Annotated in this window: 57 protein-coding genes and 1 tRNA gene (1 of these 58 cut by a window edge); 20 read left to right on the top strand and 38 right to left on the bottom strand. The window is 61.8% G+C overall.

What is annotated here, in order from left to right:
- Positions 1-1,427: the 3' portion of an SLC13 family permease gene (locus P0648_RS01730; RefSeq protein ID WP_369685665.1), read on the top strand. Its footprint begins 412 nt before the window's first position; 1,427 of the gene's 1,839 nt are visible here — the last part of the coding sequence; its start codon lies off the left edge, out of view; the stop codon is at positions 1,425-1,427.
- 79 nt (positions 1,428-1,506) lie between these two features.
- On the opposite strand, the gene P0648_RS01725 is transcribed toward P0648_RS01730, so the two are convergent.
- Positions 1,507-2,361 (bottom strand): sulfurtransferase, encoded by an 855-nt coding sequence (locus P0648_RS01725; protein ID WP_277504991.1) that lies wholly within the window; start codon positions 2,359-2,361, stop codon positions 1,507-1,509.
- Between the two features lie 284 nt (positions 2,362-2,645).
- On the opposite strand from P0648_RS01725, the gene P0648_RS01720 reads away from it, so the two are divergent.
- On the top strand, positions 2,646-3,428 hold the full coding sequence (locus P0648_RS01720) for a sulfurtransferase (RefSeq protein ID WP_276245966.1): 783 nt from the start codon (positions 2,646-2,648) through the stop codon (positions 3,426-3,428).
- A 21-nt stretch (positions 3,429-3,449) separates the two neighbouring features.
- Here P0648_RS01720 and P0648_RS01715 read toward each other — a convergent pair whose 3' ends face one another.
- Positions 3,450-4,454 (bottom strand): AI-2E family transporter, encoded by a 1,005-nt coding sequence (locus tag P0648_RS01715; RefSeq protein WP_277504989.1) that lies wholly within the window; start codon positions 4,452-4,454, stop codon positions 3,450-3,452.
- Positions 4,455-4,624: 170 nt separating this feature from the next.
- Complete coding sequence (locus tag P0648_RS01710; protein WP_277504988.1) at positions 4,625-5,305, bottom strand: class I SAM-dependent methyltransferase; 681 nt, start codon at positions 5,303-5,305, stop codon at positions 4,625-4,627.
- A 109-nt stretch (positions 5,306-5,414) separates the two neighbouring features.
- Here P0648_RS01710 and P0648_RS01705 point away from each other — a divergent pair, with 109 nt between their 5' ends.
- Together P0648_RS01705 and P0648_RS01700 are read left to right on the top strand one after the other, a co-directional pair.
- Positions 5,415-5,840 (top strand): DUF2391 family protein, encoded by a 426-nt coding sequence (locus tag P0648_RS01705; protein WP_276245969.1) that lies wholly within the window; start codon positions 5,415-5,417, stop codon positions 5,838-5,840.
- 86 nt (positions 5,841-5,926) lie between these two features.
- Positions 5,927-6,508, top strand: a complete 582-nt coding sequence (locus tag P0648_RS01700) for an ATPase domain-containing protein (protein WP_276245970.1) — start codon at positions 5,927-5,929, stop codon at positions 6,506-6,508.
- A gap of 145 nt (positions 6,509-6,653) precedes the next feature.
- Here the strand turns inward: P0648_RS01700 and P0648_RS01695 are convergent, their stop codons facing one another.
- The 4 genes from P0648_RS01695 to P0648_RS01680 all read right to left on the bottom strand — a co-directional run bounded on the left by P0648_RS01695 (position 6,654) and on the right by P0648_RS01680 (position 9,428).
- Positions 6,654-7,439: a hypothetical protein gene (locus tag P0648_RS01695; RefSeq protein ID WP_276245971.1), complete on the bottom strand. Its 786-nt coding sequence runs from the start codon at positions 7,437-7,439 to the stop codon at positions 6,654-6,656.
- A gap of 313 nt (positions 7,440-7,752) precedes the next feature.
- Complete coding sequence (locus P0648_RS01690) at positions 7,753-8,400, bottom strand: Zn-ribbon containing protein (RefSeq protein ID WP_276245972.1); 648 nt, start codon at positions 8,398-8,400, stop codon at positions 7,753-7,755.
- Entirely contained in the window at positions 8,400-8,780 is a 381-nt protein-coding gene (locus tag P0648_RS01685; protein WP_276245973.1) for a DUF2073 domain-containing protein, read from the bottom strand. The genes P0648_RS01690 and P0648_RS01685 overlap by 1 nt, the downstream gene beginning before the upstream one ends.
- 6 nt (positions 8,781-8,786) lie before the next feature.
- Complete coding sequence (locus P0648_RS01680) at positions 8,787-9,428, bottom strand: Era-like GTP-binding protein (RefSeq protein WP_276245974.1); 642 nt, start codon at positions 9,426-9,428, stop codon at positions 8,787-8,789.
- A gap of 1,967 nt (positions 9,429-11,395) precedes the next feature.
- Here P0648_RS01680 and P0648_RS01675 point away from each other — a divergent pair.
- Both P0648_RS01675 and P0648_RS01670 read left to right on the top strand, forming a co-directional pair.
- On the top strand, positions 11,396-12,901 hold the full coding sequence (locus P0648_RS01675; protein WP_276245975.1) for a Cdc6/Cdc18 family protein: 1,506 nt from the start codon (positions 11,396-11,398) through the stop codon (positions 12,899-12,901).
- A gap of 139 nt (positions 12,902-13,040) precedes the next feature.
- Complete coding sequence (locus P0648_RS01670; protein ID WP_277504986.1) at positions 13,041-13,580, top strand: 2'-5' RNA ligase family protein; 540 nt, start codon at positions 13,041-13,043, stop codon at positions 13,578-13,580.
- Positions 13,581-13,607: 27 nt separating this feature from the next.
- Here the strand turns inward: P0648_RS01670 and P0648_RS01665 are convergent, their stop codons facing one another.
- Positions 13,608-14,315: a S26 family signal peptidase gene (locus P0648_RS01665; RefSeq protein ID WP_276245977.1), complete on the bottom strand. Its 708-nt coding sequence runs from the start codon at positions 14,313-14,315 to the stop codon at positions 13,608-13,610.
- Between the two features lie 81 nt (positions 14,316-14,396).
- Between P0648_RS01665 and P0648_RS01660 the strand changes: the two genes are divergently transcribed.
- A complete protein-coding gene (locus tag P0648_RS01660) occupies positions 14,397-15,902 on the top strand; it encodes a DNA-directed DNA polymerase II small subunit (RefSeq protein ID WP_276245978.1) in 1,506 nt (501 codons plus the stop codon).
- On the opposite strand, the gene P0648_RS01655 is transcribed toward P0648_RS01660, so the two are convergent.
- Complete coding sequence (locus tag P0648_RS01655; RefSeq protein WP_276245979.1) at positions 15,895-16,281, bottom strand: hypothetical protein; 387 nt, start codon at positions 16,279-16,281, stop codon at positions 15,895-15,897. The genes P0648_RS01660 and P0648_RS01655 overlap by 8 nt on opposite strands.
- A 75-nt stretch (positions 16,282-16,356) precedes the next feature.
- On the opposite strand from P0648_RS01655, the gene P0648_RS01650 reads away from it, so the two are divergent.
- The 3 genes from P0648_RS01650 (at position 16,357) to P0648_RS01640 (ending at position 20,159) form a co-directional block, all read left to right on the top strand.
- Entirely contained in the window at positions 16,357-17,430 is a 1,074-nt protein-coding gene (locus P0648_RS01650; RefSeq protein WP_276245980.1) for an RAD55 family ATPase, read from the top strand.
- 93 nt (positions 17,431-17,523) lie between these two features.
- The gene (locus P0648_RS01645) at positions 17,524-18,699 is read left to right on the top strand and encodes an aspartate kinase (protein WP_276245981.1); all 1,176 of its coding nucleotides are present in this window, start codon (positions 17,524-17,526) and stop codon (positions 18,697-18,699) included.
- Between the two features lie 119 nt (positions 18,700-18,818).
- Positions 18,819-20,159, top strand: a complete 1,341-nt coding sequence (locus tag P0648_RS01640; protein ID WP_277504983.1) for a tryptophanase — start codon at positions 18,819-18,821, stop codon at positions 20,157-20,159.
- Between the two features lie 24 nt (positions 20,160-20,183).
- Here P0648_RS01640 and P0648_RS01635 read toward each other — a convergent pair whose 3' ends face one another.
- On the bottom strand, positions 20,184-20,843 hold the full coding sequence (locus tag P0648_RS01635) for a metallophosphoesterase (protein ID WP_276245983.1): 660 nt from the start codon (positions 20,841-20,843) through the stop codon (positions 20,184-20,186).
- Between the two features lie 25 nt (positions 20,844-20,868).
- Entirely contained in the window at positions 20,869-21,441 is a 573-nt protein-coding gene (locus tag P0648_RS01630; protein WP_276245984.1) for an IMP cyclohydrolase, read from the bottom strand.
- Between the two features lie 133 nt (positions 21,442-21,574).
- Between P0648_RS01630 and P0648_RS01625 the strand changes: the two genes are divergently transcribed.
- From P0648_RS01625 to P0648_RS01610, 4 genes are all read left to right on the top strand, one after another.
- Positions 21,575-21,647 (top strand) — tRNA-Gln (locus tag P0648_RS01625).
- A 385-nt stretch (positions 21,648-22,032) separates the two neighbouring features.
- A complete protein-coding gene (locus tag P0648_RS01620) occupies positions 22,033-22,716 on the top strand; it encodes a hypothetical protein (RefSeq protein ID WP_276245985.1) in 684 nt (227 codons plus the stop codon).
- 2 nt (positions 22,717-22,718) lie between these two features.
- Complete coding sequence (locus P0648_RS01615; RefSeq protein WP_276245986.1) at positions 22,719-23,357, top strand: PH domain-containing protein; 639 nt, start codon at positions 22,719-22,721, stop codon at positions 23,355-23,357.
- A 172-nt stretch (positions 23,358-23,529) separates the two neighbouring features.
- Positions 23,530-23,976, top strand: a complete 447-nt coding sequence (locus P0648_RS01610) for a MaoC family dehydratase (RefSeq protein ID WP_276245987.1) — start codon at positions 23,530-23,532, stop codon at positions 23,974-23,976.
- Here P0648_RS01610 and P0648_RS01605 read toward each other — a convergent pair.
- The 9 genes from P0648_RS01605 to P0648_RS01565 form a co-directional block, all read right to left on the bottom strand.
- Positions 23,973-24,734, bottom strand: coding sequence for an enoyl-CoA hydratase/isomerase family protein (locus P0648_RS01605; RefSeq protein WP_276245988.1), 762 nt, complete (start codon positions 24,732-24,734; stop codon positions 23,973-23,975). The genes P0648_RS01610 and P0648_RS01605 overlap by 4 nt on opposite strands.
- Positions 24,735-24,812: 78 nt before the next feature.
- Positions 24,813-25,589, bottom strand: coding sequence for a TrmB family transcriptional regulator (locus P0648_RS01600; RefSeq protein ID WP_276245989.1), 777 nt, complete (start codon positions 25,587-25,589; stop codon positions 24,813-24,815).
- 90 nt (positions 25,590-25,679) lie between these two features.
- Positions 25,680-26,123, bottom strand: coding sequence for a TIGR00725 family protein (locus P0648_RS01595; protein WP_276245990.1), 444 nt, complete (start codon positions 26,121-26,123; stop codon positions 25,680-25,682).
- An 86-nt stretch (positions 26,124-26,209) separates the two neighbouring features.
- Positions 26,210-26,449 (bottom strand): PRC-barrel domain containing protein, encoded by a 240-nt coding sequence (locus tag P0648_RS01590; protein WP_276245991.1) that lies wholly within the window; start codon positions 26,447-26,449, stop codon positions 26,210-26,212.
- Between the two features lie 114 nt (positions 26,450-26,563).
- Positions 26,564-27,304: a 3-oxoacyl-ACP reductase FabG gene (gene fabG, locus P0648_RS01585; protein ID WP_276245992.1), complete on the bottom strand. Its 741-nt coding sequence runs from the start codon at positions 27,302-27,304 to the stop codon at positions 26,564-26,566.
- A 40-nt stretch (positions 27,305-27,344) separates the two neighbouring features.
- Positions 27,345-28,754, bottom strand: a complete 1,410-nt coding sequence (gene phaC / locus P0648_RS01580; protein WP_276245993.1) for a class III poly(R)-hydroxyalkanoic acid synthase subunit PhaC — start codon at positions 28,752-28,754, stop codon at positions 27,345-27,347.
- A 1-nt stretch (position 28,755) separates the two neighbouring features.
- On the bottom strand, positions 28,756-29,301 hold the full coding sequence (locus P0648_RS01575; protein ID WP_276245994.1) for a poly(R)-hydroxyalkanoic acid synthase subunit PhaE: 546 nt from the start codon (positions 29,299-29,301) through the stop codon (positions 28,756-28,758).
- A gap of 42 nt (positions 29,302-29,343) precedes the next feature.
- Positions 29,344-29,853 (bottom strand): hypothetical protein, encoded by a 510-nt coding sequence (locus tag P0648_RS01570; RefSeq protein WP_276245995.1) that lies wholly within the window; start codon positions 29,851-29,853, stop codon positions 29,344-29,346.
- Between the two features lie 3 nt (positions 29,854-29,856).
- A complete protein-coding gene (locus P0648_RS01565; RefSeq protein WP_276245996.1) occupies positions 29,857-30,165 on the bottom strand; it encodes an AbrB/MazE/SpoVT family DNA-binding domain-containing protein in 309 nt (102 codons plus the stop codon).
- A gap of 140 nt (positions 30,166-30,305) precedes the next feature.
- Here P0648_RS01565 and P0648_RS01560 point away from each other — a divergent pair, with 140 nt between their 5' ends.
- The gene (locus P0648_RS01560) at positions 30,306-30,941 is read left to right on the top strand and encodes a MaoC family dehydratase (protein ID WP_276245997.1); all 636 of its coding nucleotides are present in this window, start codon (positions 30,306-30,308) and stop codon (positions 30,939-30,941) included.
- On the opposite strand, the gene P0648_RS01555 is transcribed toward P0648_RS01560, so the two are convergent.
- The 5 genes from P0648_RS01555 to P0648_RS01535 are packed head-to-tail and all read right to left on the bottom strand — an operon-like array spanning position 30,938 to position 36,039.
- Positions 30,938-31,792, bottom strand: coding sequence for an alpha/beta fold hydrolase (locus P0648_RS01555; RefSeq protein ID WP_276245998.1), 855 nt, complete (start codon positions 31,790-31,792; stop codon positions 30,938-30,940). The genes P0648_RS01560 and P0648_RS01555 overlap by 4 nt on opposite strands.
- Before the next feature lie 45 nt (positions 31,793-31,837).
- Positions 31,838-33,133 carry an NADH:flavin oxidoreductase gene (locus P0648_RS01550; protein WP_277504976.1) on the bottom strand — a complete coding sequence of 432 codons (1,296 nt, stop codon included), beginning with the start codon at positions 33,131-33,133 and terminating at the stop codon, positions 31,838-31,840.
- 38 nt (positions 33,134-33,171) lie between these two features.
- On the bottom strand, positions 33,172-33,297 hold the full coding sequence (locus P0648_RS01545; RefSeq protein WP_276246000.1) for a hypothetical protein: 126 nt from the start codon (positions 33,295-33,297) through the stop codon (positions 33,172-33,174).
- The gene (gene cgi121, locus P0648_RS01540) at positions 33,284-33,784 is read right to left on the bottom strand and encodes a KEOPS complex subunit Cgi121 (protein ID WP_276246001.1); all 501 of its coding nucleotides are present in this window, start codon (positions 33,782-33,784) and stop codon (positions 33,284-33,286) included. The genes P0648_RS01545 and cgi121 overlap by 14 nt, the downstream gene beginning before the upstream one ends.
- Complete coding sequence (locus P0648_RS01535) at positions 33,784-36,039, bottom strand: ATP-dependent DNA helicase (protein WP_277504974.1); 2,256 nt, start codon at positions 36,037-36,039, stop codon at positions 33,784-33,786. Before P0648_RS01535 ends, cgi121 begins: the two co-directional genes overlap by 1 nt.
- A gap of 82 nt (positions 36,040-36,121) precedes the next feature.
- On the opposite strand from P0648_RS01535, the gene P0648_RS01530 reads away from it, so the two are divergent.
- Together P0648_RS01530 and P0648_RS01525 are read left to right on the top strand one after the other, a co-directional pair.
- Positions 36,122-36,370: a ferredoxin gene (locus P0648_RS01530; RefSeq protein ID WP_276246003.1), complete on the top strand. Its 249-nt coding sequence runs from the start codon at positions 36,122-36,124 to the stop codon at positions 36,368-36,370.
- A gap of 27 nt (positions 36,371-36,397) precedes the next feature.
- Entirely contained in the window at positions 36,398-37,126 is a 729-nt protein-coding gene (locus P0648_RS01525) for a lycopene cyclase domain-containing protein (protein WP_276246004.1), read from the top strand.
- A gap of 237 nt (positions 37,127-37,363) precedes the next feature.
- Here P0648_RS01525 and mdh read toward each other — a convergent pair whose 3' ends face one another.
- Positions 37,364-38,278, bottom strand: coding sequence for a malate dehydrogenase (gene mdh, locus P0648_RS01520; RefSeq protein ID WP_276246005.1), 915 nt, complete (start codon positions 38,276-38,278; stop codon positions 37,364-37,366).
- Between the two features lie 120 nt (positions 38,279-38,398).
- Between mdh and P0648_RS01515 the strand changes: the two genes are divergently transcribed.
- Entirely contained in the window at positions 38,399-39,115 is a 717-nt protein-coding gene (locus P0648_RS01515) for an Sjogren's syndrome/scleroderma autoantigen 1 family protein (RefSeq protein WP_276246006.1), read from the top strand.
- Between the two features lie 19 nt (positions 39,116-39,134).
- On the opposite strand, the gene P0648_RS01510 is transcribed toward P0648_RS01515, so the two are convergent.
- The gene (locus P0648_RS01510) at positions 39,135-41,558 is read right to left on the bottom strand and encodes a DEAD/DEAH box helicase (RefSeq protein WP_276246007.1); all 2,424 of its coding nucleotides are present in this window, start codon (positions 41,556-41,558) and stop codon (positions 39,135-39,137) included.
- Between the two features lie 93 nt (positions 41,559-41,651).
- Here P0648_RS01510 and P0648_RS01505 point away from each other — a divergent pair, with 93 nt between their 5' ends.
- Complete coding sequence (locus P0648_RS01505; RefSeq protein ID WP_276246008.1) at positions 41,652-42,137, top strand: cation:proton antiporter regulatory subunit; 486 nt, start codon at positions 41,652-41,654, stop codon at positions 42,135-42,137.
- Between the two features lies 1 nt (position 42,138).
- Positions 42,139-43,332, top strand: a complete 1,194-nt coding sequence (locus tag P0648_RS01500) for a cation:proton antiporter (protein ID WP_276246009.1) — start codon at positions 42,139-42,141, stop codon at positions 43,330-43,332.
- On the opposite strand, the gene P0648_RS01495 is transcribed toward P0648_RS01500, so the two are convergent.
- From P0648_RS01495 to P0648_RS01445, 11 genes are all read right to left on the bottom strand, one after another.
- Positions 43,294-43,758, bottom strand: coding sequence for a hypothetical protein (locus tag P0648_RS01495; RefSeq protein ID WP_276246010.1), 465 nt, complete (start codon positions 43,756-43,758; stop codon positions 43,294-43,296). The genes P0648_RS01500 and P0648_RS01495 overlap by 39 nt on opposite strands.
- Before the next feature lie 45 nt (positions 43,759-43,803).
- Complete coding sequence (locus tag P0648_RS01490; protein WP_276246011.1) at positions 43,804-44,403, bottom strand: diacylglycerol/polyprenol kinase family protein; 600 nt, start codon at positions 44,401-44,403, stop codon at positions 43,804-43,806.
- Positions 44,403-46,142 carry a glycine--tRNA ligase gene (gene glyS, locus P0648_RS01485; RefSeq protein ID WP_276246012.1) on the bottom strand — a complete coding sequence of 580 codons (1,740 nt, stop codon included), beginning with the start codon at positions 46,140-46,142 and terminating at the stop codon, positions 44,403-44,405. Before glyS ends, P0648_RS01490 begins: the two co-directional genes overlap by 1 nt.
- The gene (locus tag P0648_RS01480) at positions 46,139-46,990 is read right to left on the bottom strand and encodes a CBS domain-containing protein (RefSeq protein WP_276246013.1); all 852 of its coding nucleotides are present in this window, start codon (positions 46,988-46,990) and stop codon (positions 46,139-46,141) included. The genes glyS and P0648_RS01480 overlap by 4 nt, the downstream gene beginning before the upstream one ends.
- Positions 46,991-47,085: 95 nt before the next feature.
- Positions 47,086-47,736 (bottom strand): hypothetical protein, encoded by a 651-nt coding sequence (locus P0648_RS01475; RefSeq protein ID WP_276246014.1) that lies wholly within the window; start codon positions 47,734-47,736, stop codon positions 47,086-47,088.
- A 39-nt stretch (positions 47,737-47,775) separates the two neighbouring features.
- Positions 47,776-48,168: a hypothetical protein gene (locus P0648_RS01470; RefSeq protein ID WP_276246015.1), complete on the bottom strand. Its 393-nt coding sequence runs from the start codon at positions 48,166-48,168 to the stop codon at positions 47,776-47,778.
- The gene (locus P0648_RS01465) at positions 48,165-49,547 is read right to left on the bottom strand and encodes an ABC transporter ATP-binding protein (protein ID WP_277504971.1); all 1,383 of its coding nucleotides are present in this window, start codon (positions 49,545-49,547) and stop codon (positions 48,165-48,167) included. Before P0648_RS01465 ends, P0648_RS01470 begins: the two co-directional genes overlap by 4 nt.
- Positions 49,544-50,626, bottom strand: a complete 1,083-nt coding sequence (locus P0648_RS01460; protein WP_276246017.1) for an ABC transporter ATP-binding protein — start codon at positions 50,624-50,626, stop codon at positions 49,544-49,546. Before P0648_RS01460 ends, P0648_RS01465 begins: the two co-directional genes overlap by 4 nt.
- Complete coding sequence (locus P0648_RS01455) at positions 50,623-52,098, bottom strand: ABC transporter permease (RefSeq protein WP_276246018.1); 1,476 nt, start codon at positions 52,096-52,098, stop codon at positions 50,623-50,625. The genes P0648_RS01460 and P0648_RS01455 overlap by 4 nt, the downstream gene beginning before the upstream one ends.
- Positions 52,099-52,100: 2 nt before the next feature.
- Positions 52,101-53,132: an ABC transporter permease gene (locus P0648_RS01450; protein ID WP_276246019.1), complete on the bottom strand. Its 1,032-nt coding sequence runs from the start codon at positions 53,130-53,132 to the stop codon at positions 52,101-52,103.
- 149 nt (positions 53,133-53,281) lie between these two features.
- Positions 53,282-55,111: an ABC transporter substrate-binding protein gene (locus tag P0648_RS01445; RefSeq protein ID WP_276246020.1), complete on the bottom strand. Its 1,830-nt coding sequence runs from the start codon at positions 55,109-55,111 to the stop codon at positions 53,282-53,284.
- Between the last annotated feature and the right edge of the window lie 212 nt (positions 55,112-55,323).

The raw sequence follows: 55,323 nt of genomic DNA, 5'->3' as shown, positions 1-55,323 counted from the left end.
TCGTCTCTGACCTCGCACAGAAGGGGCGCACCTCTCCATCGAAACTCCTCATCCCCCTCTCGTACGCCTCCATGGTGGGCGGCATGCTCACGCTCATCGGCACTTCGACAAACCTGATCGCGAGCAGCGTCTCCGCACGCCTCATCGACCACCCATTCTCCATGTTTGAGTTCACGAAACTCGGCGTCCTCGTGTTCTTAACGGGGGCGATCTACCTCATCTTCGTCGGTCACCGGCTGATTCCAGAACGCATCAAGCCCGCTGAAAACTACGTCACCGAGTACGACCTCGCGCCGTATCTGGCGGAAGTCGTCGTCAACGAAGCGTCACCGCTGGTGGGTCAACGTCTCCGAGGCGGGCTTCGCAGCACAGAGTTCGACTTCGACGTTATCCAGGTGATTCGAGAGGGAGAGACGTTCCTCGAGCCGTTGGACAGCGTCAGAATTCGTGCGAACGATAAACTCGTCCTCCGAGCGAACATCGACATCGTTCGACGGCTCGTGGCGACCAAAGGGCTGTCGCTCGGGTCGACAAACGGCAGCAGCGACGAAGCGCTTGCGACTGACCTGGGGTCACAGACGCTGGCCGAACTCATCCTCCCCTCCTGGTCCGGGCTCTTGGGGCAATCGCTCCGAAGTTCCACCTTTCGACAGCGGTACGACGCGAACGTACTGGCGATCCGCCGCGGAGGTGAACTCCTCCAACAACGGTTGAATCGTATTCGCCTCCGAAGTGGTGACACGCTGTTGATTCAGGCGACCGAGGAGAGCCTCGACAAATTGTCGAACGACCGTGACATCATCGTCGTCTCCCAAGCGCCACAACGGGAGTTTCTCGAATCGAAGACATCGCTCGCAATTGGGATTGTCGTCAGCGTCGTCGTCCTCGCCGCACTCGGCGTCCTCGACATCCTCGTCGCGGCAATCGGTGGCGTCATCGCAATGGTTCTCGGCGGTATCCTCAGACCCCACGAGATTTACGATGCCGTCGATTGGGACGTCATCTTCCTGCTCGCCGGCGTCATCCCACTGGGAATGGCGTTCGAACAGACGGGCGCAGCCACCCTCCTCGGTGGCCTCGTTGCGTTGAGCGGCAACGTCCTCCCCCTCATCGGCGTTCTGTGGGTGTTTTACGTCGTCACGGCGCTGATGACCGCGCTCCTCAGCAATACCGCGAGCGTCGTCCTGATGATTCCCGTCGCCGTTTCCACTGCAGCTCAGGTGGGTGCGAACCCGTTCGCGTTCGTCCTCGCGGTGACCTTCGCGGCGAGCGCCGATTTCATGACACCGATTGGCTACCAGACGAACCTCCTCGTCTACGGCCCCGGCGGGTATCGATTCACCGACTACTTCCGGGTGGGTGCACCGCTTCAAGTGCTTCTCTCGCTCGTAACGGTGCTCGGAATCGCGTTCTTCTGGGGTTTGTAGCCGCGTGAGGGTCGACGAGTGGGTTGCGGGACGCGTCGCTACGAGATGCTGTGCACAATAAACGTAGTGATGAAGGCGTTCAGTTCCCGCGCTCGATTGGCGCGTCCACGAGGTTGCCCCACTCGGTCCACGACCCGTCGTAGTTCACGACGCTGTCGTAGCCGAGGAGTTCGGAGAGCGCGAACCACGCAATCGAGGAGCGCTCGCCGATACGGCAGTAGGTGACGACCTCCTGGTCGTTTTTGATGCCCTGGCTCTCGTAGAGTTCGCGGAGTTCGTCCGCGGACTTGAATGTGCCGTCGTCGGTGACCGTCGCGGCCCACGAGATGTTAGCCGCACCGGGGATGTGGCCGCCGCGCTGGGCGGTCTCCTGAAGGCCTGGCGGGGCGAGAATCTCGCCGGAGAACTCCTCTGGACTGCGCACGTCGACGAGCGGAACGCCGCGGTCGATGGCCTTCTCGACGTCCGTGCGGTAGGCGCGAATGCCCTCGAACGGCCCACGAGCGTTGTACGTCTGCTCGCTGAAGGACGGCACCTCGTCGGTGGTTGGGTAGTCGTTTTCGACCCAGTAGTCGCGGCCACCGTTGAGGAGGCGAACTTCCTCGTGGCCGTAGTACTTGAACTGCCAGTAGGTGTAGGCGGCGAACCAGTTCGAGTTGTCACCGTAGAGGACGACCGTCGAGTCCTCGGTGATGCCGTGGCTGCCGAGCAGGTTCTCGAAGTCCTCCTTCTGGAGGATGTCTCGCTCGACCTGGTCCTGCAGTTCAGTCTCCCAGTTGAAGCCGATTGCGCCCGGCGCGTGGGCCTCGTCGTAGGCTTCCGTGTCTACGTCGACTTCCACCAGTCGATACTCGGAGTCGTCGCTCTGAAACTCATCGAGGTGACTCTCCACCCAGTCCGCGGAGACGAGGACGTCTTTTGCGTAATCGCTCATGGTTGCGCTAGACCCTACGCTACCCACCTTCATAGTAGTATGACTCAAGGCAGGTCCGGCCTCTCCTCCCACCTCGCCGTAAGTGTTGCCGGGAGCTACGACGAGCGAAAAACCGGGCGCTGACGCAGTTGGTAGCCAATCAGCGAGTCTGGATACAAAAGGTGGCTTGTGAGAGCGTCTTCGCGAAAGTCCGGAATCCCGGCAACAGCGTCCGGCATCCCCGAGTCGCAGCGCGAAACCGCCGTTAGTGAAGGGTTGAAGCATCGTGCTCGCGTGGCAAGCGTATGGACGAACTCATCGTCTCGGCCGAGTGGGTCGCCGAGCGACTGGGCGACATCGCCGTCGTGGACGTGCGCGACGCCTGGGAATTCGACGGCATCGGGCACATCCCGGGCGCCGTGAACGTTCCCTTCGACAGCTTTCGCGACGAGGACGGCGGCGACGAGGGGATGCTCCCCGGAGCGGACGCATTCTCGCGATTGATGCAGGAAGCAGGCATCGCCCGTGGCGACCACATCGTTGCCTACGACGACACCCACGGCGTCTTTGCCGCTCGATTTCTCGTGACTGCGCAGCTCTACGGTCACGACCCGGCGAAGTTGCACCTCCTCTCGGGTGACTTCAGTTCGTGGCAACTCGAACACGAGACGACGAGCGAAGGGGCAGAGCGCGAGCCGAGCAACTACGAAGCCACGATTCCCGACGACCGCCCGCTCATCGGGGCTGACGAAGTGGCCGCCGCAATCGGCACGGACACCGTCATCGTGGACACCCGCGAGCAGTCGGAGTTCGAGGAAGGGCACATCGAAGGTGCAGTCCAGTTCGACTGGCGAGAACTCGTCGACGACGAGACGCGCGGCATTCTCGCGCCCGACGAGGCAACGGAGATTCTTGAATCAAAAGACATCGTTCCCGAGAAATCGGTCATTCTCTACTGCAACACCGCTCGGCGCATCAGTCACACCTACCTCGTTCTCCGGTGGCTCGGCTTTTCCGACATCTCGTTCTACGAAGGGAGTCTCACCGAGTGGGAACGTCGCGGCATGACAATTGAAACGGGGAGCTAAAACTGCGCGTCGAACAGAGAACTAAAACAGCGTTCCGCGACGCATCTGGCGGTCACTGAGCAGGTCCAGCGCTTCGACGAGCAACGCGATGACGAGCGGCCCGGCGATGAAGCCCATGACACCGACGCTGAGGATGCCACCGACGAATCCGACGAAGTAGAGGCTTCCCGGGAGGTCCGCAGACCACTCGGCGAGTCGGGGGCGAATGAGCGCGTCGGGGACGAACGCGATGAGGATTAATCCGAGGACGAGAACGGCCACCGCGGCGTCGATTTCTCCGATACTCACCTGATAGCCCGCGAGTCCAATCACCAGAATGCTCGGGCCGACGATGGGGATGAACTGGAGGATGCCGGCGATGACGGCGAGTGCGAAAAACGACTCGTAGCCGAGCAGGAAAAACACGGCGAGCGCGAGGACGAACGTCCCGAGGGCGGTGGCCGCCTGCAGGACGTAAATCGCGAACAGCGTGTCCCGGATGCGCTCGTGAATCGCCATCACGATGTCGTGATAGTCGCGAGGGATAGGGCGGAAAATCGCCGCCCCGACACCGCGTGGCTCGAGCAGGATGGCGAACACGAGGAAGGTGAACAGTGCCGCCTTGAGCGCGAGGACGGGTGCGGCTTGCACCCCCGAGATGGCGAGGTCAGTCAGTGTATCGTTCGCGTAGGTGATGGCGTCGTCCGTCTGGAGCGTGTAGAAAAACCCGCTGTAGCGAATCGTGATTTCCGGCGGCAGATTCTGGATGAAGTCTACGAACTGATTACGACGAAGGTAGAGGACGATGCCCACGGGCGCGAGCAACGCGGCCACCCCGAGAAAGGCGAAGATGGTGGCAACCGCACTGGCGTAGCGCGGTTTCAGGTGGTACGTGACGAGCCACTCACGGACGGGAAAGAGGACGTACGCCACAGTGGTTGCGAAAAAGACAGTCGCAAGAACGTCGACCAGCAAGGCAGCCGTGAGCAGCGTAAAGAACACAACCAACCCGACGAGGACGTACTGACGCTGGCCAGGTGAGGACACAGCCTACCACTCTGCGCGCAACTGACAAAATACTTGCCACGATTGCGACGGGTGTCACCGTAATATCGAGCGAGTGCGGTGACGAATCCGGCAACTTTCCAGTCGAAATGAAGGGGTTCGAGGCGGTGACGCGGTGAAAATCAGCAGCTCAACAGAACGGAACTGGCCACTCAGGGGGCAACGCCCACGGTGAGCAACGTGCCGAGTTCGCGGTATCGCTCGACCATGTCCGCGCGGGTTTCGAACCCTTCGTGCGGGAAGGCGTCCTCGTCCGGAATCTCGACGTCCCAGTCGCCGATGTGGTCCTGCTCTGCGACGTAGAGCCCCGCGTTGCGGAACGCATCGCGGTACTGCTCGCGCGTCCAGCGCGTCATCTCGACGGAGATGTTGTCCTGCCACTTGTGGGAGTGGACGTTCTCCTCGTAGTAGTTCACCGCACAGTAGAACGTGCCGCCGGGTGCGAGGACCCGGGCGATCTCTCGGAGCGTCTTGTGCGGGTCTGTGGCGTAGTAAAACGCCTCCATCGTCCAGACGTGGTCGATGCTGTCGTCGGCGAACGGCAGGTCGTTGAAGTCACCGACGACGTAGCCCGAATCGAGGTTTTCGATGTAACTGCGGGCGTTTTTCGCCATCTCCGGCGAGCCGTCGAGGCCGTAGGTTCGACCCGCGTCTTTCGTCTCACGGAGGGCGCGGACGGCGTAGCCGCTTCCCGTCCCGAGGTCGAGAATCGTGTCGCCCGGTTCGACCGGCATCCGAGCGAGTGCGTGTTTCGCCGTGTGCCAGTGGCGGTCTTCCATCCCTTTGTCGCGGCCGTCGGTGGCCCAGGCGTCGAACTCCTGGCGAATGCTCATGCGTGGACAGATGAAGTCGGCCACCAAAACGGATTCGACGTGTTTCTGCCCGGAGCTACTCGACCCACCCCGCCCGGGCGTTTATCCTGCTCGACCTCCGAGAAGGCGTATGGTCGGTAAGAAGCGCCGGTACGCCCTCGCTGATTCGGCGCAACAGGTAGTCGGCGGGTTCCTGCTCGCAGGCCCCTTCGTCGTCACCGAAGAGGTCTGGGTACTCGCACGGAACATGACAGTCTGGCACGGGCTCGTGACCCTCGCGCTCGTCTTCGCCATCGGCTACGGTGCGCTGTACAAGGCGGACGACGGCCGCGACCCGGACCGCGAGGCCGACGTGGGTGGCATTCCCATTCGCTTCGTTTCGCTCATGGCCGTCGCCTTCGGCTCGGTCATCATCCTCGCTATCGCCTTCGCCGCCCCACAGACGTTCCTCTCTGACCTCGCAACAACGGCCCGCTACGAAGTGACGGCAAAAGCCGTCTCCGTCGGAGCCATCTTCAGCGTCGTTGGGGCGGCGACCGCGGACAGCGTGTTCTGAGTACCATCCGTAGCATGCTTCTGGCCGCTCCTGTCACGTCGAGCACACCCGCAGGCTTAAGGTATCGCCGACCGCTCTTTCGCCATATGGATTACGCCCTCGCGATCGAGAACACGCCAGACTCCATCCCGGGCGGCACCGGCCTCCTGCTCGTCCACCCGAGCACCGGGGAGACCGACCGCATCGACACCGATTTTCTCAACACCGACACCGACTACATCCTCGTCATCTCCACGCGCACCACCGCGCGTGAGGTCGAACAAAAACTCGAATACTACGGCGTAGACCGGGGAAAGACCGAAATTCTGGACGCGCTCTCGATCGAACGCGGCTACTCCCGACGAAGTGGCAAGGGCATCCACTACGTCTCCTCACCCGACGACTTGGAAGGAATCGTCCGGGCGACCCGCAAGTTTCTCGAACGCCACAAAGGCTCGAAACTCCGCGTCAGCGTCGATTCGGTCACCGAGATGGCCTACTACGCCGACGAAGAACGCGCCAGAGAAGCGGTCGTCGAACTCCTCGAACTGCTCGACGAACACGACGCCGTTGGCCTGTTCCACCTCGCAGAAGAGGTTCACGACGAATCCGTCGTCACCAACTATCGCGACCTGTTCGACGCAATCATCACGCTCGACGAAGACGGCAACGTCTCGAGCGAGTTCTGAGCGACAGACGGCGAGCGGATTTTCGAAACGTCGGTTACGACGAGCGGTCGGCTCTGCTGTAGGAAAGCGCATTGTTGACTCGAAACTGCACTGTTGACTCGAAAACGCCTCGTCGCCTCAAGGAACCCTCGTCGTCTCGAAGAATCTACGCTTCGCGCAACCGCTCGAAGGTCTTTTCTGCCCACTTCACTGCGTAGGGAGCGCCGTGTTCGCGGTAGGCCTGCGTGTCAAGTGCACCGAAGGGCGCTGGCAGTTCCAATCCGTGTTTCACCGCGCTACAGGCGTACTCGGTCGCGGCGGCGAAGTCCGTCTTCCCGAGGGCGACGTCCCGTGTGAGGTTCGAAAGCCGGGGTTCCATCCGGACGCCGGCGTCCTGCCACGCGTCGAAGAGGTCGGGATGAGTGTCCTGCCACGAGGCGAACACGTCTCGCGTCTGGAGACCAAGGTAGGCGTCGTAGAGGGCGGCCGCTATCTGGTAGGTATCGACCGGTCCGAGCGCGAGTGCGTCGTCGAGGTCACGGTAGGCGTCCCCGAAGAAGGGTAAGAAGTGCTCGGGTTCACCCGTCCCGAGTTCGACGAACGCTTCGGCGATGAGGAAATCGATGAACGCCTTCGGCGACCCCTGCGTTCGGGCTTTCACGAACACGAGCGGCGGGGTCGTCTGTCGTGTCCAGACGACGCTACCGTCCCCGGGCATTCCGATGGTGAAAGTGTTACTCGCGTATTGTGTGAGCAACTGCGGGGCGTCCTCGGGCAGCCATTCGGCTGGATACGAGGTCGGCGAGAGCGAGTCGACGAGCAGTCCGAGACTCTCTGCCTGGTCCGGTGGGAGCGTCTCGAAGTCGGTCTCCGTGTCGAGTACTATCGCTCCGGGTGCGTGTTCGTCACGGACCGCCGCGAGCGCCTCAGAGAGGTCACGCGCGTCGAACATCACGCAGCGAGCGCGAGGCTCGCGATGATAGCGAGCGCGAGCAGTGCTGAAACGCCGACGGTAGTGACCACAATCTTGGTTGCCTGACTCATACCGCGTCTGTTTCCGTGCGAGCGGTTAAAACCTTCAGTTCGCGGCGACGGAGGAGCGGGGAGACAGTTTTGAGAGGCGCGAACGGAGAAACGCGAGCGGTTCGTGTCGAGCTTTGAAGAGATAGGGGAGGAGTTCGACTGGAAACGAACGGTTTGAGAGCAGGGAAAAGCTCGCTAGAAACAGCGGGAACGTGGGGAAGAGAAGTTCGACTGGAGACGGGTTACTTCTCTTCGTCGCGGCCGCCAATCCAGGTTTCCGGGACCTCGATGATGTACCGACCGTTTTCCTGGAGTGCGATGATGTACTCATCGCGGTCGTAGAGCTCCATGAGGTTGAGTTCGTACTGGCCGGGTTCGAGGATTTTGATGCTCTCGAACTGGTCGTTCAGTTCCTCGCGGAGTTCCTCCATCGACGGACGTTCCGCTTTCGGGCTGCCGACGACGCGGCCTTCTGCTGGGGGATTCTTCTCCGGTTTCGCCGGGAGTTCGTCCGGGCTCACCATCTCGCCGCGGGCGCTCGCCTGTGCGCGGTCCTCGCGGTCGACCTCGGATTCGGCCGGTGGTTCAGCGGGCGCTTCGATGATGGAATCGTCGTCGGCCTGTGCCACGGGTCGAGCGGCGTCGGCTGCCCCCGACGCGGAGGCAGGAGGTGTTTCGTCTCGACGCACCCAGTCGCGCACTTTCGTGGTGGCCTTGCCGACCGACTGCGTTACGGAGGACTCGCGCTCCGGTGGCTGTTCCTCCGGGTCGGGAGTTGACCCAGAGGGATAGAACTGGAACTTGTTCCCGCCACAGTCCGGACAGCCCGAAAGCATCTCCTTCGACCCGTCACTGAACTCGTGACCGCAGGACGTACACTGGTGTGGCATTATTGCCGAGTGACGAGGGCGCTGATGAGGTTCTCGTCTTTGTGGAGTGTTTCGATACGGTTCGCCGGCCCGATGACCGTGAGTTTCGCCGTCGAGCGACGACCCATGAGGCGGTCGAGGAGACTGCCGTCCGAGGCATCCTGCTTCGGATAGGTCTCGATTTCGATGCCGTTGAACTCGTCTGGGCTAATCTCGCTCATCGTGACCTCGATGAGTTTCGACTCCTCTGACGGTGAGAGCCCTTCCTCGAGAATCACGATGTTTCCCGCGTGAACGCCGTCTAAGATGGTTCTGATTTTCTCCATGCTGGTGAGCCTGTCCATCCGCTCGCCGCTGAACAGGTCGATTTGCACGCCATCTTTGTTTGTTGCTTCTGCCATACCTAATCACCCGAAGTAGTCCGAAATCTTGTCGTACACTTCGTCCATGTTTTCGCCCTCGAGCGCCGAGAGTGGAATCGTCTCGTGTTGAGGGAACGCATTGCGAATGCGCTGGACGTTCGATCCGTCGAGATCCGTCTTGTTCGCGAGGATGAGCACCGGGAGCTTCTGACTCTCGATGATGCCGATGAGCATCGTGTTCACCTGCGTGAACGGGTCCGTGGAACTGTCGAGGACGTAGATGACGCCATCGACGTCCTCGCGGAGCCAGTGCATGGCCTCTGCGACGCCTTCCGTGGCCTCGCGGGAGCGACGAACCGCGTCGTCCTTCTCCATGTCGTGCTCTAAGAATTCCTTGTAATCGACCTTCGTCGTGACACCCGGCGTGTCGACGATGTCGATGGTGACGGACTTCCCGTTGCGCTTGATTTCGACGTTCTCTTTTCTGCGTGCTCGGCGCGTCTCGTGTGGAATGTGACTCTCCGGGCCGATAGCGTCGCCAGTCCAGTCGCGAGCGATGCGATTGGCGAGCGTCGTCTTACCCGCGTTCGGCGGTCCGTAGATGCCAATGCGCTTCGGCTCGGAGCCGGAGAACAACTTATCGGTGACTCGTGAGATACTATCTCGTAGTTCGGCGAAAATGCCCATTTTGTTACTCGTGTTTCCTTTTTTGAATCATTGTGTCGGAGTGTTCCCAGTCTGTACACAGGACCACGGCGAATATACCCATCCTATTCTCCCGCTCCCCTGGAATATGTCGTTGGCAAGGGTGCTTCTGAACATAGAAGCACCCTGAATTCACTTAAGCGTGCGTCAGACATGTGTCTGGATTTATAGACAACCCACGAACGTTGGCCTCAAGGGTGTTTCGGTGCCGTAGACGAGCGAGACTGTGAAACCGAACCCGAGTCCATGAGGGAAACGGATGCAGAAAGGTGAATGGGTGATGGTCGAAGGAAAGGGAGAGTGTGGTGGGGAGGAAGGATGGGTTTGTGGAGAGGGAGCAATGGTAGAGAGAGCGTGGTGATGGGGAAAGACGGGGTTGGGAAGGAAGGACGGGATTGTAGAGGGAAAGACGGGATTGTAGAGAAAGAGCGTGGTGTAACTCCAGTTGAAATGGAGGGGTTGTGAGGGAGGGGATTCGCTCGATTTCAACTGCGAGGGCAGATGAGACGGTCAATTTATTCGTCGGTAGAGATGGGCAACCGGAAGACTGGCGTTCCACTTGAACCGGTCGGCTGGGCGCGATATATTGATGATTGTTCATTTAGATTATGGGGTCGGGTCGGGAGAAGAGGCGAGAACAGGGCTCTCCCAGGAGATATCGAATAGTTACGAAACGTGAGAGAACGGAGGACGGGGAAGGAGCCCCCCACCCCCTTGTTTCGAGTCGAGAGGGGAGAAAGAGAGGGGGTGGGGAGCTGCCGCTTACCCTTATTTCAGCCCTAGAACCACCAAAACCATTACCGCGAGGTCTACTACGGTTATGGTTAGGGCATCTATCATATAAAGATGCCTCTTTTGATAGACCTCTCCTCACACCCCCTCCCCCTCCTTTTCTCCGTTCCACCGGAAACAAAGGGGTGGGGGGCACCCCTTCTCTCATATCCACTCCTTCTCTCACCAGCTTCCCCTCGTGACGCGCCATTCACAGAAATCACGACGCTCCAGCCTCCTTCCCTGTCTCCAGACTGCCCGTCCAATTCTCACCTAGAGGTTCCTCTAGCAAAGACCATTCTGAACCTTTCCTTCTAGTGCAAACTAGTACCACTAGAGGAATTCTGTGCTTGCGACCCCTCCGCTTCCAGTCGAACCTTCCGCTGTTCCCGAGATCTCCCGGTGATTTCCTTGCGCGCGGTCTCACCTGTTCGTGGGTTCAGTTCGCCGCCGTCCCTCCATATTTGCGGCAATATTCCCACCACTGTTGGACAACCCCTTCGTTTCCACTGGAACGGTTAGTGCAGACTACTTGGTCTTTCTGTAGATCAGTGGTCCCTCTGTGGATCAGTGTCCCTCAGGGCTCAGAGATTCCTCTGGGAGTCCTATTTGGGAAAGTTTGTGGATCCTGTAAGGGAAATCCTGTTCGGGAGATGCCGAACGCTCGGTGCGAAGCGAAGAACCTGAAAGCGATGCGCAACTCGTCCTTCCCAGAAGGTCAAATTCGGATAGGACCCGCTGAACGAGGATAGGACCCGCTGAACGAGGTCGACTCGATCGAGTGAATTCGAATTGCGATAGAATTCAATTTGACATGAAACCCGATTCGACACGAAACCCGATTCGACACGAAACCCGATTCGATGCGAACGGTGAACCCGAGACACTCTGGTTCGAGTTGAAACCCCACTCCTCACGACGGCTTGCATCGTGACTGCTGGTCCAATCGAAACTATCCGGACGAGTGAGGGTTCGAGACTGTCGATTCCACGTGAATCTCGGCGGAAAATCTATCTGTGAAGCACAACATTTAATAGAATCTCTACCTCTGGTTCGTGTGCATCAAGTGGACAGACGGCCGCACACCCAATGGCCTGCAGGAAGGATTCTAGGGCCGTTCCGGGGCTCTCCTCCCGGCTGCCGTGCCTGTTCCACCCGAAAGATAGGGGATATCATCGATGGAACCTGACGACACCCACACGGATGGCGGAACCGAAGAGACGAACGCGGCGACAGAGTTCGACGTGGACTTAGACGAAGTCGTCCTCGACGAACACGGGCTCGAAGACCCCGAAGAAGCGTCGCAAGGTCTCTTCGACGACCTCCTGAGTGGCGAGCCCATCTTCGAGAACAAGGAGGTTCTTCGACCGTCCTACACTCCGCACAAGCTCCCCCACCGCGTCGAACAAATCAACAACATGGCGACGATTCTCGTCGCGGCACTCCGTGGCGAGACTCCCTCTAACATTCTCATCTACGGCAAGACGGGAACTGGAAAGACGGCGAGTGCAAAGTTCGTCTCCAAGGAACTCGAAACCACCTCACAGAAGTACGAGGTGCCCTGTGAGGTCGAGTACATCAACTGCGAGGTGACGGACACCCAGTATCGCGTGCTCGCCCAACTCGCGAACAAGTTCATCGAGAAAAACGAGCAGGTCATCGAAGACAAACTTTCCCGCTTCGAATCCCTTCGCGAGCGCGCAACAGAGAATCCCGCTGCACTCGAAGAGACGAACTTTTCGACGCTCGAGGAACTCGACGACCGAGTCGAAACCCTCGAAGACGACCTGGCGTCGTTCGAACCGGTCCCGATGACCGGATGGCCGACCGACCGGGTGTACAGCACCTTCTTCGAGGCCGTCGATTACCACGAGCGCGTGGTCGTCATCATGCTCGACGAAATCGACAAACTCGTCGAGAAATCCGGCGACGACACTCTCTACAATCTCTCGCGAATGAACTCCGAACTCTCTAACTCTCGCATCTCCATCATCGGCATCTCCAACGACCTCAAGTTCACCGACTTCCTCGATCCGCGGGTCAAATCGTCGCTCGGCGAGGAGGAAATCGTCTTCCCGCCGTACGACGCGAATCAACTTCGCGACATCCTCCAGCACCGCGCCGACGTCTCGTTTAAACCCGACTCGCTCTCTGACGACGTGATTCCGCTGTGTGCTGCCTTCGCCGCGCAAGAACACGGCGACGCCCGTCGCGCGCTCGACCTGCTCAGAACGGCGGGCGAACTCGCAGAGCGCGACCAGACCGACCGCGTCGAAGAGAAACACGTCCGTAAGGCCCAGGATAAAATCGAACTCGACCGCGTCGTCGAGGTCGTCCGCACCCTTCCAACCCAATCGAAACTGGTGCTCTTTTCGACCATCATGTTGGAGAAAAACGGCGTCCACAACATCAACACGGGCGAGGTGTACAACATCTACAAACGACTCTGTGGCGAAATCGACGCCGATATCCTCACCCAGCGTCGGGTCACCGACCTCATCAGCGAACTCGACATGCTCGGCATCGTGAACGCCGTCGTCGTCAGCAAGGGCCGCTACGGCCGGACGAAGGAAATCAGCCTCTCGGTCCCCATCGACGAAACCGAGGCCGTCCTCCTCTCGGATTCGCGACTCAGCGAAATCGGCGACGTTCAGCCGTTCGTTCAGGCCCGCTTCGATAACTGACAAAACACAATCAGTTATTGGACTGTCGTATCGTAATTCGTTCTCGTCGGTGACTTCATCGCTCATACCTTCTGTTTTCCCGGATTGGACTGACGTGTGGCGGGAAACTGTTTTGTCACTCCTCGGTGAAGTCTCATCCATGAGCATCATCGTCGGGGCGCTCCTCCCAGACCCGTACTACGAGCGCATCGAGTCCGTCTGGGCGGACATCGAAGCGGAGTTCGGGGCAAACGGAATCCACAATCCGTTTCCGCATTTTACCCTGTACGGGGTCACCGAACCCGCGACGGTCCCGGTCGTCGAGTCGGCCCTCGAAGCGGTGGTAGCTCGCCACGACCCGGTCACGGTTCGAACCGACGGTATCGGCATCTTCCCCGGTAACACGTTCTACATTCCCGTAACGCAGTCGAGAGCGCTCGCGCAGCTCCACGAAGACGTGGTCGATGACGTCTCGCGACTCGGCGATGCACCCTCATCGTACTACGAACCAGGAAGCTGGTTCCCGCACGTTGGCCTCGCCATCCAGATTCCCGACGCAAACACGGGCGACCTGGCGTCGTTTCTCCTCGACTACGACTTTTCGTGGGAATTCGATATCGAGACGCTTGCAGTCATGGCGTGGCAACCGGAGGATGCAACATTCACGCTCGAAACGACCCATTCGCTCAGCGCAGGCTGATGCAGAAAAATCGACCCGAAGCGTTTCTCAGGCGGCGATCCGTGGTCGGCCGAACAGCACCATGCCACCGAGGACAGTGAACGTCTGAGAGACCCATAGTCTGATGTTACCGAGAATCGGAATGCGGAACTCTGCGGTTCCGATGACCCACGCTGGCTTGACTGGGTTCTGATTGCCGACCTGGTCGTAGATGCTGTTTGCGTCACCTTTGGTTACGAATCCCTCGTTCGGGGCCGGACAGTGGGCGAGTTCCTGGCAATTGTCTGCCCCCTGCATGTAGTCGGGGTTGGCCTTGTCGTACCAGTTTTCGCTCTCGTTTACGTAGAACATCGCCCGGTGGATGATGGGGGTCGTTCGATCATTGCCATTCGGTTGGAACACGATGACGTCACCCGGATTGTTGAACTTCGTGTACTCGGTTTGCTGGCCGATTGCGTAGGTGACGACGCCGGTGTCCTGATAATTTTCTGCCGCCGCGAACCGGTGTTCCTCCATGACGAAGACGAGGTCGCCGGTCATCATGTTCGGCTCCATGCTGCCGCTTTCGACGGCGACCATCGGCGGCCAGATGCCGCTCACGGCGAACAGAAGTAAGCCGACGAGGACGACGGCCCCGACGCTCACGAGGAGTTCACGTGCGTAGGCGACAGCACCGTGGTCGGTCGTCGCGAGCCATTTCAACCACCCTACTAGCCCCGTCGGGTTATCGTCGGGCCGGTCACCCGGGACACTCATTGACGGCCCTTCGCAGGGGGGTCGTTTCAACGTTTGGCTTTGGTTCGCTATACTTTTGCCACTCCCCGAAGACACTCGGATGTGCCACTCGAGAGTGACGCCCGCGTCGTCAGCGAACTCGTCAGTCGTGGATTCAACGCAGAACGCGAGGCTGTCACCCTCATCGCTGGTGCAGCGGACCCCGCGCAGACGCTCGAGCGCGTTCTCTCCCAATTGCCGGAGAACGCGCTCGTGGTCACCGCCGCCCACGTTCGGTCAACCCTCGACGAGACGGACCCCTCTACTTCAACTGCAGATGTCACACCAGAAACAGTGGCAAAGACTGATACAACTCCAGTAGAAACGTCCCCAGAATCGTTCGAACGGACGGTAGACCGAGCGCTCCGTTCGCTCCAGATTGCGAACGACATGACCGGTGAGAGTACCGGAACGGGCCGATACGAGGACTTCGTCGCGGTGTTTCGCGACCGGTACGAGCGACTCTCTTCGAAACTGCGTTCCCGCGTGAACCATCGCACGACGCGGGCGCTCAAATCGATGCCTGGAAACAGCGAGGCTGGTATCATCGGGATGGTCAGTGACGTTCGGTCGACGGCGAACGGCCACTGGATAATCGAACTCGAAGACACGAACGGCGTGTTCCCGTGTCTCGTGATGAAAGACCGGCCGCTTGCGGACCTCGTAGACGAGATTTTACTCGACGAGGTCATCGCTGTGGACGGGACGCTTTCGGACGACGCCGGTATCCTGTTCGTCGAGTCGCTCTACTTCCCGGACATCCCACGAACCCACAAACCGACGACCGCTGACCGTCACGTGCAGGCGGCGCTCATCAGCGACGTGCACGTCGGCAGCCAGGAGTTCATGGCCGACGCGTGGAGCGATTTTGCCCACTGGCTCCACACCGAGGAGGCGGAGCACGTGGAGTACATGTGCATCGCAGGCGACATGGTGGAGGGTGTCGGTATCTACCCGAACCAGGACGAGGAACTCACCATCATCGACATCTACGACCAGTACGAGGAGTTCAACGAGTACCTGAAAGAGGTGCCTGGCGACATGGACATCGTCATGATTCCAGGCAACCACGACGCGGTGCGCCTCGCAGAACCACAACCCGGCTTTTCGGACGAACTGCGCGACATCATGAGCGCACACGACGCGAAAATCGCCTCGAACCCTTCGGTCGTGACGCTCGAGGGCGTCTCCATTCTGATGTACCACGGCGTTTCACTCGACGAGGTCATCGCCGAACTCCCCGCCGACAAGGCCAGTTACGAAGAGCCACACAAGGCGATGTACCAGCTGCTCAAAAAGCGCCACGTCGCGCCCCAGTATGGCGGTCACACCCGTGTCGCACCCGAAGAGAAGGACTATCTCGTCATCGACGAGGTGCCGGACATTTTCCACACTGGGCACGTCCACAAACTCGGCTACGGGATGTACCACAACGTGCTGGCGCTCAACAGCGGGTGCTGGCAGGCTCAGACGGATTTCCAGAAGAGCGTGAACATCGACCCGGATTCGGGCTTCGCGCCCATCGTCGACCTCGACACGCTGGAGATGACGATTCGCTCGTTCAGCTAGGGTCTTTGCGGAACCTCACGGTCGGCGTGGTGCCGAATCGCGGCCCCGACCCGACGCGGGCAAAGCCCACGCTGTCTGCGGCGTCGAGAATCGGTGCCTCGTCCTCTGGAACCAGTAATTCGACGCTCATTCGCTCTTTCGAGGCGAAACGGAGGGGTTCGTCGAGCAGCCGTTTCGCCACCTTCGTCTCGCCTGAAAGCTGCGTCACGTACACCGTTCGGTGCTCTGCGTCGAAACTCACGAAGCCGATGATGTCGCCTTTCGTCTCCGCGACGCGCACACTCCGGTCGTGGATGAGATTCCGCATCACGTCGCTCGGAGAACCGGTCATCTCGGCCAGTGTGCCCGCGTCGTCTTCAACGGCATCCCGCACGTCCATAGCCTCCCCTTGGCGGGCATTAGAGTTAAATCCCTGACCCGGATGGTTCTTGTCGCTTCCATTCCTAACAGTGTCATGGTGGATGATAGCACTGGACAAGAAGGGCCGGACGTGGTACGATGTGACTTCTGTCGGCACCCGATACCGGAGGAACCGGTTCTGGCCAGTGACGAGGCGGTAGACTACCAGTTCTGCTCGCTTGCGTGCCGAGACGCGCTCGAAACCAGCGAATTCGTCTTCACGGAGTACCACGGCTTCATGTGGTTCGACCCGGGCGTCTCGGCGCTCGAACAGAGCCTTCCGCAGGGAGCGCCACGGAACGCCTTCGTCCTCCTGAGTGGACCCGCCGGAACCCGCGACCGGGCGCTGCAAGCCGAACTCGTCTGGCGCACCCTCCGCCGGGGTGAATCGGCGGTCATCGTAACGTTTCAAGAGCCGCCCGGCTCGCTCGTCCAGCAGTTTCTCACCTTCGACTGGAACGTCCTCCCCTACTTAGAGCGCGACCAGTTGCACATCCTCGACTGTTTCACCTACCGCCTCTCGACGCGAGAGCGGATGTACGAGCGGCTGAACGAGTGGAACCAGCACCTCTACCGCGTCGCCCAGGGAGCGACGACGACGATTCGCGACCCGACGGACATCGACGAGGTGACGAATAAACTCGACAACTGCCTCGAGAACCACCACATCGTCGATTCGGGGATGGTGCTCATCGACTCGCTCACCGAGTTCGGGGCGCTCGTCCAGCCGGTGCGGGCCTACGACTTCGTCCGCACCATCAGGGCGGACGTGTGCAAAGGGCGGTTCGTTCCCGTCTACGCCGGCGCGACCGTCGTCACCGAAGAATCGCTCTTCCCCCACGACCTCGAATACGTCGTCGATGGGGTCATCGACCTCCGGCTCACCGAATCACTCGTTCCGGATACGCTGCTCAAACAGATTCGCATCCGCAAGATGAAGGGCGTCCTCGTCATCCCCGAGTGGCACACCTACGAGTACACCTCTGGCCTCGGAATGGTCACCTTCGACCCAGAAGAGGAGCAACGAAAGAGCGAGCGCCGTGAGGAAGAAACTGAACAATCGGCCGAATCGGCCGGTTCGAACGACGATACAGCAGCAGAACTTCCAGACGATGGGACGGAAATGTAACAGACGGCAATCATTCGGAGGATGAACAACGTTATCTCACGGGACTCATAAAGAGGGGCCAATGAGTCACGTTCACACGCACGCGGTGGTAGCATGCGCGTAGTTGCGAAGTTCGGCGGTACCAGCCTCGGCAGCGGCGACCGAATCAATCGAGCGGCCGATTCGATCGCCGCGGCGGTCGCCGCGGGCCACGAAATCGCGGTCGTCGCGAGCGCGATGGGCTCGACCACCGACGACCTCCTCGAAGAGATTACCTTCGAGGCCGACGACGCAGACCGTGCAGAAATCGTGAGCATGGGCGAGCGGACGAGCGTCCGAATGTTGAAAGCCGCTCTCAGCGCCCGTGGCGTCGACGCGAAGTTCCTCGAACCGGGCAGCGAAGAGTGGCCAATCATCACCGACGAACACGGCGAGGTCGACGTCGAAGCGACGAAGGCCCGCGCCGCGGAGCTCGCGAAATCGATGGAGGGCGTCGTCCCGGTCATCACCGGCTTCCTCGCACAGGACCACACCGGCAAAGTCACCACCCTCGGACGCGGCGGCAGCGACACCACGGCGGTCATGCTCGGGAAGTACACCGGCGCAGACCAGGTCGTCATCGTTACCGACGTAGAGGGCGTCATGACCGGCGACCCACGCGTCGTCGAGGGCGCGCGCAACGTCTCCCAGATTACCGTCGACGAACTGCGCGACCTGTCGTTCCGCGGCGCAGAGGTCGTCGCCCCGAGCGCACTCACCTACAAGGACGAGAACCTCGACGTGCGCGTCGTCCACTACCAGCACGGCGACCTCCTGTCCGGTGGCACGAGTATCGAGGGTCAGTTCGAGAACCTCATCGACCTGCGGGAGACTCAACTGGCCTGCATTACGGTTGCGGGTCGGTCCATCCGAAACGAACCGGGGATTCTCGCGACGCTCTCTCAGACGCTCGCCGAGGCGGAAATCAACATCGACGCCGTCGCAAGCGGGATGGACTCGGTGACCTTCTACATCGCTACGGACCGCGCTGCGGAGGCAGAAAAGGTCCTCCACCAGTGCGTCGTCGATGAGGAACTGCTCTCCAGCGTGACGGTGGACGACGACATCGCCGTCATCCGCGTCACGGGCGGCCTGATGAGCCAACCCGGCGTCGTCCGGGACATCATTTCGCCGCTCGCGGACGCCCACATCTCGATTCACGACGTCATCACGAGCGCCTCGTCGGTCGGCATCTTCGTCGACTGGGACGTCCGCGAAGACGCGCTCAAAGCGATTCAGACCAACTTCTGACCGACACCGCTGTTTCTGGACAGCACTGTCCACCTTTGCACACTGGTTCTCGATGTCTCGCCAGAGTGTTCACTCCTGTATGCGTGAAATTATGTACCTCCCGCTACCCCTTCCGACCAATGACCGCGTACAAATCGAAGATGGTCGAGCGGATTCACCTGCCGTCTCGTGAGGTCCGAGACGAGAACTTGGAAGCTGCCGGCTACAACGTGTTCAACCTTCCCTCGAAGGACGTGTACATCGACCTGCTCACCGACTCCGGAACGGGGACGATGAGCGCAGAGCAATGGGCCGCGATGATGCTCGGCGACGAAGCCTACGCCGGCAGCAGCAGTTTCGAGAACCTCAAAGACGCCGTTTCCGACGTAATGGGCATGGAGTACGTCGTCCCCACCCATCAGGGCCGCGGTGCCGAGAACGTCCTCTACGGGACGCTGCTCGAGGAGGGCGACGTCGTGCCGAACAACACCCACTTCGACACCACTCGTGCGCACATCGCGAATGCGGGTGCTGAAGCCGTCGATTGCCCCGTCAGCGGCGCGATGGAGATGCAGTCTGACGAGCCCTTCAAGGGCAACTTCGATATCGAGAAGGGCTGGGACGTGGTCGAGGAACACGGCGAAGACGCCATCCCCGTCGTCGTCCTCACCATCACGAACAACTCCACCGCCGGCCAGCCGGTGAGTATGGCGAACATCCGCGCCGTGAGCGAGTTCGCCGCCGAAATCGACGCCACGTTCGTCATGGACGCTTGCCGGTTCGCCGAGAACGCCTACTTCATCCAGCAGCGAGAGGAAGACTACGAACACCACTCGATTGCCGACATCGCCCGTGAGAAACTCTCCTACGCCGACGCGCTCGTCATGAGCGGAAAGAAAGACGCCCTCGTCAACATCGGCGGCTTCGTCGCCTGCCGCGACGCCGACCTCTTCGAACACACCCGTCAGCGAGCCATCCTCTACGAGGGCTTTTCGACCTACGGCGGCCTCGCCGGACGCGACATCGAGGCGATGGCACAGGGACTTCGCGAGGCGGTGACCCAGGAGTACGTCGAATCGCGGGTCGGACAGGTCCAGGAACTCGCTGGGCTCCTCGACGACGCGAACCTCCCGGTGTACCTGCCGGCGGGCGGCCACGCCGTCTACCTCGACGCCGAGGGCTTCTTCCCACACATTCCCCTCGAAGAATTCCCCGGACAGGCACTCGTCTGCGAACTCTACCGCGAGGGTGGAGTTCGCGGCGTCGAACTCGGAAGCTTCGCCTTCCCCGGAACGAACCGGCCCGAACTCGTCCGACTGGCCCTCCCACGGCGGACGTACAACCGCGAGCATCTGGAACATATTGCGGAGACAGTCGCCGGCGTCTACGAGCGTCGTGACTCGGTGTCCGGCCTCGAAATCGTCTCGGAACCGCCGATGAAGGAACTGCGCCACTTCTCTGCGGAACTCAGACCGGTCTGAGCTGCCTCCCTATCCGCCGGCAGTTTACCGTCCGCGGCGGAGTCGCCGGGCGATGTCTTCGGGAAGGCCGACCTCGCGAACTTTCTTCTCGACTGCGTCGATGTCGTAGCTGACGCGTCGTTCGGTCACCGCCATCGAATCGAGGTCTACGACGGCGTAGGCCGCTCGCGGGTCGCCGTCGCGGGGTTGACCGACGCTCCCCGGGTTCAACACGACGCCCTCCTCGAACGTGCGGTGGCCCTGGACGTGCGTGTGACCCGTCACGAGCAAATTTTCGCCACGGAGCATCGACGGCGAGAAGACGTCGGGGTACGTGTAGCGGTCCGGGTCGTCGGGATGCCCGTGGACGAGTTTGACCCGTCCGTCGAACTCGGTTCGTTCGACCGGCAGGGCGGCGAGCCACTCGTGCTGTGCCTCGGTCAGGACGCGTTCTGCGTAGCGAACGCCCGCCTGCGCCATCCCGTTGAAGTGGTCGGCGGTGCCGGTCACGACGGCCCGGTCGTGGTTGCCTCGAATCGTCAGAACGTCGTGTTCGCGAAGCAGGTCTACACACTCGCCGGGCCACGGATTGTAGCCGACCACGTCCCCGGCGCAGACGAGCGCGTCTACCGAGGACATCGCGTCGAAGACGGCCTCCAGTGCGGGGAGGTTTCCGTGGACGTCAGAGATGACGCCGAGTTGCATACCGCAAAACAGGTGACGAAGTCCCTTAATTCCCGTTCCGGATCGCCGTCTCGAACCCGTCTGCTGTTCGTGAGACGGCGGCGGCACAGACCGCGTGTTCGAAGTCGGCGTCGTAGACCGCATTCGCCGCCTCGGTGGCGACTTTCGTGTTCAGGTCGTAGGCTTCGGGTGTGTCGCTCTCGTAGGTGGCGACGAGCGTTGGTTCCGTGACTTGCGTCACGATGAGAGCGTCGTTGCGGACGATGCCGATGAAACTCTCTTCGCCCACCGTGCCAGCGATGCGCGGGGTGTCGTAGCTATCCTTTTCGTAGTCCATCGCGAGCAGCGCCTCGACGAGCGCGTCACGGGCGGGGTAGCCCCGTTCGATTTTCTCCGTGATGGGGTCGACGTGCGAGCCGTTGCCGACGACGGCCGTGTCGCCCGCGATTCGCAGGCAGTTGTACGAGACGTAGGGATTGTCTGTCGGTTCTGCGTCCGCCGTCGGGGCGACGGTCAGGGTTCCTTCGCGGTCGACGACGTGTCGATTCGGAAACGAGCGGGAAGAAACGCGGTACGCCCCGATTCCGGGGCCAATGACGATGAACCGTCCAACGTACATACACGGTACTGCATAGTTTGGGCATAAGTAGCCGTCGATATATGCACGTTCGTCCGTGCGAAAATCGGTGACACACGGAGCGCGAACGCGCAACGCTTACAAAGGGGTGGCGTCTACCGATGTGTGCTGAAGGAGTCCCATGGGGTAGTGGCCAATCCTGTCAGCTTCTGGGGCTGACGACCGCAGTTCGAATCTGCGTGGGACTATCTCTGAACGATTCCACCTGATTCGAGCAGGGAGCGTCTTCGACGCGACCGAGTTCGAATCTGCGTGGGACTACTAACCGGCGTTCGTTTCGAACGTCACACAATTCTCTCAGACCAACTCGCACAGCCGAGGGCTTCCCCGGGCCACCACTGAACCCCCTCATTTCGAGTGTAAAACTCTCACAGAAGGCAGTATTGTTGTTCTCGTGACTAGAGAATAGGCCGTTCGCTGCAGTCGAAAATATGGTTTTCTTGCTGGTTCCGCGTCAGTCACTCTCACGCAAACGGTTATCGGTGTTTCTGACGTATCTCCGGGTGAGAAGCCGTGGTGGGTGGGATGCTGAGACGACTGTATCGTCTCCTGGGCGTGGGGTTCGTCGTGCTGATGGCCCTGAGTATCGCGGTGGCGCCGGTTGCGGCACAGGAGGACGACGTGCTGTTCATCTTCCAGAGCCATCACCTGACGGTGTGGTTATCGGGCGACGCACTCGTCAGCGACGACGGCGGGTTCACGACGCGGGCCGACGGCGTCCCGTACGTCCACGCTTCAGAACAGTTTTTCGTTGTCTACGAGTTCCTCGGCGACCCGGGGTACGACTATTACTTCGTCTGCCTCTCGACTGAGACCTACGCCGAAAGCTGTACCGACTGGCTCACCGTGAGCGACGGCGGCGCGTACACCGCCTGGTACACCGTTTCGCCGGACAGTTTCGACTACGGAACCGAGTACCTCAACCTCACGCTCTATCGCTGGAACTCATCCGACGAGCAAGTCGAGTACGTGGATAACGTCTGGTTCTACGTCGATTTCATCCCGGACACGGCCCCTGAGGAGGAGACGGCCGTCGTGACCCAGAGCCAGAACACGCCCAAACCGGCTAACACGGCGGTGACCACCGAGTCTATCGGCGGTGACACGATGCAGGGTCGCTCTGCCGACGACCTTGCGAACGAACGCGGGTTCCTTTCGAGTGGCGACCGCGGCCTCACGGACCCGGAGACGCTCGCAATCATCGGCCTCGTGGTCTCTATCATCGGCGTGCTCGTCGAACTCACGAGGGGGCGCTAGCGGTGGCCCGCGGCGCACCCCTCGTCTGGAGTTCGCTTATCGCGCTGCCGTTTCTGGTCGGCGGCGGGCGTATCCTCCTCGACCTGACGACGCTCGTCTACCCGCAAATTCTCGGCTGGGCGCTCGTCGGCTTCGGCCTCGTCATCGCCCTCGTGGGCGTGTACGTCCAGCTCGCCGCACCCACCGCGGTTCAACTGAGCGACAACGAGTACGTCATCGACCTCCGCCACCCGACCCAGCGCGTCGCTGCGATACGACTGGTCGTCGGCTTTGCGTTCCTGCTCGCCGCGACCTACCTCACCTACTTCACGCAGGAACCGCTCGTCTACCCGCTCGTCGCGCTCATCGTCGGGCTGGTGTTGTTCTCACAGGGGTTGGTCACCTACTGGCAGAACTCGCTCACGAGCTACTACCTGACCAACGAACGCATCATCAGCGAGTACCGGTTCCTCTCGCTCGTCCGCAAGGAACTCCCCCTCTCTAAGGTGCGTGGCATCCAGGAGAACCGGTCGGTCCTCGAGACGCTCGTCGGTCTCGGCAACGTCCAGATCGCCGCCGGCGGTAGCGGCCACCTCGAAATCATCCTGCGTAACATTCGCGATTCGACCGGCTTCGCAGACCACCTGCGCGAACTCGTCTGACTCGCCACGCGTTCACAAACCCCTTCGTTTCCACTGCAACTTTTCAGGCGGGCGTGTACGCGCCGTCACTCGACTTTCTGGCCGTGTCACTCGCCACCATTCCAGTGGAAACGAAGGGGTGGTGTGTTACCACTTTCCGCACACTTAGGTGGGTGTCCGGGGAAGGAGGACCATGCTTCCCACCCACTTCGAGGAGTTCGAAGCCGGACAGACGTTCGAGTTCGGGAGCGTGACGCTCTCTGAAGCGGAGATAATCGAATTCGCAGAGACGTACGACCCCCAGCCGTTTCATGTGGACCCGGAGGCGGCGGCCGAGTCGATGTTCGGTGGACTCATCGCGAGCGGGTGGCAGACCTGTGCGGTGTCGATGCGCCTGCTCGCCGACAACCTCCTGAACGAAACGGCGAGTCTCGGAGCCAGCGGCGTAGACGAGTTACGCTGGCATCGACCCGTCAGGCCCGGTGACACCCTCTCGGTGCGCGTTGAGGTACTCGACACCGAACCGGCGGCGAATGACCCGAATCGCGGGCACGTCCGCTACGAGTTTTCGGCGTTCAACCAGGACGACGACCGCGTGCTGTCGATGGAGGCGCTCGGAATGTTTGCGCGGGTGCCCTAGCGGTCCAGGAACTCGGTGACTCGCCGCTGGGTCTCGTCTTCCTGGTACGCCGTGAGCGCGTGGTGAATCGCCTGATTCATCGCCTCGTCTAAGTTTGACGGGCGCGCGGAGTGGACCTGGCGCTTTGCGATGCCGAGGACGTAGGTTGGTTTCTCCGCGAGCGTGTCTTCGAGGTCCGCGACCATCGCGTCGAACTCGCCTTCGGCTGCGACCTGCTCGACGAGACCGACGTCGAAAGCCCGCTGGGCGTCGATGTTCTTGCCCGTCATGATGAGCCACTTGGTCATCCCCTCGCCAATCATGCCAGGTAACTTCTGTGCGCCGCCCAAGTCCATCGCGAGGCCCATGTTCGCCTCCGGGAGGCCAAATTTCGAGCGGTGACTCGCCACCCGGATGTCACAGGCCAGCGTGAGTTCGAGGCCGCCGCCGAGTGCGTAGCCGTCGATGGCGGCGACGATGGGCACGTCCAGCCCCTCGATAGTTCTGAGTGCGTCGTGGACGACTTCGAGGTTGTCGCGGACGGCAATCGGCTTTTGCTGGGCCCATTCTGGAACACCCGCCATGTCCACACCCGCAGAGAAGTGGTCGCCCGCCCCGCGAATCGTCACCACATCGAGGTCCTCGTCTGCGAACTCGCGGAACGCGTCGTGAAGTTCGACGAAGGTCTCGCCGGTCATCGCGTTCAGTTTCTCCGGACGGTTCAGCGTCACCGTGGCGCGGCCGGCGTCGCGCTCCACGAGAATCGTCTCGTATGCCATTGGTACACAACCACTCGTTTCGTCGGCAAAGTAGTTGCCGGTGGGTGATTCTGCGTCAAAAATTGCACCGCGCGTGGCTCAGAGTCCCTCGAACAATCCGGCCTCGACCACCTGCATCAGGATGGTTGCAAATTCTGTGTTCGAACTCCAGAGACCCGCTTCCTCACCCGAACGGTGAGCGGCCACCGAAAGCAGGATGACGTCGTCGTCACCGAGCAGGAATCGCCCGGTTTGGGCGTCGCTCGGTCGATACCCACGCGGTGGTTCGGCCTCGATGTCGATGTCGCCGACGATTTCCGTAACGCTGGGGTCGTCACTGAGCACCGTCACGTCCACGCCTCGCGCGTCGGCGGAGGCGAGGGCTTCACACACACCGGGCGGGAAATGGCGTGGGTCACCCGTTCCGAACACGAGGCGGTCGGTGGTCCCCTCAATGAGAGTCACGGCGCGATTGTTGATGCGCGCCGCCCCGCTGATGGTCCAGATGTCCTCGCGCTCTTCGATGCCCGTCCCCTCGGAGATGGCCTGTTCGACGTAACTGAACGCCCGATTTTGCTCGCGCTCGAAGCGCCGCGTGAGCAGTTCCCGCGCCTCCTCGATGGCCACCGGTTTGTACGTGATGGGGTTCGACTCCTGAATCTCGATGAGGCCCTGCGATTCGAGACTCTCTGCAGTGGCGTACACCTGCGAGCGGGGAACGCTCGTCGCCTCGTTCACCTCGCGGGCGGTGCCCGTCCGCAACCGCTGGAGGGTGATGAACACCTTCGCCTCGTACGTCGTTAACCCGAGTTGTTCTAGCGATTCGACTGCGTCGTGAAAGTCTGCTTCGCCGGTGGCGTTCTCACTGCCACTCATCGCACACCTCTTTCTGTCCCGGCCCGAGCAGTCATTTTCTTTCCTACACTCTGATGGACAGATACATTACCTTTTTCTCTCAGGTTCCACTCAGCGCACCGCGGACTCGACGTGAGAAATCGCCGCCAGCGGAGATGTCACTGATTTCACACCGTCGATTTCGTGAGTGTGAAGACCTGCGACAGGTTTGCCGAAATCGAGCGCGTGACCGAGCTCAGAAAGCGTTCCGTAATGTCCGTCGATTGCAATGACGGCCGCACCGTTCAGTACGACGAGGACGTTTCTCGCGTTCCCGATGCCCGTCGCGATGGGCGTGGTGACGAACGCGTTCGCCTGCGCCGGGTCCGTGCCCGGCAGAATGCCAATCGTCTCTCCGTCTTCTTCTCGCGCGCCGCGACACGCCGCCTCCATCACGCCGCCCCGACCACCACAGACGACGGCGTGACCACGCGAGGCGAGTTCGTTGCCGACCGCCACGGCCAGGTCGTACGTCTCGTCGTCCACGGTGCTCCCGCCAATGACACTCACACGCATGGCTCGACGGTAGTGTGGCAGCACGAAAAAGGTCCGCCGCCCGGGTGAGCACCCAGCGGGCGGCACGCACCTGAAACTCCCCAGTTTCAGAACTTCTGCAGCCGAATCTCGTCGTCCGTGATTTCGCCGATGGCGTTCTCCTGCAGCGGGTACGTGTCCTCGTCACGGTCCGCCCACCCTAATTTCGACATCAGCGTGTCTGTGAGGCCGGGGTCGGGTTCGACGTATGCCGTCCCGTGTTCGACGTCGATGACCCGACCGACCTGTTCACCCTGTGCGCCCACGACGGGCTTCCCCTCGTCTCCTTCTGTGATGCTGTGAGGCATACGCGCTCACGTTGTCGAGCCACACGGATAGGTGTTCTTGCCACAAGTAGCGAACGGGAAATTAACTACGGCTGGCACAGTTCATCCGGCTGGGCAAATGATTAATGTGGGTCGTTACCACTCCATGCCGCCGTTTACCGAGAGAATCTGTCCGGTCATGTAGGCAGACTGCGCGCTCGCGATGTACGACACCATCCCCGTGATGTCGTCTACTTCCGCAAACCGGCCGAGCGGGATGCGACTCAGGATTTTCTCTTGGACCCGGTCGGGGACCGTCTCCAGCATCTCGGTGCGGACGAACCCGGGGGCGACGCAGTTGGCCGTCGAATTGTACCGGGCCATCTCGAGGGCGATGGTTCGGGTGAATCCGAACAGGCCGCTCTTTGTCGTCGCGTAGTTGGCCTGTCCGTAGTTCCCTTGCTGACCGACCACGCTCGAAATGTTGATCAGTCGGCCGTGTTCGGCTTCGAGGAGGTCGTCGAAAAAGCAGTTCGTGCAGTTGAACACGCCACCAAGGTTCACGTCGATGACCCGGTCCCAGTCCTCGCGGGTCATGCTCTTGAACGTCTTGTCGACGGTGATGCCCGCGTTGTTCACGAGCACGTCGACGGGGCCGACGAGGTCGTGGACGCGCTCGCACATTCCGCTCACCTCGTCGTAGTTCGAGACGTCACACTGGAGTGAAACGGCAGTTCCGCCATTGGCCTCGATTTCGTCGACGACGGCCGCCGCCTCGGCCTCGCTCGACCGATAGTTCACCACGACCGTTGCACCGTTCCGTGCCAGATCGAGTGCGATTCCTCGGCCAATACCGCGAGACCCGCCGGTCACCAGACACGTCTGGTTTGTGAGCATGTCCCACACTTCGCAGGGAGAAAGGAAAGTCGTTCCGGGGTCAGACCTGGTCTTTCCAGGACTGCGCCCGCTCTTCTGACACCTTGGCAACCTCCGCGATGGTCGCCACGTCTGCGACTGCGAGGTCGGTCACCGTCTTGATGCCCGCCTCACGGAGTCGGTCTGCGTAGGTCGGCCCGATGCCGTCTACGGATTCGACGTCCGGCGCGGGGTCTTCTTCGGAGACGAGACTCGATTGCTCGGTCTCGTCTGCTTCCGTGTCTTCGATTTCGATGGTCGCGCCCGCGTCTTCGGCTTCGACGGCCTCCTCGCCGTCTGCGTCGGGTTCGACCTCGGCTTCTGCTTCCGGTTCCTCCTCGACCGGCGAGTGGTCGTAGAACCACTGGCTCACGCGCGGCCAGAGGTCGCGGTGGGAACTGCCGGAGACCGAGAGGCCGATGTGACCGGTTGGGAACTCGTAGGTCTCCACGTCGTCGCTGCCGATGACGTCGTTGAACGGCTTCGAGGACTCTGGGGGAATGAGGTGGTCGTACTCGCCCATAATCTGGAGGACCGGCATGTCGATGTTCTCCAGGTTCACGCGCTTGCCGTTCAGTTCGAGTTCGTTCTTATAGAGTTTGTTCTGCTGGTAGATGTCCTCTAAGAACTGGACGTAGGCGTTGCCCGCCACGTCGATGCCGTCCGAGAGCCACATCTCCATGCGGCCGAAATTCTCGACGAAGTCCTCGTTCTCCAAGTTGTCGAACAGGCGGACGTACTTGTTGACGTAGTTGTCCACTGGGTCCATGAGCGCGAAGCCCACGTCGAGCAACTCACTGGGCATGTTGCCGAGCGTGTCGGCGACGGACTCGGGCGAGTAGTACTCCTCGTCGCCCCAGAGTTCGAGGACGCCACCCGTATCGTTGAAACACAGGCCAGCGGCCATCAGGCCGAGGCTGCGGACTTTCTCCGGGTGGAGTGCGGCGTACATCGCGCTCATCGTCCCGCCCATGCAGTAGCCGAGGACGTTGATGGAATCCTGGCCGGAGCGCTCGCGGACGACGTCCACGCAGTTCTCGATGTAGCGGTTGACGTAGTCGTCGAGCGTCAGGTGGGCGTCCATCCGGGACGGTTCGTTCCAGTCGATGAGGTACACGTCGTGACCCGCGTCGAGCAGGTGGCGAACCACGCTGCGGTCTGGCTGGAGGTCCAGGATGTACGGTCGATTGATGAGCGCGTAGACGATGAGGATGGGGACCTTGTGCTGTTCGTCGGTCCGCGACTCGTAGTGGAGCAGTTCCAGCTTGTTCTCGGTGTAGACGACCTCACTCGGCGTCTCGCCTACGTCGACTTCGAGCATTCGCGCCAGCTGCTCGGGGGCGATGTCGCCCTTTTCGAAGCCCTCGGTGGCGGCTTCGAACGCACGGCGCTGGAGGTCAAGGGTCGCTGCGACCGGGTTCATGAAAGCCATCTCAGTTCTCCTCTAGGAGCTGGTCAAGCTTGTCTTCGACGCGCTGCTGGCGGCGCTCGAGTTCGACGAGGCGCTCGCCGACTTCCATAACGTCACTGCGCGTGGCGAAGCCCCACTGCTGGAGGGCGTCTTCGCTCGCGGCGTCCGCCTGGTCGCGCATCTCCATCATCGCCTCGACGAACTGGCCGGTGCCGGCGGCGAACGCGGAGGTGCTCATGGCCTCTTTGAACGCCTTGTTGGCGCTCTGGAGCCAGATGTCGCGGAACTCGGTTACGTCCACGTCCTCGCCCTCGGCCATGTCGCTCGCTCGCGTCATCATTCGCTCTGCGGCGTCCATCCACACCTCGTAGGCGCGGGAGTAGCCTTCCATGCCCTGGGTGAGCTGTTCTTCGTCCGGCACGGAGTCCTCGAAGGCGTCGGCCCAGGCGTCGAGGAAGGCCGATTGGGCTTCCATGTTCTTCTCGAACGAACGCGCGACGCTGTCGTTCCACTGTTCTACGAACTGACTCCACTGCTCTTGCATCTCGTTTTGGCTCATATTACTCATGATAAATAATCGGGTGACCGCGGTAAAAAGTGATTCGCCGAATCAGGCTTCGAGCTGCTCGCGGGCCTGGTCCTGGAACTCCTCTGCCTGGGACTCGAAGCGCTCGACTGCTTCGACCGTCTGGGACTCCATGTCCTCGTTGGTCTCGAGCATGAGCTTCGTCTGCTCTTTGAGCGCGTCGAGGTACTCCTCGGAGAGTTCGTCGTAGTTCTCGACGCTGCGCTCGAACTCCTGTTCGAAGCCGTCGAACAGTTCGGCGTGGCTCTCTGCGAGCGTGTCGAACTGCTCGTCGACGATGTCACGGACCTGCTCTACGTTGCCGCGGGAGCCGGGCACCGTTGCCTCGATTGCGTCTAAGTAGCTGTGGAAAGCGGCCTTCGTGAAGGCGACGCCCGACTGCTGGGCGGACTTCTGGCTCTCGACACCGTTGAGGAAGAGCTTACCCATGTTCTTCTGGAAGGAGATGGTCTGCTCTGCCATGCGCTGGCTCTGGTTGATCATCGTGCGCTGCATCTCGAATGCTGCCGAAACAGGCGTTGTGTATTGACTCATGATTTAATCCTCTCTGTTGCGTTTGACCGGAATGACGACCGTTTGGACGATGTCGCCTTCTTCAATGTCGAGCGCCTCGCGCTCGGCGTCGGGGATGCTGATGCGTCCCCCGCTCTGGACACGGGTCTTGAACGTCGCCATGCCCATACTCATCGCGCCAAGCTGCGAGAGACCGGAAAGCCCCGACCCCGTACTCGCCCCGAACATGGACTGCATAAGGTCCTGTTGCTGGTCGAGTGCCTGCTGGCTCGCCTGCTGGAACTGCCGGGCAAACTGCGCCGGCGTCCACATCATCTCGTCATTCTCGGTCATTGCTCAACACCACCTACACCCTCCAAAGGGATAAAGATTACTCAAGATACCATCTATTACCATTCAATGGTTCTGGGTGGTAGTGCTTGTACATATCAACACAATACTTTATGATGTGCGAGAACGAATCGCAGGTATTGATGAGTTCTGAACCGCGGCACCAATCGTTGGCAGAAACGTGGATGAAAACGTCCACACGTCTGTTCAACAGTGCATGGGAGGCGAATCGGGCAACCCTCGCTGCGTTCGGGGTTCCGACGCTGAGTTCGAATGGTGAAACCTCGACCAGCGACACGGAAGCAGAAGACGACGACGTACACGCGCTCGCAGGCGTGAATCTCGACGACTGGGACGTCGAAGTCACCGCAGACCGGCGAGACGCCCTCGACATCGGCGACAAAGTCCGATTCACGAAGACGATTACAGAGGAGGACGTCATCGAGTTCGCGCGCGCGAGCGGCGACACGAACCGGCTGCACCTCGACGCAGAGTACGCAGAAAAGACACGCTTCAAGGGTCGCATCGTCCACGGCACACTCGCCGCGGGCCTCATCAGCGCCGCGCTGGCTCGCCTTCCCGGCCTCGTCATCTACCTCTCGCAAGACGTGGAGTTCCGCAACCCGATTCGCATCGGCGACCGCGTCACCGCGGAGGTGGAAATCGTAGAGGACCTCGGCAACTACCGATATCGCCTCTCGACCATCGTCACCGACGGCGAGGACACCATCGTCGACGGCGAAGCCGTCGTCCTCCTCGACAAGCGCCCAGCGGCCTAGGACTGCCCGTTCAAGAACGACTGGACCACGCCGTTGAACGCTCGCGGCTGTTCCCGAGGCGGCCAGTGGCCACAATTTTCGAAGACGTGCAGGTCGCTATCACTGATTTTCTCCGCCGCGCGAACCGACCAGGATACCGGAAACAGCGGGTCGTCTTTGCCGTGGACGAGCAGCGTGGGGACTGACACCTCATCTAACTCTCCGACGTAGTTCGTTTTCAGCCCACCGAGCAGGAATTCGCTTCGCTGCCAACTCGTGAGCGCCTCGCCCACCGCCGGGTCCTGGGTCGCCTGGTACACGTCGTCTACGAATTCGGCTTCCGCGTTGCTCGTGAATTGGCGGAGACTCTCGCGCACGGAAAAGCGCGACCCGGTCGCTCCGGCCCACCAGAACGAATCGAAGCCGGGTGTCCAGAGCGCCACTGACGCCGGAAACCGCCAGGGGGCGTCGCTCCCGAGACCGTGGCTGTTCACGAGAACCAGCCGGTCGACCTCGTCGTCGAGCGCGTGGCCGAGCGCAACCGCCCCACCCATCGAAATGCCGACGAGCGTGGGCGAATCGATGTCGAGGTCGTCGAGGAACGCGGCGAGAACGTCCTGATAGTAGTCCGTGGTGTACCGGCGGTTCGGCTTCTCGCTCTCGCCGTGGCCGGGGAAGTCGAGGGCGTAGACCTCGTGGTCTTCGGCCAGCACCGGCAGCGTGTGTCGCCAGGAGACGGTGGCCGCGTCGAGGCCGATGCCGTGTAACAGGACAATAGGGTCCCCCTCTCCGGCGGTCAGATAGCGAACGCCGACGGACTCGTTTTCGACGGTCAACTCGACGTGTTTCGACGTCGGCGAGAGCATACTCATCGGAGAATCATCAGAAAGGACGGCATTTGAGGCTTTGGGATGCGGCTACTTCTGGTCGTACGCGCCGCCGCGTTCCAGTTCCCCCCGCCGCCTGAGAACGTGGGGCGTCCGACACACGCCTTCCGCACCCGTCACCTGCGGGACGGTGCAGTTGTTACAGCTCTCACAGACGACCCGACTGTCGACCTGCCGGAGCAAGCGCGTCGCGAGTCGCGGTTCCGCGTAGAACGGCCGGGCCAACCCGACCATATCGCACGCACCGGTCGAGAGCAGGCGGTCGATTTGTGGCCGCGACCGAACGCCACCTTCCAGCAACACTGGCACGTCCACCACCCCGCGGACGGCCCGACAGAATGCCTCGTTCCACCCCGCATCTCGCGAGAACCGCCGCGCCTGTAGGCGATTGGCGAGTGCAACCAGTCGCGCTCGCCATCGCCCGCCGAACGCTGCTTCGTACCCCGACTGCAAGTCGTCTAATTGCCACGCTCGCGCCGGAAACGCACCACGAACGATGCTCGTATCCCAGAACGTGGAGACCTCCACGGGCGCGAGCGCATCGAACCCGAGGTCGGCGGCTCGGCGGGCCAGTTCCACGCCGTCGTCGAACGAGAGTCGCGGCCGCGCGAATGCGGGGGCCGCCGTCTCCGCCGGAATCTTCGTCACGAGCGGCACGTCGCCCGCATGATCGCGAATCGCCTCGTAGACGCATTCGAGAAATCGAAAGCCGTCGGCGAACTCGTCTTCCCGTCGGTTGTAGTACGGCGAGAGGAACTGCTGGATGATGCCCATGTTCGCTCCGGCGAGGTGGATGCCGTCGTACCCGGCGTCCACCGCGTGTCCCGCCGCGACGCCGAAATCCGCCGCCAGGTCGTACACCTCGTCGGTCGAGAGGACGCGTGCATCGTAGGCAAGTACGCCGAACCGGTCGAGTGCCCGGAGCACTGCCGGGGGCCGCGAGACGGCCAGTTGCGGGAGGTGTGGGTGTTTCTGCCGGTAGCCCGCGTGCCACGTCTCCATGCTCCGCAAGCCGCCGTGTTCGAGTTGCAAGAAAATACGCCCGCCGTGGTCGTGAATCGCGTCGGTGAGTCCAGAGAGGGTCGCGACGAACGCGGGGTCGTGAACGCGCGTCATACCGGGGGCCGCACAGCCGCCCTCGCCTTGAACGATGGTCGCCCCCTGAAAGATGAGTCCGACGCCCGACGCGGCGGCTGGTTCGAGTTTCTCCGTGAGTATCTCGACCGAATCCGGCCCCGTGCCTGCACATTCCAGTAACGGGGCGCGGTACAGTCGATTGGCCACGTCACAGCCACCGAGTGCCACCGGGTCGTGAATCGATGGCATGAGGCCGCATACGCGGGACGAACACAAAAAGCAGCGGATTAGAGGCCAACCCAGGAGAGGATGCGACCGAGGAACAACAGTCCGACAAGGATGCCGATGGTCACGAGAATGCCGACGCCGAGCCCGACGCCGGAATACGTCTTCTCCTGCTCACTTCGACACATCGAGCAGAGCAACCTGCTCCAGCACGAGGGCTTCGAGCGACGCATTCGACGCGCCGCGTTCCGCCTCGCCAATGTCGAAGAAGGTGCAGACGCGCTCTTCGTCGTAGTGACCGAGTGTTTTCTTCTCGGTCAGCAGGTCGGAAACCGCCGCGCTCGCCGCCTGTTCGTCTCCGTTCTCGCGCTCCGCATCGACCAACACGACGAGGTCACACTCGCCCTCGTTCGCCCCAATGGCGAGCGCCCGGTTTATCTGGCGGCGGGCGGCGACGTAGAGCAGAATTTCGACCGCGCGGTCGTCGGCGACGTTCTCACCGCGTTCGAACGCCCGGTCCGCGAGTTCCACCGCCCGCCGAAGGTGCGCGTCGCTCACGACGTACCGCGAGTCGAACGCCTGAATCGTACAATCGGTCTCCGCACCAATCTCCTGTAACCGGCTGACGAAGGCGGTGATGTCTTCGATTTCAGCCGTTCCTTCGACCACGCGCATCAGAAATCACCGAACGTCGCCTGGTCCTCTTCGCTCTCGTCGTCTGGCGACTGGGTGGCCGACGTCGCCTGCGCCTTTGCCTCCGAATCGGGGTCCACGCCGCTCATCGAGGCGTCCTGCCTCCCGGCGTTTTCGAGGATGTTCTCTGCGGTCTTGCGCCGGCCGCGGAGCGCCCCGAGAACGACCGCCTTGTCCGCATTTCGAAGCTCTGAGCGGGTCGTGATGCCGGCTTCGAACAGCCGGCGGGCGCGTTTTCGACCCACACCGCGCACGCCCGCGAGGTCGAGAAGTTCCTCGCCAACGCCGTACTGGACGCGCTTTCGCGCCTCTCTGACGGCGGGTGCCCATTGCAGGTCGAGTTCCCCAGCGAGGCGCTCTGCGGCTCCGAGCAACCAGTCGGCCGTCTCCACCTTCCCGCGGATGTCGCCCGGCCCGATGCCGTAGCGGTCGGTGATGCGGTCTTCGTCCTCCTCGCTCGCCCAGTCTTCCATCATGCGGGCGGTTTTGTGCGCCGAAAGCCAGTCCTCGAAGGGGCCGGCGTCGAACTCGCTCGGCATCCGGCCGAGGTACTCATCCTCGCGCTCGTAGGCCTCTTCGGTGTACTGTTCGCGGTCGCCGGAGCGCAGATAGAGCTGATACATGTTCGGCGTCCGACTCACGAGGTGATACAACCCGAAGGCGGTCGGGCGTTCGTCTGTCGCGCGGAGGCCGTCGATGATTTCGGCTGCGCTCATCGGGTCTACGTACAGCCGCGAGACGGTGTGGCCGATGCTCGTCGCGAACATATCGTCGCCCTCGCGTTCTAAGAACCCGTTCACTTCGAGGTAGTCGAGGACGTTGTCGAGCACCTGTTCGATGCGCCCCTGTTCGGTCGTCTGCGTCGCGTAGAGCGTCTGGTCTAAGAATTCGAGCAAGCCCTCGCGGGAATCGGCGAAGCCGGAGGCCACGGTCGCGAGGATGTGGGTGCGCATCGCGGGTTCGGCGGCCAGTTTCGAGCGCACGTTCTCGGGACCGGTCCAGATGTAGCGGTCGAACAACTCGTCGAGTTCGTCGTGGGAGTTCGCGAGCAAGACGGCTTCGCCGTGGGGGTCGAGTCCTGGCCGCCCCGCCCGCCCGCACATCTGGTGGACTTCGAGCACCGAGAGCGGTTTCATCCCGCCGAGCGTGCCATCGTAGCGCCGCCAGTCGCGGACGATGACGCGGCGACTCGGCGTGTTCACGCCTGCTGCGAGCGTCGGTGTCGCGGAAACCACCTTGATGAGCCGCTCGCGGAACGCATCCTCGACGAGCGTCCGGTGGTCGTTAGTCAGCCCGGCGTGGTGGAACGCTGCGCCTCGCTTCACCGCGTCCGCGAGGTTGTCGCTCGTCTCCGTGTCCGAAATATCGCGAATCTCTTTTGCGAGTTCCGCGAGTTGCCGTTTCTCGTCTGCGTCGAGGAAGTCTTCGACGGCCCCTGCGAGGCGGCGCGCGGCGGCCTCCGCGTTCCGCCGCGAATTGACGAATACGAGCGTCGAGCCGCCGTCTTCGAGCGTATCTTTGACGATAGCCGCGGTCGGTTTCTCGCCGTTTCTGACCGGGAGTGACCGCTGTGTACCGTCTTCCAGATGGAGCGCCTGTCCGTAGTGGACGCCCTTCTGTAACTCGATTGGCCGCCAGTCGGAGTCGATGAGCGTCGCGTCCAGCCAGTCTGCGATGTCCTCGGGGTTGCCAACGGTCGCAGAGAGCGCGACCGTCTGGAGGCCGGGGTTGCGCTGGCGGAGTTTCGCGAGGGTGACTTCGAGCGTCGGACCGCGATTGCGGTCGTCGACGAGGTGGACTTCGTCCGCGACGGCGCAGGTCAATTCGTCGATCCACGGTGCGCCGTTTCGCACGAGCGAGTCCACTTTCTCGCTGGTCGCGACGACGATGTCGCACTTGCCGAGCCACTCGCCGTCAGATTCGTAGTTGCCCGTCGAGACGCCGATTGTCAGGCCGTACTGCTCGAACTGCTCGAACTCGGCCTTTTTTTCGCTCGCGAGCGCGCGCAGGGGAACGATATAGAGTGCTTTCCCGCCGCGCTCGACGCTCGCGAGCATGGCGAGTTGGGCGATGAGCGTCTTCCCACTCGCCGTCGGCACGCTCGCGACGATGCTCTGTCCCTCCGTGATTCCCGCCTCGACTGCTTCGCCCTGTGGCGGATAGAGCGATTCGATACCGGCGTCCTGCAGGTGGCCCGGGAACCACTCGGGGACGGAAGTGAGGTCCGCGACATCCATTACTCCCTTGTTGGGAGGTCTTTGCGTTTAAAGTGTCGCACCCTCCGTCAACCCTAATACCCACTCGGCCAAAGCGCAGGCCATGAAAATCGAATTCGACCGCGACACCTGCATCGGAATGTTCCAGTGCGTCGCCGAGTGGGAGGAAGGCTTCGCCCGCGACGAGACCGAAGGGAAGGCTGACCTCATCGACGGAGAGGAAGTCGACGAGGACATCTTCGTCCGCGAAGTGCCCGAGGGCGAGGAGTTCGACGCCAAGTTCGCCGCCCGCGTCTGCCCGGTGGACGCCATCACCGTCTACGACGACGACGGCGAGCAACTCATCCCCTGAGCGACGCCACCCGCGAATTCTGACCGAATGGCCCCGCTCACCTACCTCTCGTTTTCGCTGCTCACACTCGGCGTACCAGCCCTGGCGCTCGCCGCAACGACTGATAGAACCCGCCTCCGTCGTACGCTCGTCGCCGTCACCGTCCTCGCCACGCTCACCACCGTCTACGCCCTGCCCTGGGACGGCTATCTCATCCGTGAAGGCGTTTGGTTCTATCCCACCGACGCCGTCGTGGGGCGAATCGGCTACACGCCGTTCGGTGAGTTCGCCTTCTTCTTCCTCCAACCACTGCTGACGGGACTGCTCTTTTCGCGGTTGTTCGCGGGCGTCGCCGCTGACGTACCGAAGGCTCCGTTTCCGGCGAAACCCGTCGGCGCTGGCGGCTGGTTCGCCCTCGCACTCGCCGGCGGCGCACTGCTCTCTGTGCCCGGCGGCTACTACCTCGGCGCGCTCTTGCTCTGGGTCTGCCCGCTCTGTGGCCTGCTCTGGGCGTTCGGCGGGCACGTCATCTGGCAACAACGCCGAGTCGTCGCGCATTCTGCGCTGTTGGTCACGGGCTACCTCCTCGTGGTCGATTGGCTCGCGCTCATCCTCGGCATCTGGGTCGTTTCGCCCGCCCACACGCTCGGCCTCGTGGCCGCCGGAATCCCGCTCGAAGAGGCGTTGTTCTTCGCGCTCACGACCCTGCTCGTCGTCCAGGCGCTCTGTCTGCTCGCGTGGGTCGCGGCCCGAACCGGGGCCGACCGGCTTATCTAGTCCGAATTGACAAAACGATTATATTCTCGGCTGAACCTTACTTCTGTAGGTGAGATCATGGCACGGCGACGTGAGCACCGACACCTCGCAGAATGGGCCGCACTGGTAGGGGTGCCTGTTCCAGAGGAAAAGCGGGCACAACCGGACACCGGTGAGTGAACGCACTCGCTCGAGAGCGACGTACCTCCTCGACGAGCGAGCGCGAAAAAATGGCGGACTGCACCGACCGCGGCGCGTTTAGCTGATTTTCTGGTACTGCTCGGAGAGCTTGTCGGCCGCTGCGCCGAGTTGCTCGCGTTCGAGTTCGCTCAGGTCCCAGTCGACGATTTCTTCGACGCCGTTTGCGCCGAGTTTGACCGGCACGCCGAGGCCGACGTCCTCGTGACCGTACTCGCCGTCGAGCGCGACGCTCGCGGGTAGGACGACACCCGTGTCGTTGAGGATGGCTTCGACCATGTGGGCGACACCCGTCGCGGGGCCCCACTGGGTCGCGCCCTTGCGCTCGATGACGTTCATCGCGGACTCTTTGAGGTCTGCGAGGATTTCCTCCTTCTCGCTGTCGGAGAACTGCGGGTCCGCGCCGTTGATGCGGACCTTCGAGAAGACGGGCACTTGGGCGTCGCCGTGCTCGCCGAGGATGGTGGCTTCGACGTTCTTGACCGGCGCGTCGAAGCGGTCGCTGAGCACGTAGCGGAAGCGCGCGGAGTCGAGGCGGCCACCGAAGCCGATGACTTTCTCGCGGGCGCGGTCGCCGGTCTCGTACAGATGACGGTTCAGCAGGTCGACGGGGTTCGACGTGGTGACGCTGATGAAGTCGTCGTTGTACTCGGCGAGCGAGGAGCCGATGTCCTCCATGATGGGCGCGTTGTCGCCCGCGAGGTCGATGCGGGTCTGGCCTGGCTTGCGCGGGATGCCGGCCGTGATGACGACGACGTCGGAGCCTTCGGTCGCCGAGTAGTCGCCCTGCACGACGCGCGTGTTCGAATCGTACGCGATGCCGTGGTTCGTGTCGGCGGCCTGGCCGACCGTCTTGTCTTCCATCTTCGGGATGTCCACGAAGACGAGTTCGTCGACCACGTCGCGAAGCGCGAGGTTGTACCCAGCAGCGGCACCGACAGTGCCTGCAGCACCGACTATGCTAACTTTCGCCATAATACCTGAACCACTCTCTGTTTGCGGGTTAAACGCTTCGAAACCGCGGCCTGCTTGCGGGAAAATTGTGCCGCAAACTTCGCCGTAGCTCTTTTTGAGGTCGCCCGCGTGTCCTCACACATGAGTGGGTTCGACAAAGAGGCGGAGCGCGAACGACTCCGCCAGCAGTTCGAGAAGGACGAAGCCTCCCGCAAGGAGACCGCGCGCATGAGCGAACTCCTGCTCAAGGGCGCGACGATGACCAACAAACACTGTGAGGTCTGTGGCGACCCCATCTTCCGCTACCAGGGCCAGGAGTTCTGTGCCACTTGCGAAGGGCGCGAACAGGACGCCGCGGCCCAGCAGGCTGAGCAGCCTGCCGCGCAAGCCACCCCAGAGCAAGCCGAGGACACCGCAAACGGCGAACACCCGGTCGAAACGGAAGCCGCGGAAGCGAAGGCTCGAGAGGCCCAGTCTGCGCAATCGGAGACTGACTCCCCACCGACGCCGGAACCAGCCCCTGCGCCGACGCCGGACGCACAACCACCGGCGCAGGAACCCGCGCCAACACCACAGGCAGCCGAATCCGCGATGGACAACCTCGGAAAACAGGCGACGGAAGTCGCTCGCACCCCTGCTCCTACCCAATCGTCTCACGCACAACCGTCCCAATCGACGCCGTCGCAGTCGGCCACCGGAAGTGACCTCGCGGCCGCCCAGCAGTCGCTCGTCCGCACGCTCACGAAACTCACGACCGCCGCGGAAGAATCGGACGACGTCGGACGGACAAAGGAGTATCTCGAAGCGGCACACGAAGCTGCAGAGGCACTTCGCGCGGTGAAGAAGGCGAGTCGCTGAGCGCGTCACGGAGCCGAGTTTATTCGTTCCGTTTCGATTTGTAGTCGCTGCCCACGACTTCTCTGATGCGTTCTGCGGTCACTTTGCCGACGCCTTTGACTTCCATCAACTCCTCCTCGGTCGCTTCCATCACGGCTTCGACGGTGCCGAAGGCAGACAGCAGCGCCCGCGCTGTCACCGGCCCGATGTCGGCGATGGAGGCGACGACGTACTCCTGTTGTTCGGTGAGCGTCTTCTTCGTCTTCTTGCCGTGGACGCGCACCTCACGCTGTTCTGTCTTCTGCTCGCGCGACGCGATGATTTCGAGCAGGTCCGCGGTGTCTTTCTGGTCTTCGGTGCGAAGAATGCTCGCGCCGAAATCGACCGCGAGCGACGCCAGTGCCCCGCGAATCGCGTTCGGATGGACGTTGCGCTCGCCGTAGAGGTTCTCTCCCTCGATGATGACCACCGGGCGGCCGTAGTACCGCGCCGCGTCGCCGACCTGCTCGAACATCGAGCGGTCGCCGCCGGTGAGCGTGTCGAGGAAGTCGGAGACGGACTTTCGCTCCACGACGACGCGGTCCGAGAGCACGTAGTCGCCGACTTCGAGCGTCTCCAATCGAATCTTGATGCCGTCGCGTTTCGAGAGGTCACGGGCGATGGTCGAGTCGAGTTCGCGCTGGTCGGCGACGATTTCGACCACGTCCTCGTCAGCCACGCCGCCCGCACGGGGCACGTCTTTCTCCACGTCCTCCTCTTGCTCGGCGGCAGATTCGGACTTCGCCTCGGCGAAGTCGGTGAGGGCTGGCTGGACGTTTTTCTTGGTCTGCTTCGTCTCGCTTCCGCCGTTCGTCTCGGCTTTGGCGGCCCCATCCGCGTTCGCGAACTTGCTCAGGTCGTGTTGGCCGAGTTCCGTCTCGATGTCGCCGACGAGCCCTTTCAGCTTCCCGAGTTCGTCTTGCATCTTCGACTCCTCGCGCTTTGACTTCCAGAAGAACGCCTCGTCCCGGGTGTTCTTGGCGATGAGGACGGCGACCCGGCCTTCGGCCTGCCGGCCGGTCCGCCCCTTGCGCTGAATCGACCGAATGCCCTTCGGGACGGGTTCGTAGAACAGCACCATGTCCACTTCGGGTACGTCGAGTCCTTCCTCTGCGACGGAGGTGGAGACGAGCACCTCGAACTCGCCGTTTCGGAACTGGTCGAGCGTCTCCTGTTGTTGTTTCTGGGTCATCCCGTCGGACCCCTCGCGGTCGCCCTGCCCGACGAACTTGCGCACCGAAAAGTGCGCAGAGAGGAACTCGACGAGCGTCTCTGCGGTGTCGCGGTACTCCGTGAACACGATGACGCGCTCGCCGTCTTTGATGCCGAGGGTCTCTGCGATGAGCATCCGCGTCTGGGAGAGTTTCGGGTGCAGACCGTCGTACTCGCGGGCTTTCCGCATCGCCTCGCGAATCTTCGGCTCGGAGACGAGGCGCTGGCTCGCCTTCGACGCCCCCGACGAGCGCGCCTCGTTTCGCAGGCGCTCGAAGTAGGCGACGAGCGACTCCACGCCCTGGGATTCGACGACCTCCACGGCGTGTTTGAGCTTCATCACTTCGGCGTGGACGCTCATCCCCTTGTACCCCTCAGACTGGTCGTTGCGGATGAGTTTCTGGAGTTCCTTCTGGGCGGCGAACAGTTCCTTCCGGGAGATGTCCACGCGGGCAGATTTCAACACGCCGAGTTGCTTCAGTCTCTCTAAGCGGTCTTTGACCACCTCGTTCATCCCGTCACGAATCTCCAAAATTTCCTGTGGAACCTGCACTTCTTTCCACTCGATGTCGGTGTCGTGGGTGTACTCGTCGACGTCAGAGTCGCCCTCGCTCATCACGGCCACGTTCGAGAGGCCGAGGTTCTCACAGACGGTCATGATTTCTTCGCTGTCGCCGCCGGGCGAGGCGCTCATCCCGGTGACGAGCGGTCGGTCGGCGTCCGCGTGGTAGCGTTCGGCGATATAACAGTAGGCGTAGTCGCCCGTCGCGCGGTGACACTCGTCGAAGGTGAGGTGGGTCACATCTGCGAGCGAGACGCGACTGCCGACGAGGTCGTTTTCGACCACCTGCGGGGTGGCGATGACGACCGTCGCGTCCTGCCAGAGGTCGACCCGGTCGTCGGGGCGGACTTCGCCGGTAAACACGACGATTTCCTCGTCGGGGATGTCGAGGGCCATCCGGTAGAACTCGGCGTGCTGCTGGACGAGCGGTTTCGTCGGCGCGAGCATGAGTGACTTGCCGCCGTGCTGGTGGAGGCGCTGGGCGGTGACGAGCAGGCTGACCGTCGTCTTTCCGAGGCCGGTCGGCAGGCAGACGAGCGTGTGGCCCGTCTGGGCGTCGCCCGCGAGTTCGATCTGATAGAGTCGGCGTTCGATGACCGACGGTCTGAGCAATGGATGGTCTACGTAGGCTTGCTGGTCCGTCGCCGCCATTTGCCGAAAATTCGTCGCCCCTTCGGTTAAGGGTTCGTGTAGCAGGGTGAAAGTGGCCGACTGCTTATTGTGCAGTCCTGCGAAGGCCTCCCCATGACGGTTTACGAATCTGATATCCCCGGTGTCGGGCGGAAATTCGAACTCGAACTCGGCGGCGGCGCGCGCCTCATCACGCTCATCCACCACGACGGCCATCGCGAGGTGTTCTACCGCGCGAATCCCGACGCAGACAGCCAGAAACTGTTCGACCTGGATAGCCAGCGGGCCCGCCAGTTCGGGTCGATTCTCGAAGGCGCGTACTTCGAGTCGGTGGCCGTCGAGAACCTCTCTGTCCCGCTCGGTAACGCCATCATCAACTGGGAGCAGGTGCCCGCCGACTCGCCATTGTCGGGCAAAACGCTCGCAGACACGAACATTCGCGCCGAAACCGGTGCTTCCGTCATCGCCATTCAGCGCGGTGAAGAGACCATCCCGAACCCCGACCCGACGGCGACCATCGAACCCGGCGACTACCTTGTCGCCCTCGGCACCCGCGAACAGGTCGCCGCCCTAAATACCCTCCTCGCCTCCGGGGCCTGAAATGGCGACGGAGAATCTTCTTCTCGAAGCAGGTGTCGTGTTCGCCGTCCTCGCTGTTGGCGGGGGTATCGCCAGCCGACTCGGCCAGTCCGTGATTCCCGCCTACATTATCTTTGGCATCCTCATCGGGCCGTTCGCCCCCGAAGTCGCCGGCCAGTCGCTCACCCTCGTCGAAACCCGCGAGTTCATCGACCTACTCGCGGAACTCGGCATCGTCTTCCTGCTCTTTTTCATCGGCCTCGAATTCAGCTTCGACCGCCTGTTGCAGGCGGGGCGCAAACTCGGCGAGGCCGGAAGCGTAGACTTCCTCGTGAACTTCGGCATCGGCGTTGTCGCCGGATTCGTGTTCGGGTTCGACCCCGTCGAGACGTTCTTCCTCGCCGGTATCGTCTACGCTTCGTCTTCCGCCATCATCACCAAGACGCTCGTCGACCTCGGGTGGATTGCAGACCCGGAGAGTGAACCAATCCTCGGCGTCCTCGTCTTCGAAGATATCGTTCTCGCCGTCTATCTCGCCATCCTCACGGCCCTCGCCTTCGGCGACGGCGGGATGAACGAAATCGCGAGCAGTCTCGCCCGCTCGGGCGCGTTCCTCGTCGTTCTCGTCGCCCTTGCCGCCAGAGGCGAACCGCTCGTCGAACGCCTGCTTGACGTGCAATCTTCAGAAATCTTCCTGCTCCGGGTGGTCGCCGCAATCGTCTTCGTCGGCGGGCTTGCCCTCGCCTTCGGGGTCTCCGAGGCCGTCGCCGCCTTCTTCATCGGGGCCGCATTCGGGACCACCTCGCACGCCCACCGAATCGAACGCATCATCTCTTCAGAGCGCGACATCTACGCCGCCGTGTTCTTCTTCTCTATCGGCCTCGGCACCGACCCGCGCCTCCTCGTCACCGTTCTCGTACCGGTGCTCGTCCTCGTCGTCCTCACGACGGGGAGCAAACTCCTGAGTGGCTACGTGACGGGTCGACGCTACAACCTCACCGCCCGGCGTTCGCTGCGCGTTTCGCTCGCCATGATTGCTCGTGGTGAGTTCTCGCTTGTCGTCGCCGCCCTCGCCGCCGCGGCGGGCGGGTCTGCCATTCTCGGCGAGACGATTCCGGCCATCGGCGTCGGCTACGTGCTCGTCATGAGCATCCTCGGAACGGTCGCGATGCGTTACTCACGGACGGTCGAGCGCTGGTTCGGGGTTGCTGTCTGATTCGCCGACGACACACCGGCCCTCGTTTCTCGATTCGACACCCGGTACGCGCGTACAGTACGGGGTGTACTGGAGTCGGTAGACGTCGCCGCGATTTTCGAGGTAATAGCCCGCACCGACGCCGTCGTGGTGGGGCACTTCAGCGAGCGCATCCGTCACCTCGTTGTACTGGGTGCGGGTGAGGTCGAACTGCTCCTGTGGATTCGACTCGCTGACGCGCTGGGTTACCGTCTGGAGGACGACGATGCCAGCGACGCGCTCGTCGGCCATCGACACGACTGTCGCCTCCGCCGGCGGTTTTGCCGCCCACCGCACGGTGAGCAGGCCGCCTTCGATTCCTTCGAGGTTGAGACAGCCCGCAGTCGCCGTGAAGATGCCCGCAGCAACCGCTTTGAGCGCGTCTCGGCGAGTCGGTGCGGGAGTCATGGCCGACAAATTTGGCCGCCTTCTAAAGAATGTTATTGCCGTCGTTCACCACGGCAAGAACGTCAAGTGCTGGATGGGTTCTGGGAGGTAGGTTATCGCGACGTACATCGTCACCGCCGCACCGATTGGGATGGTGAGGTTATCGTCGATGACGTACCCCGCGATGACCGGTTTCACGCCGTCTGCGACGGTGGCCGCGATGGCTCCGAGGACGGCAACGAGGACGGGGACGAACCAGACGCCGATGAACAGCGTCACGCCAAACATCGCGAGCAGGACGTACGCCTGCTTGGCCGCCCGCAATTCCCCCGACCCGAGAACCCCACTGATGGGGTCGCCAATAGAGAGCATGAGCATCGCGGGAATCGCGATGTCGGGGTCGAACACCAACGCGACGAAGGTCACGCCCCACACGTAGAGGGCGTACCCAGCGAGGTTGTCCTGTTCGTACTCGCGGGTGAGTTCGTCGTAGATTTTCCAGTCGAGACCGACGACGAGGCGGATGACCTCGAGGGCTAACACGACGACCGACCCGGCGATGAGGGCGTAGCCCAGCTGCTCCCAGGTGAAAACGCCGACCCAGTAGGAGAGGGGGGCGAGGATGCCCGAAACGTGAACGAGTCGGCGTTCGATTTCGTCGTCCATCAGATGTCGTCAAACGAACGGTCGCCCGCCCGCAACGCGAGCAAGAGTTCGGGGAGGTCGTCGATGGCCACGCGGGCCTGGGCGGTCGTGTCGCGTTCGCGGACGGTCACCGTGCCGTCTTCGAGCGATTCGTAGTCCACGGTGACGCAGAACGGCGTGCCGATTTCATCCTGTCGGCGGTAGCGACGACCGATGTTGCCCGAATCGTCGTAGGCCGAGGAGAGACCGTACTGGCGGAGCGTGTCTGCGATTTCACGGGCCTGCTCGCCCATGCCGTCGCGGTCCATGAGCGGGAAGACGGCGACGTTCGTCGGCGCGAGTTCGGGGACGAGTTTGAGGAAGGTTCGTTCCTCGCCGTCGACTTCGTCGTCGCGGAGGGCGTGTTCGAGCACGGTGTGGACGATGCGGCCGACACCGAACGACGGCTCAACGACGTGGGGTGTGATGTGCTCGCCCGATTCGGTCTGTTCTTCGACGGCGAAGCCGGTCTTGTCCACTGGGATGGTGTAAGATTCGCCGTCGACTTCGACCGTCACCTCGTCGCCGTCGAACGCGCTTCGGTCGCGAGCGGCGAGGTTCGAGAGGGCATCGACAATCTGGCCGGCGGCCGAGCCGTATTCTGGACCGAGGTAGGCCATGTCCGGGTCCACGACGGCGCGTTCGACCGTCTTCGGTTCGTCGTACTGCTTGAAGATGGTGAACTCCTCGCCCGAGTGTGCGCCGTGGTGCGAGAGGTCGTAGTCGCCCCGGTAGGCGAAGCCAGTGATTTCGACCCAGTTGCCGCCGAGTTCGGCCTCCGCATCCCAGCAGTCGCTCGCGTAGTGGGCACGCTCGCCGGGGAGGTGCTGGCGGTATCGGAAGCGGTCCATGTCGACGCCGATGCGCTCGTACCAGCCCTTCGCGACGCCGAGGTAGTAGCCGACCCACGGACTCTCGATGACGCCCTGTTCGACGGCGTCTGCGACGGTCATCGTGACGTACTCCGTGCCGTCTGCTTGCTGCTGTGCTGCGGGGTAGAGTTTGAGTTCGACGTCTGCGACGCGGTGCAGCGGCGGTTCGTCCTCCTCGGGGTCGATGAAGTGTTCGAGTTCCGCCTGCGTGAACTCCCGGACGCGAATCAGGCCGCGCCGCGGGCTAATCTCGTTGCGGTAGGCCGCGCCAATCTGGGCGACGCCAAACGGCAATTGGTTGCGGGCGTACTCCTTCAGCCGCGGGAACTCGACGAAGATACCCTGGGCCGTCTCGGGGCGCAGGTAACCCGGCGAGGAACTGCCGGGGCCGATGTTCGTCGCGAACATGAGGTTGAACTCAGAGACGTCCGTGCCCGCGAGTTTCGCGTGACAGTTCGGACATTCGATGTCGTACTCGGCGATGAGTTGGGCCACCTCTTCGGGCGAATAGCTCTCTGCCTCTTCGATACCCGTGTTGTCCTCGACGAGGTGGTCTGCCCGATGATTCTCGCCACACTCGGGACACTCGACGATCATGTCGTCGAAGCCGTCCAAGTGGCCGGACGCCTCGAACACCGGTTCTGGCATGATGTTCGGCGCGTCGATTTCCTGATGACCCTCTTTGACCACGAACTGGTCGCGCCACGTCTCCTCTAAATTACGCTTCAGCGCCGCCCCCTGCGGGCCGTAGACGTAGAAACCGGCGACACCGCCGTAGGCACCGGCCGCGGGGAAGTAGAAACCACGTCGCTTCGCGAGTTCCGAGAGTCGTTCTGTGTCGTCGCTCATTGGAGACAGGCTACGAGGAGGTCCATATCGCGGACGATGCCGACGAGTTCGTCACCGCTCATGACCGGAATCTGTTCGATGTCTTCGTTGCGCATCATCTTGGCCGCGTCCTGTGCGGTTCGGCGGCGACCGATGGTCTTCAGGTCGCTGCTCATGAACTTGCTGACAGGGCCGGAGGGCAGTTCGACGTTGCGGGTCGGCAGGTAGCGGTTACCCGTCGCCTTGATGCCCTCCCACATCCACTCGTCGTCCTCGTTGGCGATGGAACTGCCCGTGTCGTCCTCGCCCTCGACGACGCGAGCGACGTTCAGGATGTCCACTTCGGTGATGATACCCGCGACTTCTGCTTCCTCATCTAAGACGACGCCGTAGGCCTCGTCGGCGTAGGAGAGTTCGCGCTCGCAGACGCGCAGTGGCGCACCCGAAAACACGGTGTTGACGCGGTACTCGTACAGTTCGCCGACCTCCATGTCGCCGGGGGCGTCGCCGGCGGCGATGGCGCGAACCACGTCGGTCACGGTGATGATGCCCTCGAGTTGGCCGTCGACGACGGGGACACGGCGTGCGCCCTCCGCAATCATCAGTTCTGCAACCTCGGTGATGTCTGCGTCCGCCTCGGTCGAGGGGACTTCTTCGACGAGCAGCGCGAGCTGGTCTTCGTCCGGGTCCGCAATCAGGGATTCACGAGAGACGAGACCGCGAAACTCCTCACCGTCGTCGGTCTGCTTGATGACCGGAACCGAGGAGAACTTTCGCTCCTGGAGATATTCGAGCACGTCGTCTCGCGTGCCGGGTAACTCCACCGTCACGAGCGAGTCACGCGGCGTCATCGCATCAGAGACTTTCATTGCCCTTACTTGCGCCATGCAGGTACTAAGTACTTCCACCTTGTGCCACCGGGGCTGCATACGCCGAAGAAAACCCTTCCGTTTGACTGGAACCCTTACTCTTCTAACTGGTCGTTTAGCTGCTCTTCTTTTTCTCGAAGTTGCCCTTCTACTTCGGCGCTGCTGACCGCGCGGCCACTCACGTCTCCTTGATTCTGCCCCATCGCCGCGCCGTAGTGCTCCTTGAAGTCTTCCGCGTGCGGGAAGAACTTGGCGGGGTCGTCGTGTTTGAACGACCCGAGCATCGTCCCGTCGAGTTTCTGGACGTGGGTGAAGATGTGGCCCACCTCCATCGCGTGGCTCACGGTGTTCGCGGCGTTCCAGAGTTCGTACTGCCCGGCGATGAAAATCGCGTTCTTCGAGTCTTCGTCTACGAGTTTCGTGACGAAGAAGACGTGCCCGTCTGCCTCCTGACGGAAGACGTCGTACTCGGGGAACTCGCCCTGTTCGAATGCCTTGACAAAGTCATCTGCGTAGTTGCCCGGGATGACGTGCACGATACCGAACCGACCTTCCGGCCCGACGCTTGGGGGTTCGGTGGCCGTGTGGCCCGACGCGACGTAGTAGGCGTTCCAGCCCTGTTCTTCGTACTCCGCCGCCATTGCCTTCATCTCCTCTATCGTGGCCGTCCAGCCACTTTTCAGGACGTCTGCATCCTGCGCGAGGCGCTCTGCATACTCCTGCTCGTCGTCCGCATGTTCAGGCATACCATTCCTCGTTTCTGCTCGCGGTAAAAGTTGTTGACTCTAGGCACCAATCCCCAAGCCAAACTCCATCACGAGCGAGATGGCGAGCGTGAGGAGGCTCGCGAGAAACAACTTCGTCGAGCTTCGCATCCGGTCGTTTACGGGGAGGTGCATCCCCCCGAGCGGCGTGATGCGGTCGAGGAGTCGCTCGAAGGGGGTCGCGTCGCGACTCGGATTCTGGTCCTTCCACGGCGCGGTTGGCCGTAACTGGAAGGCGGCGACGCCAAACGCGAGAAAGCCGAGGACGAACAGCATGTTCTTCACACCTGGCCAGCCACTGCCCAGGACGAATCCGAGGACGTACGAAACCGCGAACAGGACGAACGTCACGGCGAAGATGTACACCAGTGCGTCGAGCGTTTGCTGGCGTCGCAGTGACGGGTCGCCGTTCATCGAGTGAAGACGTGGTTTTCTAAGTACTCAGACGGCTCTTCGTACTCCGGTTTGTGCCGGTGACAGAGGCTCACGCGACCGGATTCGCTGACGCGCAGTTGCTCCGGTTTCACGATTTCGCCTTCTGCGTACTCTCCGTCCATGCCCTCTGGCACGACGCCGTCACAGATGCTACCGAACTCTGCTCTGAGATAGGCGGCGGCCTCTTTCTCGTTGCCGTTCGCCACGAGTTCCTCGGCTTCGTCCAGATGCTCGCGAATCTGTGCTGGTACGGTCAGGTCGCCGAACACCTCGCGGTTTATCTCCTTGATGTTCGAGAAGCGCGTCTCCATGCCGAGGATTTCGCGCGCTCGTTCGCCGATGGATTTGTCAGCGCGCGTGCGCTCGCGAACGATTTCGCGGAGCAACTCGACGCCGTCCCAGATGTCGTCGTCAAGGTCCTGGTACTTCGGCGGGCGAATCTTCGTCGGACAGCGCGTGCTGAACGGACAGCCTTTCGGCGGGTCACGCGGACTCGGCGGCGTGCCGCGAAGCGTGATGCGCTGGCGTTCGACCGTCGGGTCCGGGTCCGGAATCGCAGAGAGCAGCGACAGCGTGTACGGATTCGCCGGGTCGTTGAACAGCTCTTCCGTATCGCCGATCTCCATGATGTGGCCGAGGTACATCACGGCCGTCCGGTCGCAGATGTGCCGGACCACCGAGAGGTCGTGGGCGATGAACAGGTAGGTCAGTCCGAACTCCTCCTGGAGGTCTTCGAGCAGGTTCAGAATCTTCGCCTGCACGGAGACGTCGAGTGCGGAGACCGGTTCGTCGAGGACGACGAACTCCGGTTCGAGCGCGAGCGCGCGGGCAATGCCGATGCGCTGGCGCTGACCCCCGGAGAACTGGTGGGGATACCGGTAGTAGTGTTCCTCGCGCAGGCCCACGGTTTCGAGCAGGTTCCGAACCTTGTCCCTACGGTCTCGGGGTGTTCCGATTCCGTGGACGTCGAGCGGTTCGCGGATAATCTCCCCGACCGTCATGCGGTCGTTGAGGCTCGATTCTGGGTCCTGAAACACGATCTGAGCGTTGCGCCGCCAGTTCTTCAGGTCGTCGCCGGACAGTTTCGTGATGTCCGTGCCCTTGTACTTGACTTCGCCACTCGTCGCCTTCTCCAGGCGGACGAGCGTGCGCCCGAGCGTGGTCTTCCCACAGCCCGATTCGCCGACGAGACCGAGAGTCTCGCCCTTCTTGATTTCGAAGTTGACGCCGTCGACTGCCTTGACCGGGTTGCCTCCGAGAAGCCCGCTGCTCTCGTAGTAGGTCTTCAGGTTGTTCACCTCGACCAGCGTCTGGCCAGTGGCGACGGTCGTCTCGAACTCACTTGCGGATTCGCTCATTGTTCATACTCCCCGCTTCGTGCGCGGTGGGTTTCGACTGCGTCCTCCGTCGTCTCGTCTTCGGGATAGAGGAGGCAGGCAGCGGTGTGATTGGTTGCCGATTCGTCCACGGGGACGGAAACCGGGTGCACCGAGTTGCACTCGTCGAACGCCTTCGGACACCGCGGGGCGAACCGACAGTACGTCGCCGGTTCGTTCGGCGTCGGCACCTCGCCCTTGATGGTGCGCAGGCGCTTTTCGCCGGGGTGTCGTCCCGGAATGCTCTCCAGTAACCCCTCCGTGTACGGATGCTTGGGGTTCCCGAACAGTTCGACAGACGGTGCGGACTCGATAATCTCGCCCGCGTACATCACGTTCACGCGGTCTGCAATCTCCGCGATGACACCCATGTCGTGGGTGATGAACATGATAGAGAGGCCGCGTTCTTCCTGAATCTCCTCTAAGAGTTCCAGAATCTGGGCCTGAATCGTCACGTCGAGTGCAGTGGTCGGTTCGTCGGCGATGATGAGTTCGGGTTTGGACGCCAGTGCCATCGCGATGACGGCCCGCTGGCGCATCCCACCGGAGAACTGGTGTGGATACTCGTCGATGCGGCGGCGGGCGTCCGGAATACTCACGGCTTCGAGCAGGCGGATTGCCTCCTCGGTCGCCTCGTGGCCTCGCAGGCCACGGTGGAGGCGCAGTACCTCCTTTATCTGGTTCCCGACGGTGTACACCGGGTTGAGCGAGGTGAGCGGGTCCTGGAAAATCATCGAGATGCCGCGTCCGCGAATCTTGCGGTACTCGGCCTCGGTCTTCCCGACCAGTTCCTCGCCCTTGAAGCGAATCGACGACCCGTCCAGGATTTTGCCCGGATTATCGACGATGCCCATAATCGAGCGGGCGGTCACCGACTTCCCGGAGCCAGACTCGCCGACGATACCGACGGTCTCACCCTCACGGATATCGAAGCTGATGCCGTCTACGGCGCGGATGACCTCCTTGTCAGTGAAGAAGGCCGTGCGCAGGTTGCTGACCGAGAGGACGGGTTCGCCCGTCTCTCGCTGGCGGGTGTCCTGGAGTTCGTCCATGGAGCTCATCCACCACCACCTCCGGCAGCGGCAGCAGCCTCACCACCAGTCTCGCCAACACCACTCTTCGGGTCAAGCGAGTCGCGGATGCCGTCGCCGAGGGCGTTGAACGCCGTCACGACGAGCACGATGAGGATGCCGGGGATGAGCGAGACGTGCCACGCCTGAGTGGTCACGTAGTCCTGCCCGGCGTTGATGGCACTGCCCCACTCAGGGGTCGGCGGCGAGATGCCGAGCCCGAGGAACGAGAGGGCGGACGTGCCGATGATGATGCCACCGAGGGTCATCGACCCGTAGATGAGCAGGTAGCCGAGGATGTACGGCAACATGTGTTTTTTCATCGTCACGGTCGAGCGTTGGCCGTAACTGCGGGCGGCGTCCACCCACTCCTGCTCGGAGACCTGGAACGCTGGCCCACGGATGGCACGCCAGAGGAACGGCCAGCCCGTCCCGGCGAAGATGAGCGCGATGAGCAAGCCACCGTTGTAGATGCTCGATAGCCAGTGGTCTGAGAACACCACAGAGAGCAAGATGAGGATGAGCAACTGTGGCAGGCTCATGATGGAGTCACTCGCCACCACAGTCGCAAGGTCCACGAGGCCCTTGTAGTACGCCGTCAGCAGGCCGAAACTGGCCGCGAGGAACGTACTAATGGAGATGGACAAGAGGCCGATGAATAGCGACACCCTTGCCCCATGGACCATGAAGGTAAACAGGTCTTGCCCGGGTGTCGGCATCGTGCCGAACGGGTGGAACCGGCCATAGTCGTCGTACTGCCACGGCTGGATGTTCGTACTGCCGGCACCGCGCGAGGCGGTCATCAGGTTCGCGTCTCCGACGAAGACCTCCTGGACCGACTGCGTGTCTTCGTTGAAGTATTTGAACTGGTTCTGGTACGGCCGGTCGATGTTCGCGTCGAACGTCGTCGGGCCGAGGGTCGGCGCGAAGATGGCCATGACCACGAAGAGGAACACGATGGTGAAGCCGAACTGACCCCATCGGTGGCTCTTCATCCGCCGGACGACGTCGTCGCGTGGCGTCCAGTCGGCGTAGCGGTAGTTGTCACGGAACACTTTGTAGCCCATGAGCACCCATCCGAGGAATGCGAAGGCGTAGGTGTAGGTCAGGAGGACGCGAATCAGCCAGGCCCACTTGGGTTCGAGACCCATGAAGGTGTTCACCCACGGGCCGTTGGCCGATTCTTGCCACCCCTGATTCGGGATGAGTTCCCGAGAGGTGAGCGTTGGAATCTCTGCTGTCTTCGCCGCCGTGTCCATGAGAGTGGCGGCAATGGAAGCGCCCGTATCACCCGGAATCGCGTCGAAGAGAGAGCCGATGAACCCGATTAGCGTCGTTGCGAGGGCACCGAATTCGAGCGCGATAAGGAGCGCCATGATGGCCCCCCAGATGAGCGCAGGACGTGGATTCTCCTGAATTCGCTGGAGAAGCGGTACGTCTTCTGTTACGCTGTTTTGGCTCATTGTTAGTTGTTATCGTAGCCGACTCGTGGGTCGATGATGGTGTACAGGAAGTCCTGCAGGATGTTCACGGAGAGCGTGAGCAGGATGAAGATGTACATCAGCGACCCCACGAGTGGGAGGTCGCCTTGGACGGTCGCGTCGAAGAACAGTTTGCCGATGCCGTTGATGGCGAACACTGTCTCGACGAGCACGGACCCGCCGATGAGGAGGAACGCTTCACCCGTGATGATGGGCACCAGCGGGATGAGCGCGTTGCGGAACACGTGCTTCCAGACGATTGCGCGGCGAGGCAGGCCCTTCGCGCGGGCCGTCTCGACGTAGTTCGAGTTGATGGTTTCGAGAACCGCCGTCCGGCCGATACGCATCTCGTTACCCATCGACGACGACCCGAGCACCAGTGCTGCGGGCATGATTTGCTTTATCGCGGTGAGCAGTCGCTCTGGGTCAGAGAGGTTGGTGAGTGGTGGTGCCCGAATGATGTCTGTTTCGACGATCCACGCACTCCAGTTGAAGCCGAACAATACTTTCTGTGACTGCGTGAGCAAACTCACCAGAATGACGGCGAGCCAGAAGTTCGGCATCGCACGCCACACAATCCCACCGAAGGAAGCGACGTAGTCGCTCCAGGTGTTGGGGTGGAGGCCGGCGTAGAAGCCGAGCGGGATGCCGATGAAGATGGCGATGAGAACAGACCAGAAGCCGAGCCAGATGGTGCGAGGCGCACGCGTGGCGATAACTTCGTAGACGGTCGTGTCGGGGGAGATAACCCACGACTGGCCGAGGTTGAACGTGAAGAGGTCCCAGAGGAATTGGAAGTACTGTTCCCAGATGGGGACCGGCGCACCGCTCGGTGTTTCGAGACCAAGGCGGACGGCAATTTCGTGATACGCTTCCGCGGACCCGGTCGGGCCGAGAATCGACGCGACTGGGTCGACCGGACCAACCCGGATGATGAGGAAGGTAATCGAACTCGAGAACACGAGGATTGGAATTGCGAGCAGTACCCGTCGGAGGAAGTAACTCCAGCGGCTCACAATCTGTCACCCCCGTGCCATGCTGTGTAAGTCATAATTAATGCTGTAGGCTATTGTTTCGTTACCTGTTACGGCAATTATCTCTTTCGTTCCCGAAGCGCTCTATCGGCGCTCAGCCGTGCGAAAAAACGGAAACGAGTGGACGAAGATTACTGCTCTTTCCAGGTGCGGTTAAGCATCTGACGCGAGGTCCCCATGCCGCCGAACACTGGCACGTGGACGTTGTTGTAGTAGAAGCGCTCGCGGAGGTTGTGGAACGTGTTGACGAACACGACGTCCTCCCAGTTCGCTTCTTCCATCTCGACGTAGGCTTCGTTGCGGATGTCCTGTGCTTCCTGCGTCGGTGCCCGGTTGTCGAGGACGCGCTCGAAGGCTGCTTTTGCACGGTCTGAGGCTTCGGTGCCGCTCCAGTTCGTGTAGGACAGTGGGCCTTCCTGTGAGGTGTCCGTGCGTGGTGGGTAGATGAGCTGCAGGAAGTTGTCTGCACCTGGCCAGTCAGCGATCCAGCCGAGGGTGTAGGCTTCTAAGTTGCCGTTGCGACCGCGCTCGAGCATCGCTGCGAACTCTGCCTGCTCGATTTCTAAGTCGATGTAGGCAGCGCCGAGGCGACCCTGGAGAATCTGTGCGATCTGGCTCCACGTGTTGGAGGTGTAGTGGGTGAAGGTCAGGCTGTAGCGGTTGTCCTCGCCGTAGCCGGCCTCTTCCATGACCTGCTGTGCGCCCTGCACGTCGGCCGTGTTGTACCCGTACGGGTAGCTCTCTTCAGCGTGCTGGTTGTACGCGTTCCCTGCACCTGGGTAGATGAGCGGCGGCGTCAGGTGGTACGCCGGTGCGACGCGGCTCTTGAACACTTGCTCTGCGAACTCCTTCTGGTTGGTCACGTAGGCGACTGCCTGACGGACTGCCTTTGGCACGTTAGCCGTGTTGAAGCCGAAGTAGAACGTCGAGATTTCCGGCACGCGGACGTAGTTGACGGTCTCGCCGTTGCGGACCGGTCCGTAGGTACCGATGTCGCGGCCGAGGTCGTCCGTGGTGTCCACGGAGACGAGGCCTGGGTCGTACTGCGCCGTCGGGATGGAGAGGAAGTCGGACTTCTTGTCCATCGACCACTCGTAGGCGGCGTTGTCGTCCTCGATGATTTCCCACTTGATGCTGTCGAGGTACGCCTTGTCGCCGTGGTAGTCGTCGTAGCGCGTGACCGTCGCGTTCGAACCCTGGTCCCAGTTCCCGAACGTGAATGGGCCACAGCCGATTGGGTTGGACGTCGCGAAGTCGGACTGGGACATCTCGCCGTCGTAGCCTTCGATGTCGCCGACGATGCCCTCTGGGATACACGCGAACGAGGAGTACGCGAGCATCGCGAGCGTCGAAGCGAATGCCTGTTCGAGTTCGAAGGTGAGTTCCGTCTCACTGCTCGCCTCTACGGCCATCGAGCCGGGCGAGTAGTTCCCGTCGCCGTCGGTCTCGTGAACGACACCGAGCGAGTCGAGGATGAAGTAGGTACGACGCGAGTTCTCGGAGGCTGCGAGGCGCTCCCAGGAGTAGACGAAGTCACTGGCCGTCACCGAGTTGCCATTGTGGTACGTGGCGTCCTTGAGGGTGAAGGTATACTGCGTGAAGTCGTCGTTGGTCGTATAGTCTTCTGCGAGACTCTGGACAACCGCAGTCTCCCCGTTCGGGTAGAGCATGAGGTTGTCGAAAATCTGGCGAATGACGCGACCCGAGGCCGTGTCCGTGGCCTTGATTGGGTCGAGCGTCGTCATCGTGGAGTTGATGAGGTTGAGGGTGCCACCCGTCTGTGGCTCCATCGTGGCGGTCGTCGTGGTGTCGCCGCCACCCGTGGTCGTCTGACCGTCGCCGGTCGTCGTCGTATCGTCTTCGCCGCCACCACCGGTACACCCAGCGAGTGCCGTTGCGGTCGCAGCTGCGCCCGTCGCTTGCAGGAAGCGACGTCGGTTGAGGCTGTTACTGTCTGTCATCCGTCTGCTCCTTTTTGTTGTTACCCGATAAATTTACCGCTGTTTCGCTGTTGCGTCCCATGCCTTCCGGTAGCACGGTTTTGGTATACTTTGACATGGCAATCAGCACAGAATGGAGTTAACCCTTTTTACGAATATAACTGTCGTAGACTGAAATTTGCGTTTCACCTATCAATCTCGCTGAAAGCAGCCATTTCAGCGACGTGCGCGCG

This window comes from Haladaptatus sp. DYSN1, assembly GCF_029489995.1.
GTDB lineage: Archaea > Halobacteriota > Halobacteria > Halobacteriales > Halococcaceae > QDMS2.
Note: the sequence above shows the minus strand (reverse complement) of the source record. Positions and strands in the feature narration are given on the sequence as shown.

Excerpts from the sequence above, each read along its gene's own strand:
- P0648_RS01725 (WP_277504991.1), bottom strand. The coding sequence starts at position 2,361 with ATGAGCGATTACGCAAAAGACGTCCTCGTCTCCGCGGACTGGGTGGAG.
- P0648_RS01720 (WP_276245966.1), top strand. The coding sequence starts at position 2,646 with ATGGACGAACTCATCGTCTCGGCCGAGTGGGTCGCCGAGCGACTGGGC.
- P0648_RS01710 (WP_277504988.1), bottom strand. The coding sequence starts at position 5,305 with ATGAGCATTCGCCAGGAGTTCGACGCCTGGGCCACCGACGGCCGCGAC.
- P0648_RS01705 (WP_276245969.1), top strand. The coding sequence starts at position 5,415 with ATGGTCGGTAAGAAGCGCCGGTACGCCCTCGCTGATTCGGCGCAACAG.
- P0648_RS01700 (WP_276245970.1), top strand. The coding sequence starts at position 5,927 with ATGGATTACGCCCTCGCGATCGAGAACACGCCAGACTCCATCCCGGGC.
- P0648_RS01695 (WP_276245971.1), bottom strand. The coding sequence starts at position 7,439 with ATGTTCGACGCGCGTGACCTCTCTGAGGCGCTCGCGGCGGTCCGTGAC.
- P0648_RS01690 (WP_276245972.1), bottom strand. The coding sequence starts at position 8,400 with ATGCCACACCAGTGTACGTCCTGCGGTCACGAGTTCAGTGACGGGTCG.
- P0648_RS01685 (WP_276245973.1), bottom strand. The coding sequence starts at position 8,780 with ATGGCAGAAGCAACAAACAAAGATGGCGTGCAAATCGACCTGTTCAGC.
- P0648_RS01680 (WP_276245974.1), bottom strand. The coding sequence starts at position 9,428 with ATGGGCATTTTCGCCGAACTACGAGATAGTATCTCACGAGTCACCGAT.
- P0648_RS01675 (WP_276245975.1), top strand. The coding sequence starts at position 11,396 with ATGGAACCTGACGACACCCACACGGATGGCGGAACCGAAGAGACGAAC.
- P0648_RS01670 (WP_277504986.1), top strand. The coding sequence starts at position 13,041 with ATGAGCATCATCGTCGGGGCGCTCCTCCCAGACCCGTACTACGAGCGC.
- P0648_RS01665 (WP_276245977.1), bottom strand. The coding sequence starts at position 14,315 with ATGAGTGTCCCGGGTGACCGGCCCGACGATAACCCGACGGGGCTAGTA.
- P0648_RS01655 (WP_276245979.1), bottom strand. The coding sequence starts at position 16,281 with ATGGACGTGCGGGATGCCGTTGAAGACGACGCGGGCACACTGGCCGAG.
- P0648_RS01650 (WP_276245980.1), top strand. The coding sequence starts at position 16,357 with ATGGTGGATGATAGCACTGGACAAGAAGGGCCGGACGTGGTACGATGT.
- P0648_RS01645 (WP_276245981.1), top strand. The coding sequence starts at position 17,524 with ATGCGCGTAGTTGCGAAGTTCGGCGGTACCAGCCTCGGCAGCGGCGAC.
- P0648_RS01640 (WP_277504983.1), top strand. The coding sequence starts at position 18,819 with ATGACCGCGTACAAATCGAAGATGGTCGAGCGGATTCACCTGCCGTCT.
- P0648_RS01635 (WP_276245983.1), bottom strand. The coding sequence starts at position 20,843 with ATGCAACTCGGCGTCATCTCTGACGTCCACGGAAACCTCCCCGCACTG.
- P0648_RS01630 (WP_276245984.1), bottom strand. The coding sequence starts at position 21,441 with ATGTACGTTGGACGGTTCATCGTCATTGGCCCCGGAATCGGGGCGTAC.
- P0648_RS01620 (WP_276245985.1), top strand. The coding sequence starts at position 22,033 with ATGGCCCTGAGTATCGCGGTGGCGCCGGTTGCGGCACAGGAGGACGAC.
- P0648_RS01610 (WP_276245987.1), top strand. The coding sequence starts at position 23,530 with ATGCTTCCCACCCACTTCGAGGAGTTCGAAGCCGGACAGACGTTCGAG.
- P0648_RS01605 (WP_276245988.1), bottom strand. The coding sequence starts at position 24,734 with ATGGCATACGAGACGATTCTCGTGGAGCGCGACGCCGGCCGCGCCACG.
- P0648_RS01600 (WP_276245989.1), bottom strand. The coding sequence starts at position 25,589 with ATGAGTGGCAGTGAGAACGCCACCGGCGAAGCAGACTTTCACGACGCA.
- P0648_RS01595 (WP_276245990.1), bottom strand. The coding sequence starts at position 26,123 with ATGCGTGTGAGTGTCATTGGCGGGAGCACCGTGGACGACGAGACGTAC.
- P0648_RS01590 (WP_276245991.1), bottom strand. The coding sequence starts at position 26,449 with ATGCCTCACAGCATCACAGAAGGAGACGAGGGGAAGCCCGTCGTGGGC.
- fabG (WP_276245992.1), bottom strand. The coding sequence starts at position 27,304 with ATGCTCACAAACCAGACGTGTCTGGTGACCGGCGGGTCTCGCGGTATT.
- phaC (WP_276245993.1), bottom strand. The coding sequence starts at position 28,754 with ATGGCTTTCATGAACCCGGTCGCAGCGACCCTTGACCTCCAGCGCCGT.
- P0648_RS01575 (WP_276245994.1), bottom strand. The coding sequence starts at position 29,301 with ATGAGTAATATGAGCCAAAACGAGATGCAAGAGCAGTGGAGTCAGTTC.
- P0648_RS01570 (WP_276245995.1), bottom strand. The coding sequence starts at position 29,853 with ATGAGTCAATACACAACGCCTGTTTCGGCAGCATTCGAGATGCAGCGC.
- P0648_RS01565 (WP_276245996.1), bottom strand. The coding sequence starts at position 30,165 with ATGACCGAGAATGACGAGATGATGTGGACGCCGGCGCAGTTTGCCCGG.
- P0648_RS01560 (WP_276245997.1), top strand. The coding sequence starts at position 30,306 with ATGAGTTCTGAACCGCGGCACCAATCGTTGGCAGAAACGTGGATGAAA.
- P0648_RS01555 (WP_276245998.1), bottom strand. The coding sequence starts at position 31,792 with ATGAGTATGCTCTCGCCGACGTCGAAACACGTCGAGTTGACCGTCGAA.
- P0648_RS01550 (WP_277504976.1), bottom strand. The coding sequence starts at position 33,133 with ATGCCATCGATTCACGACCCGGTGGCACTCGGTGGCTGTGACGTGGCC.
- P0648_RS01545 (WP_276246000.1), bottom strand. The coding sequence starts at position 33,297 with ATGTGTCGAAGTGAGCAGGAGAAGACGTATTCCGGCGTCGGGCTCGGC.
- cgi121 (WP_276246001.1), bottom strand. The coding sequence starts at position 33,784 with ATGCGCGTGGTCGAAGGAACGGCTGAAATCGAAGACATCACCGCCTTC.
- P0648_RS01535 (WP_277504974.1), bottom strand. The coding sequence starts at position 36,039 with ATGGATGTCGCGGACCTCACTTCCGTCCCCGAGTGGTTCCCGGGCCAC.
- P0648_RS01530 (WP_276246003.1), top strand. The coding sequence starts at position 36,122 with ATGAAAATCGAATTCGACCGCGACACCTGCATCGGAATGTTCCAGTGC.
- P0648_RS01525 (WP_276246004.1), top strand. The coding sequence starts at position 36,398 with ATGGCCCCGCTCACCTACCTCTCGTTTTCGCTGCTCACACTCGGCGTA.
- mdh (WP_276246005.1), bottom strand. The coding sequence starts at position 38,278 with ATGGCGAAAGTTAGCATAGTCGGTGCTGCAGGCACTGTCGGTGCCGCT.
- P0648_RS01515 (WP_276246006.1), top strand. The coding sequence starts at position 38,399 with ATGAGTGGGTTCGACAAAGAGGCGGAGCGCGAACGACTCCGCCAGCAG.
- P0648_RS01510 (WP_276246007.1), bottom strand. The coding sequence starts at position 41,558 with ATGGCGGCGACGGACCAGCAAGCCTACGTAGACCATCCATTGCTCAGA.
- P0648_RS01505 (WP_276246008.1), top strand. The coding sequence starts at position 41,652 with ATGACGGTTTACGAATCTGATATCCCCGGTGTCGGGCGGAAATTCGAA.
- P0648_RS01500 (WP_276246009.1), top strand. The coding sequence starts at position 42,139 with ATGGCGACGGAGAATCTTCTTCTCGAAGCAGGTGTCGTGTTCGCCGTC.
- P0648_RS01495 (WP_276246010.1), bottom strand. The coding sequence starts at position 43,758 with ATGACTCCCGCACCGACTCGCCGAGACGCGCTCAAAGCGGTTGCTGCG.
- P0648_RS01490 (WP_276246011.1), bottom strand. The coding sequence starts at position 44,403 with ATGGACGACGAAATCGAACGCCGACTCGTTCACGTTTCGGGCATCCTC.
- glyS (WP_276246012.1), bottom strand. The coding sequence starts at position 46,142 with ATGAGCGACGACACAGAACGACTCTCGGAACTCGCGAAGCGACGTGGT.
- P0648_RS01480 (WP_276246013.1), bottom strand. The coding sequence starts at position 46,990 with ATGAAAGTCTCTGATGCGATGACGCCGCGTGACTCGCTCGTGACGGTG.
- P0648_RS01475 (WP_276246014.1), bottom strand. The coding sequence starts at position 47,736 with ATGCCTGAACATGCGGACGACGAGCAGGAGTATGCAGAGCGCCTCGCG.
- P0648_RS01470 (WP_276246015.1), bottom strand. The coding sequence starts at position 48,168 with ATGAACGGCGACCCGTCACTGCGACGCCAGCAAACGCTCGACGCACTG.
- P0648_RS01465 (WP_277504971.1), bottom strand. The coding sequence starts at position 49,547 with ATGAGCGAATCCGCAAGTGAGTTCGAGACGACCGTCGCCACTGGCCAG.
- P0648_RS01460 (WP_276246017.1), bottom strand. The coding sequence starts at position 50,626 with ATGAGCTCCATGGACGAACTCCAGGACACCCGCCAGCGAGAGACGGGC.
- P0648_RS01455 (WP_276246018.1), bottom strand. The coding sequence starts at position 52,098 with ATGAGCCAAAACAGCGTAACAGAAGACGTACCGCTTCTCCAGCGAATT.
- P0648_RS01445 (WP_276246020.1), bottom strand. The coding sequence starts at position 55,111 with ATGACAGACAGTAACAGCCTCAACCGACGTCGCTTCCTGCAAGCGACG.